General features: G+C 39.0%; 56 protein-coding genes (2 of these 56 cut by a window edge). 30 read left to right on the top strand and 26 right to left on the bottom strand.

The window, feature by feature from the left end; all coding sequences use genetic code 11:
• Together ACYVFA_RS23030 and gatC are read left to right on the top strand one after the other, a co-directional pair.
• On the top strand, positions 1-433 hold the 3' portion of the coding sequence (locus ACYVFA_RS23030) for a lysophospholipid acyltransferase family protein (RefSeq protein WP_460474223.1). 335 nt of this gene lie to the left of the window's left edge; only the last 433 of its 768 coding nucleotides appear in the window; its start codon lies off the left edge, out of view; it ends in the stop codon at positions 431-433.
• Positions 434-520: 87 nt separating this feature from the next.
• Positions 521-811 carry an Asp-tRNA(Asn)/Glu-tRNA(Gln) amidotransferase subunit GatC gene (gatC, locus tag ACYVFA_RS23025; protein ID WP_460474222.1) on the top strand — a complete coding sequence of 97 codons (291 nt, stop codon included), beginning with the start codon at positions 521-523 and terminating at the stop codon, positions 809-811.
• Here gatC and ACYVFA_RS23020 read toward each other — a convergent pair whose 3' ends face one another.
• The 3 genes from ACYVFA_RS23020 to lipB all read right to left on the bottom strand — a co-directional run bounded on the left by ACYVFA_RS23020 (position 812) and on the right by lipB (position 3280).
• On the bottom strand, positions 812-1408 hold the full coding sequence (locus ACYVFA_RS23020) for a DUF6962 family protein (RefSeq protein WP_460474221.1): 597 nt from the start codon (positions 1406-1408) through the stop codon (positions 812-814). It abuts the gene before it with no gap.
• A 79-nt stretch (positions 1409-1487) separates the two neighbouring features.
• A complete protein-coding gene (locus ACYVFA_RS23015) occupies positions 1488-2396 on the bottom strand; it encodes an ROK family protein (RefSeq protein ID WP_460474220.1) in 909 nt (302 codons plus the stop codon).
• 137 nt (positions 2397-2533) lie between these two features.
• Positions 2534-3280: a lipoyl(octanoyl) transferase LipB gene (lipB, locus tag ACYVFA_RS23010; protein WP_460474219.1), complete on the bottom strand. Its 747-nt coding sequence runs from the start codon at positions 3278-3280 to the stop codon at positions 2534-2536.
• Positions 3281-3300: 20 nt separating this feature from the next.
• Between lipB and ACYVFA_RS23005 the strand changes: the two genes are divergently transcribed.
• Genes ACYVFA_RS23005 through ACYVFA_RS22995 form a run of 3 tightly spaced genes read left to right on the top strand, consistent with a single transcriptional unit; the run spans position 3301 to position 5167 of the window.
• Positions 3301-3777, top strand: a complete 477-nt coding sequence (locus ACYVFA_RS23005; protein WP_460474218.1) for a GNAT family N-acetyltransferase — start codon at positions 3301-3303, stop codon at positions 3775-3777.
• Positions 3774-4349, top strand: a complete 576-nt coding sequence (gene def, locus ACYVFA_RS23000; RefSeq protein ID WP_460474217.1) for a peptide deformylase — start codon at positions 3774-3776, stop codon at positions 4347-4349. The genes ACYVFA_RS23005 and def overlap by 4 nt, the downstream gene beginning before the upstream one ends.
• A gap of 20 nt (positions 4350-4369) precedes the next feature.
• Positions 4370-5167, top strand: a complete 798-nt coding sequence (locus ACYVFA_RS22995) for a nitrilase family protein (protein WP_460474216.1) — start codon at positions 4370-4372, stop codon at positions 5165-5167.
• Between the two features lie 31 nt (positions 5168-5198).
• Here the strand turns inward: ACYVFA_RS22995 and ACYVFA_RS22990 are convergent, their stop codons facing one another.
• The 8 genes from ACYVFA_RS22990 to ACYVFA_RS22955 all read right to left on the bottom strand — a co-directional run bounded on the left by ACYVFA_RS22990 (position 5199) and on the right by ACYVFA_RS22955 (position 13765).
• A complete protein-coding gene (locus tag ACYVFA_RS22990) occupies positions 5199-5921 on the bottom strand; it encodes a hypothetical protein (RefSeq protein ID WP_460474215.1) in 723 nt (240 codons plus the stop codon).
• Between the two features lie 57 nt (positions 5922-5978).
• Positions 5979-6413, bottom strand: a complete 435-nt coding sequence (locus ACYVFA_RS22985; protein ID WP_460474214.1) for a DUF2141 domain-containing protein — start codon at positions 6411-6413, stop codon at positions 5979-5981.
• Between the two features lie 174 nt (positions 6414-6587).
• Positions 6588-7439 (bottom strand): LytR/AlgR family response regulator transcription factor, encoded by an 852-nt coding sequence (locus tag ACYVFA_RS22980; RefSeq protein WP_460474213.1) that lies wholly within the window; start codon positions 7437-7439, stop codon positions 6588-6590.
• Complete coding sequence (locus tag ACYVFA_RS22975) at positions 7439-8059, bottom strand: rhomboid family intramembrane serine protease (protein ID WP_460474212.1); 621 nt, start codon at positions 8057-8059, stop codon at positions 7439-7441. The genes ACYVFA_RS22980 and ACYVFA_RS22975 overlap by 1 nt, the downstream gene beginning before the upstream one ends.
• Before the next feature lie 7 nt (positions 8060-8066).
• Entirely contained in the window at positions 8067-9041 is a 975-nt protein-coding gene (locus ACYVFA_RS22970) for a polyprenyl synthetase family protein (RefSeq protein ID WP_460474211.1), read from the bottom strand.
• Positions 9042-9138: 97 nt separating this feature from the next.
• Positions 9139-11883 (bottom strand): response regulator, encoded by a 2745-nt coding sequence (locus ACYVFA_RS22965; protein ID WP_460474210.1) that lies wholly within the window; start codon positions 11881-11883, stop codon positions 9139-9141.
• 534 nt (positions 11884-12417) lie between these two features.
• Positions 12418-12969, bottom strand: coding sequence for a hypothetical protein (locus ACYVFA_RS22960; protein WP_460474209.1), 552 nt, complete (start codon positions 12967-12969; stop codon positions 12418-12420).
• 88 nt (positions 12970-13057) lie between these two features.
• Positions 13058-13765, bottom strand: a complete 708-nt coding sequence (locus ACYVFA_RS22955) for a hypothetical protein (RefSeq protein ID WP_460474208.1) — start codon at positions 13763-13765, stop codon at positions 13058-13060.
• Positions 13766-14277: 512 nt separating this feature from the next.
• Between ACYVFA_RS22955 and ubiE the strand changes: the two genes are divergently transcribed.
• The 5 genes from ubiE (at position 14278) to serA (ending at position 18689) form a co-directional block, all read left to right on the top strand.
• On the top strand, positions 14278-15006 hold the full coding sequence (ubiE, locus tag ACYVFA_RS22950) for a class I SAM-dependent methyltransferase (protein WP_460474207.1): 729 nt from the start codon (positions 14278-14280) through the stop codon (positions 15004-15006).
• Positions 15007-15049: 43 nt separating this feature from the next.
• The gene (gene porT, locus ACYVFA_RS22945; RefSeq protein ID WP_460474206.1) at positions 15050-15823 is read left to right on the top strand and encodes a type IX secretion/gliding motility protein PorT/SprT; all 774 of its coding nucleotides are present in this window, start codon (positions 15050-15052) and stop codon (positions 15821-15823) included.
• A 3-nt stretch (positions 15824-15826) separates the two neighbouring features.
• Complete coding sequence (yidD, locus tag ACYVFA_RS22940; RefSeq protein WP_130022072.1) at positions 15827-16036, top strand: membrane protein insertion efficiency factor YidD; 210 nt, start codon at positions 15827-15829, stop codon at positions 16034-16036.
• 171 nt (positions 16037-16207) lie between these two features.
• A complete protein-coding gene (locus ACYVFA_RS22935; RefSeq protein WP_460474205.1) occupies positions 16208-16738 on the top strand; it encodes a DinB family protein in 531 nt (176 codons plus the stop codon).
• 58 nt (positions 16739-16796) lie between these two features.
• Positions 16797-18689: a phosphoglycerate dehydrogenase gene (gene serA, locus ACYVFA_RS22930; RefSeq protein ID WP_460474204.1), complete on the top strand. Its 1893-nt coding sequence runs from the start codon at positions 16797-16799 to the stop codon at positions 18687-18689.
• 124 nt (positions 18690-18813) lie between these two features.
• On the opposite strand, the gene ACYVFA_RS22925 is transcribed toward serA, so the two are convergent.
• The 3 genes from ACYVFA_RS22925 to gldG form a co-directional block, all read right to left on the bottom strand.
• The gene (locus tag ACYVFA_RS22925; RefSeq protein ID WP_460474203.1) at positions 18814-19455 is read right to left on the bottom strand and encodes a gluconate 2-dehydrogenase subunit 3 family protein; all 642 of its coding nucleotides are present in this window, start codon (positions 19453-19455) and stop codon (positions 18814-18816) included.
• Between the two features lie 18 nt (positions 19456-19473).
• Positions 19474-21222 (bottom strand): GMC family oxidoreductase, encoded by a 1749-nt coding sequence (locus tag ACYVFA_RS22920; RefSeq protein ID WP_460474202.1) that lies wholly within the window; start codon positions 21220-21222, stop codon positions 19474-19476.
• Positions 21223-21302: 80 nt separating this feature from the next.
• Positions 21303-22964 (bottom strand): motility-associated ABC transporter substrate-binding family protein, encoded by a 1662-nt coding sequence (gene gldG / locus ACYVFA_RS22915; RefSeq protein WP_460474201.1) that lies wholly within the window; start codon positions 22962-22964, stop codon positions 21303-21305.
• A gap of 85 nt (positions 22965-23049) precedes the next feature.
• Between gldG and ACYVFA_RS22910 the strand changes: the two genes are divergently transcribed.
• From ACYVFA_RS22910 to yiaA, 4 genes are all read left to right on the top strand, one after another.
• Positions 23050-23553 (top strand): cupin domain-containing protein, encoded by a 504-nt coding sequence (locus ACYVFA_RS22910; RefSeq protein WP_460474200.1) that lies wholly within the window; start codon positions 23050-23052, stop codon positions 23551-23553.
• Positions 23554-23642: 89 nt separating this feature from the next.
• A complete protein-coding gene (locus tag ACYVFA_RS22905) occupies positions 23643-24113 on the top strand; it encodes a DUF4293 domain-containing protein (protein WP_460474199.1) in 471 nt (156 codons plus the stop codon).
• A gap of 31 nt (positions 24114-24144) precedes the next feature.
• The gene (locus ACYVFA_RS22900; protein ID WP_460474198.1) at positions 24145-24834 is read left to right on the top strand and encodes a DUF2459 domain-containing protein; all 690 of its coding nucleotides are present in this window, start codon (positions 24145-24147) and stop codon (positions 24832-24834) included.
• Positions 24835-24843: 9 nt separating this feature from the next.
• On the top strand, positions 24844-25254 hold the full coding sequence (yiaA, locus tag ACYVFA_RS22895) for a YiaA/YiaB family protein (protein WP_460474197.1): 411 nt from the start codon (positions 24844-24846) through the stop codon (positions 25252-25254).
• A gap of 100 nt (positions 25255-25354) precedes the next feature.
• Here the strand turns inward: yiaA and ACYVFA_RS22890 are convergent, their stop codons facing one another.
• Both ACYVFA_RS22890 and ACYVFA_RS22885 read right to left on the bottom strand, forming a co-directional pair.
• Positions 25355-26416, bottom strand: coding sequence for an NAD-dependent epimerase/dehydratase family protein (locus ACYVFA_RS22890; protein ID WP_460474196.1), 1062 nt, complete (start codon positions 26414-26416; stop codon positions 25355-25357).
• A 115-nt stretch (positions 26417-26531) separates the two neighbouring features.
• Positions 26532-26768 carry a hypothetical protein gene (locus ACYVFA_RS22885; RefSeq protein WP_460474195.1) on the bottom strand — a complete coding sequence of 79 codons (237 nt, stop codon included), beginning with the start codon at positions 26766-26768 and terminating at the stop codon, positions 26532-26534.
• 121 nt (positions 26769-26889) lie between these two features.
• Here ACYVFA_RS22885 and eat point away from each other — a divergent pair, with 121 nt between their 5' ends.
• Positions 26890-28200 (top strand): permease, encoded by a 1311-nt coding sequence (gene eat / locus ACYVFA_RS22880; RefSeq protein ID WP_460474194.1) that lies wholly within the window; start codon positions 26890-26892, stop codon positions 28198-28200.
• A 104-nt stretch (positions 28201-28304) separates the two neighbouring features.
• On the opposite strand, the gene ACYVFA_RS22875 is transcribed toward eat, so the two are convergent.
• Positions 28305-29414 carry an acyltransferase family protein gene (locus ACYVFA_RS22875; protein WP_460474193.1) on the bottom strand — a complete coding sequence of 370 codons (1110 nt, stop codon included), beginning with the start codon at positions 29412-29414 and terminating at the stop codon, positions 28305-28307.
• Between the two features lie 211 nt (positions 29415-29625).
• On the opposite strand from ACYVFA_RS22875, the gene ACYVFA_RS22870 reads away from it, so the two are divergent.
• On the top strand, positions 29626-30135 hold the full coding sequence (locus tag ACYVFA_RS22870) for a GNAT family N-acetyltransferase (protein ID WP_460474192.1): 510 nt from the start codon (positions 29626-29628) through the stop codon (positions 30133-30135).
• A 115-nt stretch (positions 30136-30250) separates the two neighbouring features.
• On the opposite strand, the gene ACYVFA_RS22865 is transcribed toward ACYVFA_RS22870, so the two are convergent.
• Positions 30251-31603 carry a methyltransferase RsmF C-terminal domain-like protein gene (locus ACYVFA_RS22865; RefSeq protein ID WP_460474191.1) on the bottom strand — a complete coding sequence of 451 codons (1353 nt, stop codon included), beginning with the start codon at positions 31601-31603 and terminating at the stop codon, positions 30251-30253.
• 147 nt (positions 31604-31750) lie between these two features.
• On the opposite strand from ACYVFA_RS22865, the gene ACYVFA_RS22860 reads away from it, so the two are divergent.
• Positions 31751-32440 carry a porin family protein gene (locus ACYVFA_RS22860; RefSeq protein ID WP_460474190.1) on the top strand — a complete coding sequence of 230 codons (690 nt, stop codon included), beginning with the start codon at positions 31751-31753 and terminating at the stop codon, positions 32438-32440.
• Positions 32441-32515: 75 nt separating this feature from the next.
• On the opposite strand, the gene tsf is transcribed toward ACYVFA_RS22860, so the two are convergent.
• Both tsf and ACYVFA_RS22850 read right to left on the bottom strand, forming a co-directional pair.
• Positions 32516-33346 carry a translation elongation factor Ts gene (gene tsf / locus ACYVFA_RS22855; protein ID WP_460474189.1) on the bottom strand — a complete coding sequence of 277 codons (831 nt, stop codon included), beginning with the start codon at positions 33344-33346 and terminating at the stop codon, positions 32516-32518.
• 366 nt (positions 33347-33712) lie between these two features.
• Positions 33713-34369 (bottom strand): DUF4190 domain-containing protein, encoded by a 657-nt coding sequence (locus ACYVFA_RS22850; RefSeq protein ID WP_460474188.1) that lies wholly within the window; start codon positions 34367-34369, stop codon positions 33713-33715.
• 446 nt (positions 34370-34815) lie between these two features.
• On the opposite strand from ACYVFA_RS22850, the gene ACYVFA_RS22845 reads away from it, so the two are divergent.
• The 6 genes from ACYVFA_RS22845 (at position 34816) to ACYVFA_RS22820 (ending at position 39122) form a co-directional block, all read left to right on the top strand.
• Positions 34816-35448, top strand: coding sequence for a hypothetical protein (locus ACYVFA_RS22845; RefSeq protein WP_460474187.1), 633 nt, complete (start codon positions 34816-34818; stop codon positions 35446-35448).
• Between the two features lie 70 nt (positions 35449-35518).
• Positions 35519-36247 carry a hypothetical protein gene (locus ACYVFA_RS22840; RefSeq protein WP_460474186.1) on the top strand — a complete coding sequence of 243 codons (729 nt, stop codon included), beginning with the start codon at positions 35519-35521 and terminating at the stop codon, positions 36245-36247.
• 25 nt (positions 36248-36272) lie between these two features.
• A complete protein-coding gene (gene yidD / locus ACYVFA_RS22835) occupies positions 36273-36566 on the top strand; it encodes a membrane protein insertion efficiency factor YidD (RefSeq protein WP_460474185.1) in 294 nt (97 codons plus the stop codon).
• Positions 36567-36571: 5 nt separating this feature from the next.
• Positions 36572-37399: a tetratricopeptide repeat protein gene (locus tag ACYVFA_RS22830; protein WP_460474184.1), complete on the top strand. Its 828-nt coding sequence runs from the start codon at positions 36572-36574 to the stop codon at positions 37397-37399.
• 47 nt (positions 37400-37446) lie between these two features.
• Positions 37447-38286: a tetratricopeptide repeat protein gene (locus ACYVFA_RS22825; RefSeq protein WP_460474183.1), complete on the top strand. Its 840-nt coding sequence runs from the start codon at positions 37447-37449 to the stop codon at positions 38284-38286.
• A 314-nt stretch (positions 38287-38600) separates the two neighbouring features.
• Complete coding sequence (locus ACYVFA_RS22820; RefSeq protein ID WP_460474182.1) at positions 38601-39122, top strand: hypothetical protein; 522 nt, start codon at positions 38601-38603, stop codon at positions 39120-39122.
• Between the two features lie 79 nt (positions 39123-39201).
• Here ACYVFA_RS22820 and ACYVFA_RS22815 read toward each other — a convergent pair whose 3' ends face one another.
• Positions 39202-39861 carry a 3-keto-disaccharide hydrolase gene (locus ACYVFA_RS22815; RefSeq protein WP_460474181.1) on the bottom strand — a complete coding sequence of 220 codons (660 nt, stop codon included), beginning with the start codon at positions 39859-39861 and terminating at the stop codon, positions 39202-39204.
• Positions 39862-39933: 72 nt separating this feature from the next.
• Positions 39934-41202 carry an acyltransferase family protein gene (locus ACYVFA_RS22810; RefSeq protein WP_460474180.1) on the bottom strand — a complete coding sequence of 423 codons (1269 nt, stop codon included), beginning with the start codon at positions 41200-41202 and terminating at the stop codon, positions 39934-39936.
• A gap of 240 nt (positions 41203-41442) precedes the next feature.
• On the opposite strand from ACYVFA_RS22810, the gene gnd reads away from it, so the two are divergent.
• Entirely contained in the window at positions 41443-42345 is a 903-nt protein-coding gene (gnd, locus tag ACYVFA_RS22805) for an NADP(+)-dependent, decarboxylating phosphogluconate dehydrogenase (protein WP_460474179.1), read from the top strand.
• Positions 42346-42354: 9 nt separating this feature from the next.
• Complete coding sequence (locus tag ACYVFA_RS22800; protein ID WP_460474178.1) at positions 42355-43800, top strand: gluconokinase; 1446 nt, start codon at positions 42355-42357, stop codon at positions 43798-43800.
• A 61-nt stretch (positions 43801-43861) separates the two neighbouring features.
• Here the strand turns inward: ACYVFA_RS22800 and ACYVFA_RS22795 are convergent, their stop codons facing one another.
• From ACYVFA_RS22795 to ACYVFA_RS22785, 3 genes are all read right to left on the bottom strand, one after another.
• The gene (locus ACYVFA_RS22795) at positions 43862-44359 is read right to left on the bottom strand and encodes a GtrA family protein (RefSeq protein ID WP_460474177.1); all 498 of its coding nucleotides are present in this window, start codon (positions 44357-44359) and stop codon (positions 43862-43864) included.
• Positions 44360-44501: 142 nt separating this feature from the next.
• Positions 44502-46211, bottom strand: a complete 1710-nt coding sequence (locus tag ACYVFA_RS22790) for an alpha/beta hydrolase (protein WP_460474176.1) — start codon at positions 46209-46211, stop codon at positions 44502-44504.
• 31 nt (positions 46212-46242) lie between these two features.
• Positions 46243-47004, bottom strand: a complete 762-nt coding sequence (locus ACYVFA_RS22785; RefSeq protein ID WP_460474175.1) for a cupin domain-containing protein — start codon at positions 47002-47004, stop codon at positions 46243-46245.
• Between the two features lie 331 nt (positions 47005-47335).
• On the opposite strand from ACYVFA_RS22785, the gene ACYVFA_RS22780 reads away from it, so the two are divergent.
• Positions 47336-47698 (top strand): DoxX family protein, encoded by a 363-nt coding sequence (locus ACYVFA_RS22780; protein ID WP_460474174.1) that lies wholly within the window; start codon positions 47336-47338, stop codon positions 47696-47698.
• A 117-nt stretch (positions 47699-47815) separates the two neighbouring features.
• Here ACYVFA_RS22780 and rlmN read toward each other — a convergent pair whose 3' ends face one another.
• Complete coding sequence (gene rlmN, locus ACYVFA_RS22775) at positions 47816-48865, bottom strand: dual-specificity RNA methyltransferase RlmN (RefSeq protein WP_460474173.1); 1050 nt, start codon at positions 48863-48865, stop codon at positions 47816-47818.
• Between the two features lie 141 nt (positions 48866-49006).
• Between rlmN and ACYVFA_RS22770 the strand changes: the two genes are divergently transcribed.
• From ACYVFA_RS22770 to ACYVFA_RS22755, 4 genes are all read left to right on the top strand, one after another.
• Positions 49007-49804 carry an SDR family oxidoreductase gene (locus ACYVFA_RS22770; protein WP_460474172.1) on the top strand — a complete coding sequence of 266 codons (798 nt, stop codon included), beginning with the start codon at positions 49007-49009 and terminating at the stop codon, positions 49802-49804.
• 251 nt (positions 49805-50055) lie between these two features.
• On the top strand, positions 50056-53244 hold the full coding sequence (locus ACYVFA_RS22765) for a SusC/RagA family TonB-linked outer membrane protein (protein WP_460474171.1): 3189 nt from the start codon (positions 50056-50058) through the stop codon (positions 53242-53244).
• Positions 53245-53266: 22 nt separating this feature from the next.
• Positions 53267-54814, top strand: coding sequence for a RagB/SusD family nutrient uptake outer membrane protein (locus ACYVFA_RS22760; protein ID WP_460474170.1), 1548 nt, complete (start codon positions 53267-53269; stop codon positions 54812-54814).
• 358 nt (positions 54815-55172) lie between these two features.
• Positions 55173-57671 carry the 5' portion of a SusC/RagA family TonB-linked outer membrane protein gene (locus ACYVFA_RS22755; protein WP_460474169.1) on the top strand. Its footprint extends 690 nt past the window's final position, so 2499 of the gene's 3189 nt are visible here — the first part of the coding sequence; its start codon is at positions 55173-55175; the stop codon falls past the right edge of the window.

Here is a 57671-nt window from a genome sequence, read left to right as displayed (position 1 = left end):
TCTGGGTAAGAGTTCGGTAAAGAATGTGCCATTGTTTGGCTATATGTTTTCCAAAGCGCATATACAGGTAGATAGAAGCGATAAAAACAGTCGAATAAAAGCACTAAAGCGCTCTATTAAAGCCTTGAAGACAGGCAGAAGTATCATGATTTTTCCCGAAGGAGGAATTCATACAACCCAGTTTCCACAGATGGTTCAACCTTTCAAAGATGGGGCTTTTACGATGGCTATCGAAAACCAGGTGCCGATTGTTCCCATCTCATTACTGGATAATTATAAAGTAATGCCTGAAGTATTGATGTCGTGGCATCCGATAAGAGTTATTTTCCATACACCTATCGAAACCAAAGGCAAGACCAAAGAAGATGTTGAAGCCCTGAAAAAACAGGTATTCGATGTTATTCAGCCTACTTTAAATAAATATCAGGATTAAGCAAACCCTTTTTTCAGGATTAGCCGTACATTTGCATCAGAAAACAAATCAGGATTTTCAGTCCGACCGAAAGAGTATAGTATCCCTATGAAAATAGAACAGCAAACTGTAAAAAAAATAGCGCATCTGGCACGTTTAGAATTAACCGAGCAGGAAGAGGTAAAGATGGTGGAGGATTTATCTAAAATTCTGGACTGGATGGATCAACTGAAAGAGCTGGATACCACAGAAGTAGAGCCTCTGACACACATGAGCGAAGAAGTGAATGTTTTCAGAGAAGATGTAGCTAAAAACCAGCTTACGCGTGAGAAAGGCTTGAAAAATGCCCCTAAACAAGATGGTGAATACTTTCTGGTACCGAAAGTAATTGAGCAATAATCAATACATCTGCTGGCGTGCAGCTCTGCCAAAACAGAATAAACTTATAGCCAGTAGGTAATGGTAAATATCTACATTATCAATGATAGAGTTAGCCATAAAACTCTTGTTATACGTACCCATCACCAAGGCTATCACAGCCAGAATCAGCCATGCGCCTACTGAGCGTTCTCCTCTGATTAATGCTATGATACCCAGAATTAAAACTGCGGGCACACAGATAGTCAGAATGGCGTTTAGTACTTGTAGGTTGTCTGTTAATCTTACTACCGCAAAAGCCACAAAGCCTAAAGCTACTACCACATAAGCAAAATTTACCGGAACAGGCTTTTTCAGAACCAGAAAGAGTGTCACAAATACCAGACAGAATCCTCCTACCGTACCAGCCAGATGCTGGAAAAACTCAGAAATCATCAATCCATAGGGAGAAAACCCTAAGAAACGAAGCACGCCAAAAAATGCCGCTACCGTAACCGATAATACGAAAGCCTCCCAGAGCAGACATACCACTAAATCAAGCTTGTATAAATAGCGAAAGAAAACAAAAAAGCCCATTAAGGCCAGTATTGCGTCAGAGATTGCATGAGATATTTCCATAGTAACACAGCATAAAGTAAGGGAAATATTGAGAAAAAGAAAGGGAAGTATGTAACACACTTCCCTTGGTATCAGTATATCAGAAGCATAAGCTGGCGGCGCCTAGCAATCCGGCGTCGTTACCTAAAGTGGCTTTCTTGATATTTAATGTTTTTATATAGTATGGTGTCAACCAGTACTCCAGTTGTTTGTTGACAGCCGGCATAATATAATCAAATGAAGCTGATAAGCCACCGCCTATCAGGATAGTTGTAATGTCGAGGATTCTGATCATTGATACCAGACCACTACCCAACATTTCACCTACTTCGTCGAATACTTTTTGTGCCAATTCATCACCTTCTGCGGCAGCAGCTACCAATCCGGTAGTTGAGATTGTTCCGTCAGCAGGCAATTGGGTTTTACCTGCGTAGGCTTTTCTCATATCGTTAGCCAGGTCTAACAATTCGTTTTTACCGATATTGCGCTCTAATACTCGACCGTGTTTCGATGGAATATGCCCCGGCTCCATGGCATTACCGCCACCACCTTTAAATACCTGTTTATCTATAATAGCCGCTCCACCGATACCTGTTCCTAACGTAACCATGATATAATCCTCAGGAATGTCGCCCTCGCCAAAGTAATATTCTCCTAATGCTGCTGCATTAGCATCATTTTCCAGAAAGAAATCATGATTCGGGAAACGCTCCTTTAAATCAGGGATAATGGTAATTCCATTGATTTCAGGAATCGCTGTAATTTCGATAAGTGTTGAGCGATCTCTGGTTATCAGACCCGGAACACCTATACCTACTTTCTGAATATTCTTGTTTTCAGATAATTGTACCGCTATGGCATCACCTAAACGTTCTACAAAATGCCCTGATTTGCGCCAACTTGCCGTATCGTGACTGTAAAAATTCGAAAGTTTACCTGTCTCTGCTTCAACAATGCCCATTTTGACATTTGTGCCGCCAATATCAATTCCCAAATATTCGGTTGCCATCTATTATAGTTTTGTTATTTTATTCGGTAAGTATTTATAAAATATATTTTAAAAAAGGTTTTTTCATATTTTACCCCAAAATTAAAAATAAATCTCAATCAAGATAATTTGTGACAAGGAAATATTGCATTTCTGCTTTAAATCTCCGCTAATTCTCTCTCTGGCGATACCTCAAATTCCATTTCGAACAATTTGCCCAGGTGTCTTTTCAGCTTTTCGGCTACCTCGTCTATTTCTATCAGGCAACCTAATTCTAATGCTAAAGATGTGACAGCCTTATCATCAATGCCACACGGAACAATGTTACTAAAATAATTCAAATCAGTATTTACATTCAAGGCAAAGCCATGCATAGTTACCCATCGGCTCGATTTCACGCCCATGGCGCATATTTTTCTTGGGTTCTTCTGCTCCTTATAATCCAGCCAAACGCCTGTCAGCCCATCAATTCTCCCGGCATCAATGCCATAATCAGCCAGGGTAAGAATAATTCCCTCTTCCAGAAAACGCATATAGCGATGTATATCTGTAAAAAAGTTTTCCAGATCCAGAATCGGATAACCTACCAGTTGGCCGGGGCCATGATAAGTAATGTCTCCACCGCGGTTAATCTTGTAGAACTTTGCTTCTTTGGCCGCAAGGTTTTCCTCGTCCAGCAAAAGATTCTCCATTTTTCCGCTTTTACCTAAGGTATATACGTGCGGATGCTGACAAAACAAGAGGTAATTATGCGTAGATAATTGATTCTCGGGCTCAATATTTCTGTTCTTAATTTTCAGGTCAATGATTTCGGCGAAGAGTTTTTCCTGAAAATCCCAACCATTTTGATAGTCAATCAGGCCTAAATTAATAAACCTTACGCTTTTATTAATAATATTATTCATCAGTTTTGTAACTTTGTAGTATGAATACGGGTGCAAATGTAACAATCAGACGCGGTACAGTTGCCGAATGCGTAGCTATTTCTCGGCAAATCCCTGAATTCTCTGATGGGATTTACGATGAGAAAGTCTACGAAAGTCGATTATTAAACACCAAATCTTTGATTTTAGTTGCTCTTAACGGTAGCACACTCGTAGGTTTCAAAGTCGGTTATCAGCGAGATAACGATGGCAGTTTTTATAACTGGATGGGGGGAGTTTTGCCAGATTACCGAAAATTACAAATAGCACAAAAACTGGCTGATGCACAGGAGCTTTGGGCAGCAAAAGAGGGTTTCAGTGCCATTGTGCTGAAAACCCGTAATCGTTTCAGAGGGATGCTGATATTTGCCATCAAGAATGGCTTTTGTATAAAAGCAGTGGAACAAAAAGAAAAGATTGAAGATTATAGAATTATTCTCCGGAAGAAATTAGTTAACACAATACATAAAATAGAATGATATATCCTATTGTAGCCTACGGCGACCCTGTTTTGAGAAAAGAAGCGCGTGATATTGTAGAGGGCGAACTTGATGTAAAAAAATTGGCCGAAGATATGTTCGAGACAATGCATGCAGCTGCAGGTGTAGGCCTGGCAGCTCCGCAGATTGGCTTAGACCTTCGCATTTTTGTGGTCGATGGTACGCCCATCAACGAAGGTGCGGAAACAGAAGATGATATCGACCAATCATTGATAGGTTTTAAAAAAGTATTTATCAACGCCGAAATTCTGGACGAAGAGGGAGACGAATGGGCGTATGAAGAAGGTTGTTTGAGTATTCCGGGAATTCGTGCCGATGTGTATCGCCCAGAATACGTGACTATCCGCTATTTTGATACCGATTGGGTAGAACATACCGAAACCTACGAAAGTATGGCGGCTCGTATCATTCAGCATGAGTACGATCATATTGATGGTATTTTGTTTACCGACCATCTGACACCTTTGAAAAAACAGATGCTAAAGAAGAAATTAGCCAATATTACCAAAGGTGACGTAGATGTTGAGTATCGCATGAAATTCCCTAAATAATATACCAAGCATTAATTAAAATGTCTGAACAAAACGCTTCTCTTCCCGATTTAAACGTCACACTCGTTCAAACCAATCTTCATTGGGAAGATGCCACCGCTAATAGAGCGATGTTGGAAGAGAAGATTTTCGGTATTTCAGAACCTACTGACTTAATCATTCTGCCCGAAATGTTTACTACCGGATTCTCTATGAATCCGGCTAAGGTGGCCGAACCCATGAATCTGCACACTACACGCTGGATGAAGCAGATGGCAGCACAAACAGGTGCAGTAGTGACAGGTAGTGTGGTGATTAAAGACAATAACAACTATTATAATCGCCTCTTATGGGTGAGCCCTGACGGAGAAGTTGATACTTATGACAAACGCCACCTGTTCAGAATGGCCAAAGAAAATGAGGTGTATGCAGGTGGAGACAAGAAGATTATCAAAGAACTGAAAGGCTGGAAGATCTGTCCCCTTATCTGCTACGACCTCCGTTTCCCTGTCTGGAGCAGAAATATTGATTTAGCTTATGATTTGCTGATATATGTCGCTAACTGGCCTCAGGTAAGAATGTATCCATGGGATACGCTTCTTACGGCAAGAGCCATCGAAAACCAAAGCTATGTAATAGGCGTCAACCGCACAGGGCTTGATGGCAACAATATTGTTCATGCAGGCCATTCGGCTGTGATTGATTTTGCAGGTAAAGTACTTTTCCGTGAAATTGATAACGAGGTAGTTCATCAACATACTATCTCTAAAACTTCCCTTGACGAATTCAGACAAAGATTCCCTGCTTATCTGGATGCGGATAGCTTTGATATTTTGTAACTGTGGTGCGAGCGAGACGCTCGCGCCACAGTTATTCACTTACCAAAACAGGCTTTACACTCTTTCCAGCAAACTTCGCTTTATATTTTTTCAATATTCTTGAAGCAATCACCCCAACTATTACACCTGGTAACACCCAGGTCAGGATAAAAACAAACGTAGGCGTATTAGCTGGCATATATCTTGGCACTACATTCACAAAAAAGGCCGTTAAAGCAGCAGAATAAGCACCCATCATTTTACCGCCATGTCCTAAAAACCAGTGCATTTTTTCAGGCTTCTGAAAACCCAGATATATCTTTAAGTCTCCATAGGCATTTACCAAACACACAACGCCGAATATGGCAAATAAGAGAGCCATCCCATTAAAGCCTGTCGGATTCATAAAGCCATAAACTGAATACCCAACCATAACAATTCCACAAATGCCTACACCCCATGCAGCTATCCAATCAATCAATGTAGGAACAATGGCTTTTTTCATGCTCAATATTCTTTTGCCTGAAAAATTAGGGTAAAAACTAATGATTCCGATAGTCAGGAAGAATTGGTATTTTAATTGAGCCGGGTAGATAGCAAAAAAGATAATGGTGGTAATGAATACACCCAGCATAGCCCAGTAAAAGATGCGTCCGCTTAGATTATGTACTCTTTTGCCTTTTTCGGCAATCATGGCAACTAAGCCACTTGAAAGAGATAAAAATCCACAGATTACGTGTATAACCAAAAAGAAATTAAATATGAGCTTTTCCATAATTTTGATGGTTTAGAAAGGGAATTGAAAGGTATTGGGTACTTATTAATCTGAAACTTAGAACGCCATCAGGCCGATTGCAATGGTTTTGTTTTCATTCACATCGAAGGCGCATAAGTCAAAAGTTGGAGGCCCCATGAGCATCGTTACATTTGAGAAACCGAAAGGTTCAGAAGGCATATCTCCGTTCATATCTAATTGCTTATTATCGTTCAAGTCCTGATACATCACGATGGCATATTTACCTTCCAGAATACCTTCAAATTTTAAACTTACCTCACCTTCTGGTGTCACTTCTGCAAAAGCTGATTTAATACCTTTTCCTCTCGGGAAGCTATTTTCATCATTTGTAATAGAGGCATATATTTTGCCCTGGCGTTGTTGAATGCCTTTCACTACTACCGTAACATTATATTTATTCTGTGCAAAAGAAAAGGTAGCAACAAGGCTTAGGATAGTTGTTAGTGCGATTGACTGGATGAAATTTTTCATTTGTGTTATTGATTATTTTTCGTGTTTTCGATGACACAAATGTATATCAAGCTACAAATAGCAGTCAAATGAAAGGGCTGACTATCAATCCTTTGGGGAGTTTGACAAAGCAGAGGGGAGATTAACAAGCTTTAGGGAAGAATGACAAAGCTTTGAAAAAGCGAATTGAATGCTTTATTTCAACTGCTCTACAATTTCAGAATATTTACGGGCAACGGGTACGGTTAGTTCAGGAGATTTCAGGTGTAGTTTATATCCCTGGGCATTGCCTGTTACTTTCTCAACCTTAGTCAGGTTAACAATATATGACCGATGGCAGCGAACGATAGTGGGGGAGTTTATCTGCCCTTCCAGACGGGTCAGGCTACTTCTTAATAATTCTTTTTGAAGCGTATTACCTTGCTGATAAAATACAGTTGAATAATTATCTGATGATTCTATAAAAAACAAATCATCTTCCTCTATTTCAACTACATCTTTTTCGTTTTCGGCGACAAGTTTTATAATGGCTATTGTTTTTTCTTCTGCTCTGATAGACTCATTCGGTTGTACAACAATAGTCTGATTATACTTTTTTAGTTGATAGATGTAATTAGACATCACCCCGAATGAAATCGGAATCAAGCCTACCAGCGCTACAATCAGAAACATCACAATAAAACCTAGGGGTGTCAGCGGCAGATAATGAAAGAACAGTTTGGAGTAAAACATATTTGCACAGGTAATGAGCGCAAGCAGAAACAGGATATCTGCTATTTCTTTCCAGACTACCCATTTTTGTTCATTGAAGAATTTTGGAACAAGTAGTGGCAATACTGACCTATTAAAAAGTGTACAAATACTCACAATACCACCAAACCCAATCAACACCCACAGTTTATGTGGGTGTTGCCACTCGTTTAAGCCAAAAGGTTGAAAAACAACAAAGAATAAAGCAACACCAGCCCCCTCAACCAGACTTTTCCGTAGACTGACGCCCACTGATTTATGTGGAAAAGGATAGGGTTGCTGTAATATCTTAAACATTAATTGAAACTAGCGGCAATGGTTTGAATAAAATGCTGAATAATAGGCGGATAAGTAAGTACCATAAATACAACTCCCCACAGTGCCCCCCACATATGGGCTGTATGGCCAATATTATCGTATTGTTTTTGCGCCATATATCTGGAATACAGTAAATACAGAATGCCAAATATCCAGGCAGGAACAATAGGAGGAAGTGGAAATACACCCATTTTTGCCGTTGGTTGAAACATAATAAAGGCAAAAACGATAGATGATACCCCACCAGACGCGCCAAGTGCATTATAGCCTGAATTATTCTTTTTGCTGAAAGTATCAGGCAAATTGGCTATGATAATTCCTAATAAATACAGTAATAAATAGAAAAACTGAGCCTTTTCGCCAAAAACCTGATAAAAATAAGACTCAACGCCTTCGCCGAAAAGATATAAGCTGAACATATTGAAGAACAAATGCCCATAATCGCCATGTAAAAAACCAGAGGTAAGCAGGCGCCACCATTCATTCTTGCGATGCACCGTATAAGGATTCAGAATATATTGGTGCATCAGGCGACCATTACTAAAAGCCGCAATGCTCACAATTACTGTGATAGCAATAATAATTACCGTTAAAGACATCTTTTTGTTAGTTTTCTCTTTTAATCAACATTTGTATTAAATCCAGTAAAGGTTTTTTACGCTCTACTGGTGCTTCCAATTTTTCTAAATCAGTCAGTCCTTTACTAAAAAACTCATTCATCTTCTTTTCAGCCATTTCTTTAATGCCTAAAGAATCATAAATAGCCGAGACGGCCTTTACTTTTTCGTTCTTATCAAATTCTTCTGCCGAAAGCCAGTAGGCCAGTTCTTTTTCTTCTGCTTTGCCTTTAGCTTGTGCCAGGGCTTCTATAAGCAAAAATGTCTTCTTATTTTCTATAATATCACCACCAACCTGCTTGCCAAATTTTTCAGGGTCGCCATACACATCTAATATATCATCTTTTAGCTGAAAACCGATCCCTACATTGGTACCTATTTCATACAATAGTTTAGTATTAGTTTCTCCTGCGTTTGCAATCATTCCCCCTAGCTCTAAACCGAAACCTAAGAGAACGGAAGTTTTCAGACGAATCATATCAATGTATTCTTCTTCGCTTACATCTGCGCGTAAAGCAAAATTCATATCCAGCTGCTGCCCCTCACAAACCTCTGCCGCAGTCCGGTTGAATCTTCTGATTACCTGTTTAAAAATGCCGTCTTCAACATCAGTCATCAATTCGTAGGCACAAACCAGCATTACATCACCTGATAGTATAGCTACATTCGGATTCCATTTCTCATGTACAGTAGGCTTACCGCGACGAAGCGGAGCGGCATCCATTATATCGTCGTGCATGAGGGTAAAATTATGAAAAACCTCTACTCCTATGGCTGGCTTTATGGCTTTCTCCCAGTTATCCGAAAAAATATTCGTTGCCATTACCGTTAGCAAAGGGCGCATTCTTTTCCCACCTAACGACATCAGGTATTCAATCGGTTCATATAATTCTACCGGTTTCTCGCCATATTGTGTGCGAGCAATTTCCTGTTCAATTGCTTGAAGAAAAATCTCTAAAGACATCTGGGTCGTGTTCTAATGAGCAACAAAATAAAAAAAACTTGGCAAGACTACCAAGTTGTAATTGACCTAAGGCATTAAATGGCTAAAATAATCACCATTAGCCATTACCCAGGTATTTCTGAATTGCTTTTACTATCGTATCTTTTACAAAAGGTTTGGTAATATAGTCATCCATTCCGGCTTCGAGGCATTTTTCTTTTTCGCCTTTTACAGTTCCCGCTGTAAGGGCAATAATAGGCACTCTGTTTTTGCCATTTTCTATTTCACGGATAGCCTGTGTAGCTTCCAGCCCATTCATTTCAGGCATCTGCATATCCATAAAGATAATATCAGGTGCATCTTGTTTAAAAATGTCTACCGCTATTTTGCCATTTTCTGCTTCCAGAATACGCCCATTCGGGAATACTGATTTGAAGATGGTCCGGGCAAATAACATATTCACTTTATTATCTTCAACAATCAGAATTGTCAGGTAGCGCTCATCTATATATTGTGCAGGTTTCGGAGCCTCCGTTTTATGGTTTTCCTCAACTACTCTTGTGGCAATTCTAGACATGGCCCCAAATACTTTCTGAATCGTGACAGGTTTTACTAATCGCTGCCTGATTTTCAGTTTCTCCGATTCAGAATTAATATAATCATGTGCATGAGAACTATACAACAGAATTATCGGAAGTTTTTCAGCATTATATTTAGGCTTTTGTCTGAGTATACGCACAGTATCCAGGCCGTCCAGATAGGGCATATGGTAGTCAATAAATAATAAATCAAACTTTTCTCCTTTTTCCAGAATATCCACAACCTCCTGCCCGTTTTCTACTTCTTCATAACTAATCTTGCGCAAGTCAAGCATACTTTTGACGAGCGTCCGATTGGTTTTATTGTCGTCGGCAATCAATACGCGTTTAAATACATCCAGATTTTTCCACTCATCTACCTGTCCTAATTCTGACCTCAGATTAAGGTCAAAATAAAATTTAGTACCCTTGCCCAATTCGCTATCTACCCTTAGCTGGCTTTGCATCAAAGCTAATAGTTTATTAGAAATAGTAAGCCCCAGACCTGTACCACCAAACTTGCGGGTAGTAGAAGAATCTTCTTGTAAGAATGCCTGAAATATTTTTTGTTGATTATGTGGTGCAATCCCAATACCAGTATCCTTTACCGAAAACCTGAAACTATTATAACTACTCTTTACATCGCCTTGTATCTCAACCTTTAGCTCTATCTCTCCTGTTTCAGTAAATTTTACTGCATTGCTTAGTAAATTGACCAATATTTGTCTTAAACGCACCACGTCAACCCATATATAGCGCGGCACCTCCACCGGAATATTCAATAATACTTCCAGATTCTTCTGGCTGGCCTGAAAGGTAATCATATCAGCCACCTGGCTCATCAATTCATTGATATTCGTTTTCTCTACTACAATTTCCAGTTTTCCGGCCTCAATTTTCGAGAAATCTAATATATCATTGATAATATCAAGCAAGGCATTGGCCGACTGAAAAACAGTGGACATATATTGCTGCTGCGTACTATCCAGTTTGGTTTTCATTAATAAATCTGTGAAACCAATCACGCCATTCAGAGGAGTTCTGATTTCGTGGCTCATATTTGCCAGAAATTCCGATTTAGCATTAGCGGCCTGTTCAGCTTCCCGACGTGCTTTCCGGAATGAGTATACAAACCGATGCGAAAGGATAAGAGTCTGAAAGAGAATAAAGCCGAAATAACCGAAGAACAGATAATAAGACGATGGCTGGATAACCCCAAAGTAACCCATGATATTTAAAGAAACAGCCAGGCCAATCGAGAACATACTCAAAAGCGCAAACACCGAGCCTTTGCGTTTGCGAATGACTGCTATAATAGACATATAGAGATTATAGGCCACAAAAAACAGAATGATAAAGAAAAAGACCTGCGATATATACGATATAATATAGGTAGGCGTAAGAATTAATGCCGCGATATAGAAAAGGCTGATATATCCAACACCCGTCACAAACCGGCTCTTGCTTCCATAAAGTGCCTGCACAAACCGGCTGAAAAGATAGATACAGAAAAAGATGGTAAAGTACTCAAAGAAAAAGGTGACTTTAAAAGGAATATCCGGAAAAACCTGATGCAGATAATAAATCTTATCGACCCCTATAAGTCGGTAAATGTAGAAGACACAATAGAGGGCAAAAAATACAACAACGAGATCTCTCTGCCCTAAGAAATATAAACCAAAGAAAATCAAGGAAACCATCAGCAGAATTCCTGTCAGTATCAGAGTGATGGATAATTCAGTATCCCATAAATCTTCGGTATAGCCGACACTACCCATAATAATTGGTTGTGAGAAACCACCCCTATAATGGTCGAAATTGGCTACCTGCAAAACAAATTGCAGGGTATCTGATTGTGCCAGATAGAGTTTTTTGATGGGCAACCAATGTGGTTCGTAGGCTTCCTTGCTAGTAGCTACCACACCATTATGTGCTATCACTTCATTATTAACCCAGAGTTTATAGCTTGAATAAGGAGCGGGGATAAAAAATGAAAGCTGAGGGTTTTTCTTATGGTCGATATAAATTTTTAATGCATAAGTAGCATAGCCAAAAGCTTTGAAGGGCTTGCCCAAATGCTCATCTTTGTTCCAGACTTGTGTAAAAGGTATATAATAGTCGGGCCTTGTTGTACCTATCTGTTCAGGTTGCAGAAGTTTTTTCCAATAGAAAGCCCACTCACCTGAAAGATCAACGTGATTTTTTGTATCCTCAAACTGAATCGTTCTTAAATCTGCTTCACCTTTAACAGAAGATTGTGCAAAAGAAGCAGACGAACACGCCATTAAGAATACTACGGTCAATAAAGAGGAAAAGCACAGAAAAACAATCTGTAATCGGCATTTCGTGTATCTGTGCAATAGTTTCTTAATGTCCATCTTTAAATACCAGCCATTTTTAGATGAATAATTGTATGAAAATAGGTTATACAAGATGGCAAATCAGGATGGCTTACCTTTTACCATTCACTATTAGATTTTACTCTATTAGTTTTCTTTCCGTAAGTTATAAAAAATCTCTTTATCAGCTATATCAATCAGAGCCAAAATGTTTCGGAAAATCCTAGTTTTCGAACAAAATTCAGAGCAACAAATGTGCCTAAAAGAATGGTTTAGCAACTAAATTATCCAGTGGCAATTTTAAAATCAACAAAATACTGATTAAGCGGTGTCGATTTGACACATAAGCACAAAAGCTGTATCTTTTGTTGTTCGCTAGTGATGAAATAGTCATATAAATATTTCGTAATAATATAACCCTATAAAAGCCAAAAGCCTGATAATCTACTTATCAGGCCTTTGTATCTATCACTATATATCTTAAAATTTATATACCTTACCTTCGAGCTTTACTTCTATCAATTTGTTTTTACCTCCTATACATTCTCCCAGGCATTCATATTGAATAAAGCCGATTCCCGGTGCCAGCCAGATAGCATGTTCTTCATCTGCCATGGCCGGAACATCAAAATAGAATTTGTAGCAATTCTTAATCTCCTGCTCTCCAATCGTGATTACATCTGTTTTGCTCATAAGCGTTACATTATAATCTCTGTATTTCCATGTATCATTTACCTTGGCAGTCAGATCAAATCTTACTGAAGTCTTGCCTTTATAGTATTCTATAATCTTATCGCTCTCATTTCTTATATACGAGGTATCATAAGTAGTGGTCAGTGCATAATACGTTTTCTGGTCGAAAACTTTAGTCTCTGTAATCGTTCTGGTATCTACCTTATCTATTTTCCAGTAATTTCCCACAGTTAAAGGCAGATATACACTATCAAGACCCTCTAACGAGATTTTGTTGTCTTTACAGGCACTTACAAACAGAATTCCCAAAAGACCGCAGATGCAAAACATTTTTTTCATAAATATATCTGGTTAAACTTGAATAGATGTCGCTTTTAACTGTGTGGAAAAGCAGGTCGAAGTTTAAACGCTTCGACCTGCCAGGAAATTATTGCGCAGCTGTCGCTTCTGTCAGATTTACTTTTACGCCAGTATAATAAAGCGTAGTAGTAGCTTCAAAGCCTGAGTCTGTACCTACAATTACCCATAGGTTACCATTAGCATCTGATTTACCAGTAAATTCACCAGTTCTTTTGATGATTTTATACTTAGCTTCAGTTGTACCGTTAGCAACATTACCAATCACTTTCATATCTTGTCCGCTGGTTGCCTGTTGCATTTTTTTGATGTTCATATCATAATGCTTGGTAGTAGTATTGGCTACTTTTTTAGGCTCAATCGATGTCAGACCGATACCTACATACACACTTTCAGCCGGAGAACCGCCTACACCCACCGAACCATCCGGTGCATTTGAAGCAAATTCAACTTCAAATGTTCCTTTATAGCTTTGATTGGCTTTTAGACCACCCATCTTCTTGGTCATGAACATAAACAAATCATCGCTATGATTATTACCCGAAATGCGGAAACCTTTTTTCAAGGTATCTAAAGGTGCTGGTAATTTAGCATCTTTTTTAGTTGATAGTTCGTAGAATGTTTCCTCACCTACGGGATAATCCGCAAAATCAGCACTCCAACCCTCTGCTGAAACATTAAACTGATCATTTAAAGAAAGTTGTGGGGTGGTGGTTTCCTCTTTCGAACAAGAGAATAAAATTGCTACCGAAACGACACTTAAAATCAATTTTTTCATGAATTTTTCTTTGGTTTATTTCCTACATGGATTCAGTTGAAAAAAAAATAGTTGGAATTATTTTTTTCAAACCACGAAGAAAAAAAGCTAAATCACTGAAAATCAGCGAGATAAAAATCTAAAAAAATTCACAAAATTTTATTTGGCTTGGAATTTATTTTCATTCCCGACGGGCTAACTGAATGAAATGGGCAAGCCTCGGTGGCTAAAAAAACAAATGATTTTTTTACATTTTTATTAGGATTTTGCCATAGCATGTGTACAAAAATAGGCTATCGCACGGTCGAAGGCCCGATTAGGCAAGGGTAGAAGAACACTTATAGCTTGAAACCTAATAAGTCCCGCTTATGTAAGCAATACCTTTATAACCCCTCTAAACCAATCCCAGTCAATTCCCGTATCTTAATTTATTGGCATTAAAGCATTTATATGCCCGAAATTTATCTAATATGAAATTGTGGTTGTAACTTTGCTGTTTATTGTCATAGTATTGATTTTTTGTTGATTTGAAGATGGTAGTACCTTACAAAGAAAAAGAAACAGGAAAGCGCGAGCAGATAGCAGAAATGTTTGATAACATTTCGCCAAAATATGATTTACTAAATCATTTATTAAGTGGAGGTATTGATGTATGGTGGAGAAAGAAAGCCATATCAATGTTGCGTTCGGCTCAGCCAAAACTTATTTTAGATATTGCAACCGGCACGGGAGACCTTGCTGTGGAAGCAGTGAAACAACTGAAGCCTGAAAAAGTGATTGGCGTAGATATTTCGGAGGGCATGCTGGCTATCGGGCGCGAGAAAATGAAGAAAATTGGCATGGAAAATGTGATAGAACTCAGAAGTGGCGATTCAGAGAAATTACTGTTTGAAAACAATACTTTTGATGCTGTCATCGTTTCTTTTGGAGTAAGGAACTTTGAGAATCTGGAGAAAGGACTCACCGACATGAACAGGGTTACCAAGCCCGGCGGCACATGCCTCATTGTAGAATTCTCGAAACCTAAGGCACCTATTATCAAGCAGTTATATTGGTTATATAATTCTACTATCTTACCCTTAATCGGGAAACTCATATCAAAAGACAAAGCAGCTTATAGTTATCTGCCAGAGTCGGTTAAAGCCTTTCCTGAAGGGAATGACTTCCTGAAGGTTTTTGAAAAAGCCGGATTCACAGAAACGAAAAGTGTGCCGCTGACTTTTGGCATTTGTACGGTCTACATAGGTAAGAAAAAGACCTGAGATTGCTATTGATTACATAGATGTAACCTTTTCTAGATTTTGAATGAAAAATATTAAGGTATCCTTTTCACGTAGTTTTACCTCATCATTAAAAAAGACCTTCCTTGTTTCTAAGGGCTGCTTGTTTCTATCCATTATGGCTGTGCATAGCTTGTCAGCACAGCAGAATAAACGTCTTTTTCAGGGTGATTACGATGCTAAAACCGTAAAATTCGGTTATTTCTTAGGCTTACCGTATACTAACTTCAATATCAAATTCAACAATTTCTTTATTAATAAAGATAAGTATTATGCCATTACCTCTCCCGGTACTATGGGGCTGAAAATGGGCGGATTAGCTAATATACGCCTGAACGATTATTTCGACTTCCGTGTTCTGCCTACAGTAGCCATTTATGGGAGAAAATTAGAATATCGTTTCGTAGATACTGGTGCAACAGACCCCGAAAAAGTATTAGGTGAGAAAAAAGAATTACGCGAAACAGCCTGGTTCGAATTGCCTCTGATGCTAAAGTATAAATCGGAACGTAGAGGTAATGTGCGGATGTATATTTTCGGAGGAGTTCGATACGCTGTTGAAACCAACGCCGTAAACAGAAAAAACCGCCAGCAGTTTACTACTAAAAACAATGATTTTAGTATTGAATACGGAACAGGTCTTGAGTTTTTCAGAGAATACTTCAAGTTTTCGCCGGAACTACATTTCTCTCATGGCTTAGTCAATTTAGTAAATCCTGTTACCGCTCAAGGTACTGCCATTGGCGGTATTGACCGATTGACAACTCATACAGTTACACTATACATCTCGTTTGAATAAATCATGAAATACATTGCCATATTTCTTGTGCGTCTGTATCAGGTCGGCATTTCGCCCTGGTTTCCTGCCTCCTGTCGTTACACGCCTACCTGCTCCCAATACTCGGTAGAAGCGTTTCAGAAATATGGTTTTTTCAAGGGTTTATTACTTACTGTCAAGCGCATTGGTCGCTGTCATCCCTGGGGTGGACATGGATATGATCCTGTGCCATAAATCTACAGAATTTACTATATTTGCAAATCTTCTTCATCAACTATTGATATTTTGTATTATATCAAGAATATTCTTGACTATTCGTTTAATTATTGAAAATCAATAGCTTAGCTCAATTTAATGCAGAATAGTTCTGTAAATTTGAGTTTGCAACAAAACCTCCCTAAAGCAATGACTCTCGAAGAGCGCCAGTTTCCAATTGGTAAATGGAAACCAGAAAATAGCTATTCTGCAGAAGCAATGGCTCAGAATATTAGCATTATAGAGCAATATCCGGCTAAGTATGAGCAATTGACAAAGAACCTTTCGGCAGACGATTTGGCAAAGTCTTATCGTGAAGGAGCATGGAGTATCCATAAAGTGGTAGTACATATCTCTGATATGCACATCCTGCATTTTGCCCGTTTCAAACAGGCACTATGCGAAGATAATCCACAAGGATTTGGCCCGAACATTAACGGCTGGGCAAATAACCCCGAAGTACCAAGCGTACCTCTGGCCGATGCACTCCTGTTATTAGAAGCTACTCATAAACGATGGACACATTTACTCAAATCCATGTCCTCTGAAGATTTCAGCAGAACCTTTTTTCATGTAGGGCGTCAGATAAACGTAACATTGGCGCAGGCTCTAGATATGGGGGCTTGGCATTGTAAACACCATCTGGAGCATATTAAGATTGCTTTGGATAGTCCTCAATAAATATTTGGTAATAATCAGACTTTTAACATCAATACCTATTATAGAGATTTAGTGATTCATGAATAATCATCCTTATTTTATTATAGATTTCGACAGCACTTTTACGAAAGTAGAGGGGCTGGACGAATTAGCCAATATTGCCTTAGCAGGCAATGCCAATCAGGAAAAAATAGTCGGCGAAATCAGAAAACTGACCGAAATGGGCATGAATGGTGAGATTTCGTTTTCGGAAGCACTCAGCAGAAGAATTGATTTATTGAAAGCTAATCGTTCACATATCGACAAACTGGTTGATTTCCTCCACACCAAAGTATCTGACTCTTTTCAGAGAAATGAGAAATTCCTCCGTGAGTACGCTGACCATATTATGATTGTTTCGGGTGGCTTTAAAGAATTTATTGTGCCTATCGTAACAGACATGGGTCTGAAAGAAGAAAATGTGTATGCCAATACCTTTCAATTCGATGAAGAGGGAAATATCACTGGCGTAGATGAGAATAATGTATTAGCCCACGAAAAAGGCAAAGTGAAACTTCTTGGTTCATTACATTTAGATGGCGATGTATATGCCATTGGCGATGGTTATACCGACTATGAATTAAGAGCCTCTGGCCTAGCAAATCGCTTCTATGCATTCACAGAAAACGTTGAGCGCGAAAAAGTAATTGCCAAAGCCGACCACGTAGTGCCTTCTTTAGATGAGTTCCTGTACCTCAATAAATTGCCTCGCAGCCAGTCTTATCCCAAAAGCCGCATCAAAGTACTTTTATTGGAGAATGTGCACCCTGTGGCGGTAGAATCCTTTAAATATGAAGGCTTTGATGTAGAGTTCCACAAGGGAGCAATGGATGAAGCCGAACTGGCAGAAAAAATCAAGGGTGTATCTATCTTAGGTCTTCGCTCAAAAACCAACGTTACCAGAAAAGTTTTAGAAAATGCCGATAAACTGATGATTATCGGGGCTTTCTGTATTGGTACCAATCAGATTGATTTAAAAGCCAGTACCGAGAAAGGTATCGCCGTTTTCAATGCGCCTTACAGCAATACCCGTTCGGTAGTAGAACTGGCCGTTGGCGAAATGATTATGCTTATCCGTAATATCTTCGAAAAAAGCGTAGGTATGCACGCTGGTAAGTGGGATAAATCGGCCAATAATAGCTTTGAGGTTCGTGGGAAGAAATTAGGACTAATAGGTTACGGACATATTGGTACACAGTTATCAGTTATCGGAGAGGCATTGGGTATGGAAGTGTATTTCTACGATATAGTAGATAAAATGCCTATCGGTAATGCCAAAAAATGCCGTTCATTAGATGAAGTCCTACGAGTAGCCGATGTAGTGAGTATGCACATCGATGGTCGTAAGGAAAACACCAATATTTTTGGTAAACGTGAGTTTGAATTGATGAAGAAAGGAGTCGTATTCCTGAATCTGGCTCGTGGACATGTAGTTGATGTTCCTGCGCTTGTAGAAGCAATTAAAGAAGGAAAAGTAGCAGGCGCTGGAATAGACGTATTCCCTTATGAGCCTAAGACCAATAACGAAGAGTTTATCAATGAATTGAGAGGCCTACCAAACGTAATTCTGACCCCGCACATTGGTGGAAGTACAGAAGAAGCACAGGAAAGTATCGGGCACTACGTACCGGAACGTCTCTTAGAATTTATGAATAATGGAAGCACCACAGGCAGTGTAAACTTTCCTGAGTTACAATTACCATTATTGAAAGACTCTCACCGTTTATTGCATATCCATAAAAATGTACCGGGTATTCTGGCAAAAATCAATAATATCTTTGCCAAGCATTCGATCAATATCAACGGTCAATACCTGAAAACCAACGAAAAAATCGGTTATGTAATTATGGATATTGACAAAGGCTATACCGACGAGTTCGTGCAGGAGATTAAGGATATTGAAGAAACGATTCGTTTTAGAATGTTGTATTAAGAATTGTATAACGATTTTTTAAATCGTGTTTTGAAGTATAAAAAAGGCGATTTGAAAAATCGCCATACATCAAAAAGCCCCGAAAGAATATCTTTCAGGGCTTTCACTTTATAAATTGATACTATCAATCCTTTTTATCATAAATCGGATCATACTTCAAGCCGTATTTATCCAATACATCTTGCGGTACACCTTGCCAGTCGTTAGGCGTGTTACCCATATATCCTAAATCATCAAAGCCCATACGGGTTGTATAGAAGCCTGTTACTGTCAGATTTCGGATTTGTGAGAAAAACGCTGCGCCATGACTGAACTCTGGTTTTACATCATCCGGGTAGGCTATATCTTCTACTATCTCGATCCGTTGTTTAGGCGTAATCTGAGCAAAAGTTTTGCCAAAGCGTTTGGTGCTATGGTTATCCAGCCATCTCAAACCACCTCTGATAGGTGTTTGGTATTGTGGCATATCTTTTACAATAAAATCGATAAAGGCAGGTACGCCTGCTTGCGTGGCACTACCTGATTTACCCTCTGCCGGAATAATAATATCTGCTAAAATTCCGATAGTAGCTAGTTCTGCCACAGTCAGGAATTTATCAGCCGCAATCTTTTTATCTCTTTCTATTTCTTCCGGAATACGGGCCGGAGTTGTTTTAAACGGCTTCGGGTCCGGTGGTGCTGGTGCAGCCATTAGGTCGGCGGCTGGTAAAACGGCCATTCCCAACGAGCTCAATGAAAGTGCTTTTAATGAATCTCTACGTTTCATGTCTTGAAAATGGTTTTGTTAAAGGTTTTTAGCTTTTACCTGCTCCATGATATAATCAGAAGTACGCCATGAACTTGCCAGGATGGTCCATGTCACGTTTTTATCACCTTGTGATACGAAAGGCGCAGCATCTACCACAAACAGGTTTTTCACGTCATGGGCTTGTTGCCAACCATTCAGCGCCGATTTTTTAGGGTCGTTACCCATACGAACTGTTCCTACTTCGTGAATAATTTCACCCGGTTGAGCCAGACCATAATTGTTACTTGCATCAGGTTTTTTACCCATTGGAATACCGCCCATCGCATGGATAATCTGCTCGAAAGTATCCTGCATATGTTTGGCTTGCTTAATCTCGTTTTCGCTCCATTTGTAGTGGTAACGTAACGTCGGGATACCGTATTTATCCACACTATTCGGATCAATCTCGCAATAGTTAGACTCCAATGGAATAGGTTCTCCACGACCTGCCATACCGATATAAGCGCCATAAGTACGACGGATATCATCTTTAAGCGCTACACCGTAGCCACCTGCTTTTTTCTTATTGCCGTTTCTATCAGGGAAAAGTCCGTTTACACGCTCAATGCCACCGCCGAAACCAAAGCCAGGCATACCCATACCACCACCATACTCAATATGATAACCGCGTGGGAAATCCAGTTTGCTGTTATCTACCCACCAAGGCGTAAATACGTGCATACCACCCACACCATCTTCGTTATAGCGTTTACGATCCATCAAAGCAGGGATAAATGCCGAACGGCTTGCACCTGTTGAATCGTTCAGGTATTTACCAATCACACCGCTATCATTTGCTAAACCTCTGGCAAATCTTGGCGATTTAGAGTTAAGCATGATACGAGCAGTTTCACAAGTACTGGCAGCTAAGATTACAATTTTACCTTTTACTGAGTATTCTTTCAGATCCATCTTATTTACATAAGAAACACCTGTCGAAAGACCAGTATTAGGGTCTGTCAATACTTCTCTTACCATCGCATTGTTAATCAGCGTTAAGTTACCTGTTTTAGCGGCAGGAATACATAATACTGACGACGACGAGAAATCGGCATAAGCCTGACAAGCGCGTCCACATTGTGCGCAATAGAAACAAGCCCCACGTGAATCGTTGATAGGTTTGGTCAACATCGCCATGCGAGACGGGATAACCGGAATACCAATACCTGTAGCCGCTTTCTTCAACATCAGCTCATGCAAACGTGGTTTTGGCGGAGGTAAGAAGATACCATCCGGTTCGTTGCGGATACCTTCTTTCGTACCGAACAAACCGATTAATCTATCTACTTTATCATAATAAGGTGCGTAATCTTCATAGCTCGTCGGCCAGTCGTCACCGATACCTGTCATTGAACCTCTGCGGAAATCATCCGGACCGAAACGCATCGAGATACGTCCCCAGTGATTGGTTCTACCACCCAACATTCTTGAACGGAACCAACGGAACTGTGTGCCGGGCATAGCTGAATATTGCTCGCCTTCGATGTCCCAACCGCCCCAGGCAGCATCAAAATCACCAAACGGACGCGTACGTGTACTTGCTCCACGACGAGGAGATTCCCAAGGATTTTTTAATTGTGTGATATATTTAGGGTCTGCGGGGTCGAAGTAACCACCTGCCTCTAATAAGCAAACCTTTGCACCAGCTTTAGTTAGTTGGTATGCTGCCATACCTCCTCCTGCACCAGAGCCTACAATCACAACGTCATAGACTTTAGGTTGCTCTTTAATTTCGAATAGGTTCATGTTTAACCGGTCGTAAATAGAAGATTAAAAAATAATTCAAAGTTTAAAAGTAGTACTTTTTTCACAAAAAAAAAGACCAATCAATAGGCAAATTTTCTTTTGCGTAACATATATAAAATAATTCCAAATAAAATTACTGTTCCCAAAGGCAATGCGATGTTGATAATCTGCCATTTGGTGCGCTCGTCACGCGTGCGTAATTTATCTAATGGGCGTAGTTTTACTTCTTTGCCACGGGCTTGTATCACCCCATTTTCATCAATCATATAATCAATGGCATTCATCACAAAGTCTTTATTACCAAATATATGCTGGGTAGTTTTATCAAAACCCAGTGGTAATGGATTACCCGTTTTAGGGCTCAGGTCATTCACAATTAAATCACCGTCAGAGCAAACCAGCATTTTGGTAGGCACGCTTTCAGCCTTGAATGTTTTGTATTGCGGGTCAGAGGGTAATAAGCGGTTTTTATACAAAGATTCAAATTTACCTTCCAACAAATAGGCCACAGTTTTTACGCCACCATTATATTCATCCTGCTTGGTTTCGGTATGTGCTTCGTTATAAGTAACTAATGCCGGTGCATTCAATACCTTGGTATAAGGCGTTGTCATCAATAAAGGTATCTTATTCACGCCTGCTGCCTGCACCGTATCAATAGAAGCTACATATCGGCAGAAGATCAAATCAAGATTATTCGTAATCAGGCTTTTGCCGAAATTATTAATGATTGGGAAGTACCGATAAGGAATCGGCTGGATATTTGGCCTATCACCCATATTGCCCACTACCATCGGAATAGCCGCCGAACTTGCCCCGTCCTTCACGATATTACTATTGATTCTGAAACCATATTTAAAGAATAAATCAGTCAGGTTCAATTCCAAAGGCTGGGCAAAAGTACCTTCCAGACTTACAGAATCTACTTTCAATCCATCCACAAAAAACAAAGCTCTGCCCCCATTCATTACATACTGATCGATTTTATATTTCGTACTATCATCAACCGGAAGTGTCGGCTTGGGCAGAATTAAAGCATCCAGACCCTCAAAAGTAGGCGATTGCTTGGCATCTATAATGAACAAATCGTAACGCTCCTGCAAAGAAGTAATCAAATCCGCAAAGCTAATTGGTTTCAGGTTAGTAAACTCAGCTAACAAACCAATTTTCTTTTTCTCTTTCAAGGTCAGTTTACGAATGGCAGTTGCCAGTTCATATTCTACACTCTCGTACGATTGATTCAACTTCTCTTGTGCGGTTCTTCCTTCAGTTCCTTTTAATAATTGCACTGGTACTTCCTTACCCTCATAACTCACAGAGGCATAAGGAAAAACAATATTTTCTACCTGACGCCCACCTTTAGTATCTATCACCCTTGAAGGCTGCATTCCTTTTTTCATCAACTGGGCATAAAAGTCCTCCCGTTTTTTGGTATCACTCTCTGCACTTGGGTCAATCGATCTGAATTCTATTTTTGCGCCACCATATACCTTAAACTCTTCCAGGGTTTCATTCACGGCACGTTTCAATCTTTCAAACCCACCGGGCAGTTCATCTCCATCCAGATACACTTTTATCATAATCTCTTTATCCAGACTTTCCAGGAGATTTTTAGTAGCATCGGAGATAGAATAGCGTTTTTCTTCGGTGAGGTCTAGGCGAAAGAATACAAAAGAAGCCAGTACATTTAGCAAGACAATTCCGCCGACAATCGCGAGGATTTTTATAAATTTACTTTTCATTAAGATATTCAGGAGAACGCGTTCTGTTTATTTTGCCAAAAATAAGATATTCATTCATCTATTCCACATTTAAACATACTCTAATATGAAAACAGCCAATTATTGGGTTGAAAAATACCATTTGCAGGCACATCCCGAAGGTGGATATTTTGCCGAAACCTATCGTTCAGCAGAAACTATTCCCCACGATGCTCTTCCTAAACGTTTTGAGGGAGAAAGAAATTTTAGCACAGGAATTTATTTTTTACTCGAAAGCCACCAATTTTCTGCCTTACACCGCATTCAGGCCGACGAAATGTGGCATTTCTATTATGGTGTGCCATTAAACGTCTATTATATAGATAATCAAGGATTTGTGCAGACCATTAAATTAGGTAATAACCCTGACAACGGAGAAGTTTTTCAGGCAGTTGTTCCGGCAGGCGTGTGGTTTGGCAGCAAACCTGCACAACCGGATGGCTATTCATTAGTTGGCTGTACTGTTGCACCTGGTTTTAGTTTTGCTGATTTTGAAATGGCTAGCAGAGAAAAACTGATGCAAGAGTACCCAGAGCACAAAGAGCTTATTAACATTCTGACTACTCAATAAAAAAAAGTGCAGGTTTCTTAAACGATTTGCCTGATTTTTTACCTTTGTACTGATATTTGTATTATGTAACCATTAATTTATTTGTTGAAATGTTACAACGCCCCCAATCAATTTTATTGCTTCTTACTTCTATCTGTATGATTTTGTATTTAGCCACCCCCGTCTGGCATAAGGTAGGTGTAGGAGAAGAAGCTATCTTAAACCCTTATTTTTTGTTACACATGAAAGGCACGCTGGCCGAAGTAAACAAGCCTGTTTATTATCTGGCACTTATGGCAGTGCTCTCGGCAGGCACCTCGCTTTTTACTATTTTTCAATACAAAAACCGTGTACGTCAGATGCTTTTTGTAGCGCTCAACTCTCTGATTGGCGCTGCACTTTTAGGAACAACGGTTTATCATATTCAATTTGAAGCGACCAAGTTTTTTGCGCCAGACCAACAAGGAGAATTCGGTATTGGCTTCTGGGCGGCTTTTGCAGCTTTAGTATTCAACTGGATTGCGAATCGTTTGATTCGTAAGGATGAAAAAACAGTAAGAGATGCCGACAGAATGAGATAAAAAATCTCGATACATATAACCTATTACTATCTTGAAAATTGCCAGAAAAATACTCAAAATTACAGGTCTTACTATTCTGACATTGGTCTGTCTGATTGGTCTCTATCTGGGCTCTGCTTATGTTCTGTCAAGAATAAGTGTAGACAGAGAAAGTCAGACACAAAATGATATTCCGATGTATATTCTGACGAATGGCGTACATACCGACTTAGTAGTACCCATTAAAAACGAACAGATAGATTGGAGTAAAGAAGTGAAGTTTGCCAATACAACTGGCAAAGACAGCCTGTTTGAGTATGTGGCATTTGGCTGGGGTGATAAAGGTTTTTATTTAGAAACACCTACCTGGGCAGACCTGAAAGCCAGTACGGCTTTTAAAGCAGCATTTGCCTTGAGTACATCTGCCATTCATGCCACTTTCTACAAAAGAATGGTGGAGGGTGCGGATTGTGTGAAGATAAATATTTCGAAAGAACAGTATTCCAGACTCATAAAATATATTCAGGAGAGCTTTACCACCGATTCGCAAGGGCATCTGATGTGTATTCAGACTAATGCAAATTATGGCAAAGAAGATGCTTTCTATGAAGCCAAAGGCAGTTATCATATCTTTCATACCTGCAATACATGGGCTAATAACGGGCTGAAAAGCTGCGGACAAAAAGCCAGCCTCTGGACACCTTTCGATACCGGAATTTTTTATCAATACTCATCTAAATAAATAAACAATATGTATCAAAAACCATCAGCAGCCTTTATTGCGGCATCGTGGGTAGCACTGGGAGCCGGCATGGTCGGATTTCTGGTTGGCCTCTGGCGCTCAGAAATGTTGCTCAACGAAAAAGGCTATTATTTTGCAGTATTAATGTACGGTTTATTCTCAGTTGTCTCTGTGCAGAAGAGCGTAAGAGACCGCCTGGAGGGTATTCCTGTAACTGATATTTATTATGGCATCAGCTGGTTCTCTACCATCTTGTGTATAGTTCTACTAGCCGTAGGTCTCTGGAATGCCACCTTATTACCAAGCGAAAAAGGCTTTTATGCTTTTGCATTCTTATTAGCATTATTCGGCGCGATTGCCGTGCAGAAGAATACAAGAGATAGCCAACAAGGTACTGGTAGTGAGAAGAGAAATTCTTGATTAAAGGGTATTAAATCCCTACGGGATACAAACCTAATACATAACAAAAAAGACCTAATCGCTTGATTAGGTCTTTTTTGTTGAAACTTTATCTTATCCATTAAACACGCTTGCTGATATTATCATACATCTGTGTTAATGTTTCTTTCAAATCATATTTCCAGGTCCATTCCGGATAATGCGTTTTGAATTTCGTAAGGTCAGAAATATACCAGATATGGTCTCCGCTACGGTTGTCTTCTGCATAGCTGAAACTCATTTTATTTCCGGTGATTTCTTCACAAAGTGCAATTCCTTCCTGCATTGAACAGTTAGCAAAACGTCCACCACCTGCATTGTATACTTCACCCGGACGAGGAGCATTATAGAAATGCCAGAACATATTCACTAAGTCCCAGCTATGGATATTGTCACGTACCTGTTTGCCTTTGTATCCGAAAATAGTATAGTGGTTTCCGGTAATAGCACATTTCATTAAATAAGCTAAGAAACCATGTAACTGTGCACCAGAGTGATTAGGGCCAGTTAAACAACCTCCACGGAAAACAGCCGTTTTCATTCCGAAATAACGACCATACTCCTGTACCATCACATCAGCTGCTACTTTAGACGCTCCGAAGATAGAGTGTTTCGAATGATCGATTGACATTAACTCATCGATACCATTTTTGTAGTAAGGGTGAGTCTGGTCTATTTCCCAACGGGTTTCTAATTCTACCAAAGGCAGGTAGTTAGGCGTATCACCATATACTTTATTAGTAGAAGTAAAGATGAACACCGCATCAGGGCAATGGATGCGAGTCATTTCAAGCATTACTAAAGTACCATTCGCATTTACAGTAAAATCTGTAAAAGGCTCACGGGCAGCCCAGTCGTGGCTCGGTTGAGCAGCTGTATGCACAATTAGCTTAATATCTTTACCATACTCTGCGAATATCTTTCCGATTTGTTCTTCCGAACGAATATCTGCGTTGTAGTGCTTGTAATTGCTGAATTTTTCTTCCAAACGATTACGATTCCAATCTGTTGAAGCTTCTGAACCGAAGAAATAAGAGCGAAGATTATTATCAATACCTATAACCAGATCAAACTTTTCTGCAAAAAAGGCTACCGACTCACTACCAATCAAACCTGCCGAACCTGTTACTAATGCTATGTTCATTTTGGGTTTTTTGTTTTATTTATGAAAGTGTGAAAAATAAAAATAGGCATATTACAAGCACGCAATAGCCAGAATGCTATCATGATTGTAATTTGCCTATCTGATGAGCTATGAATTAAGCTCCGGTTTTTCCATACAAAATCTCACGAATCTTGTTTGCTTCCGCTTCAAGTTCTGGTTTGGCCGTATATTTATTCTTTAATTGTCTCGCCGAAGAGTCAAGGCCTGCACCGTAAACCCATGAATCTCCTTTACGGACATCCTTTTGTTCGATTGTATTACCTTTTTGATACTGGCATGATGCTAACGAAACCGCTACAACTGCAAATACTAACACGCTTAACTTTCTCATGTTAAAAATGATGTTCTTTAAATTTGCACAAATTTAAGTTCATGAATCCAAACTGCCAAAATAAATTGTATTTTTTAAATGCCTAAATTTTATTTCTTCAATAGATTTAATACATTTACATATGGCACAATCACAAGAAGAAAAATTACAGAAAAGCCTCACACCCACTCTCCTATGGGGTTTAGGCGTAGGTTATGTTATATCCGGCATGTATTTCGGCTGGAATTTAGGGCTCGAAAAGGGCGGTACACTAGGGATGGCTGTAGCCACCATAGTAGTAGTTATTTTGTACATTACCTTTTCGTTAAGCTACGCCGAACTGGCCTGCGCTATCCCGAAAGCCGGTGGAGCATTTGATTATGCCAATCGGGCACTGGGCAAAAAATGGGGTTTTCTGGCAGGTATGTCGCAGAATATTGAATTTCTTTTTGCGCCTCCTGCCATTGCAGTAGGCATTGGCTCTTATTTCAATGTTATTTTTCCTCAACTCCCGGTTACTGCGATTGCTATTACTGCCTATGTGCTTTTTACCACATTGAATATATTAGGCACCAAATTAGCCTCTACTTTCGAGTTAGTAATTACAGTGCTGGCCGTCCTAGGCTTGATTATCTTCTGGATAGTGGTTTTTCCTGATTTTGAAGTAAAAAACCTTAACATTAATCCTCTTCCTAATGGTTGGGCTGGAGCTTTTGCCGCTCTACCTTTTGCTATCTGGTTTTTCTTAGGTATTGAGGGACTAGCCAATGTAGCCGAAGAATCGGTTCATCCCCAAAAGGATATTACCTGGGGTTTTGGTTCTGCCATGACAACCCTGGTCATACTATGTTTATTCACTTTTCTTGCTGCTGTTGGGGTTAATGGTTGGGAAGCCATTGTTTTTAAAGCCGATGGAAGCACTTCTGATTCACCACTTCCGATGGCCATGAGTAAGGTGATTGGTGATAGTAGTGTAATATATCAGGTAATTGTAGGCATTGGTACCTGTGGCTTGATTGCCTCTTTTCACGGCTTGGTTTTAGCAGCCGGACGCTCGACGTTTGAGTTTGGACGTGTAGGAAATGCGCCACAATTTTTAGGCAAAGTGCATCCGAAATTCAAAACTCCTGCCAATGCTTTATTATTGAATATGGTTTTAGGAATTGCCGCTTTATTGAGTAATTCTACTGCGGATATTATTATTCTCTCGGCTTTTGGTGCCTTGACGATGTATATTTTTTCAGTAGTTTCTTTATTGGTTTTACGCAAAAAAGAACCTGAATTGAACAGACCTTTTCATGTGCCATTATATCCCCTTTCTCCAATTATAGCTTTAGTCATTGCTTCTATCGCTTTACTAGCCATGGCTATTTATAACCCAATGCTGGCACTTATTTTCTTTGCGATATTAATTGGGAGTTTCTTGTTGGCAATGGTGTTGAAGAGGGTATAGATTTTATTGAGCCCTTTGTTAATTAGAGGTGCTGTGTTAAAATACAAAAGCGCCCAATGTGTTTTAGACATTGGGCGCTTTTGTATTTTATATAAGAGGTAGCTCTATACCCTCAAAAATATCTTCTTATCATACATAAATTTCAAAAATACCCACTTAACTACTATTACTCCCGCGGCAATGACTACACCGTAATAATTCTCCCCAACAATATCACCCAGCCATTGAAAGAATCCTTTAGAGGTATAATACCAGTTAATGAATCTGCCCGACATATAAATCAGAATAGAGTTTGTACCGATAATCATAAAGAAATAAGCCCAACGACGGAAGCCCAGTACATCTATCACATAGTAGAAAATAGCTAAAAGTAATAAGCTACACCCCCCAACATATAGCACAAATGAACTTGTCCAGAGGTTTTTATTGATTGGGAAAACCAAATCCCATAAGCCTCCAATGATTAAGCAAACGATTCCGGCAATAGCTAAGGTTGGTGCTTTTCTGAATTTATCCATTGGATTATTTTTCAGAAAATTACCTGCAAAAATACCCAATAAACCTGTGCCTATGGCAGGGAGGGCAGAAACCAGCCCCTCAGGGTCATGAATTTCTCTATGCAAACGTCCGGGAAGAATACTTCTATCAATCCATGAAGCAAAGTTACCCTCCATCGTTAAATCTCCCATCGGGAAGCCCGGTGCAGAAGTAAATCGTAATAATAACCAATACCCAATTAAGACAACCGCAAACCAGACATACTGAAACCGCTGGCTGGCATATAAATAAATGATAGAAGCAAACATATACGCTATCCCTATACGTCCTAATACACTCGGGAAACGTACCTCTGCTAGTGGCTTGAGATGCAAGCCATTATTATAGATAATCCCAAATAGCACTAAGATAAGCCCACGTTTTACAATCCGCATCAATAATTTAGACTTATCAGTTCCTTTTTCTAAATCCCTCCCTACTGAATAAGGAGTAGACACGCCCGACATAAACAGGAATAGCGGAAAAATAAGGTCATAAAAACGAAAGCCATTCCAGTCAACGTGCGAGAGCTGTGTTGCTATCCAGGTAGTGGCAGGGTGATGGGTGGCTTCTGCCAGTTCGTGGAAAAAATCTTCTGCACCCATAATCCAGAACATATCAAAACCGCGTAGTGCATCTAACGAATAGAGTCTTTGTGAAGAGGAACTTTCACTCATTTTTTTAGGGCTTAGGTTTAAAACTTAAATGTAAACATTTTAACCTATTCTTATACATTAAAAACTATATTTCTGACTACTAATTTAGTAGATTAATTATCAGAATAATTTAAGAATAATATGAAAGTACTGCTGCATTCTGTTTTTAGTATTTTATCCATTGCATGAAAGCCCGATATAGCCTTTATTTGTAAAAACTATTATTTACTCCATGCTAATCAGACTTGCCACTTTAGCCGATGCCACTCGCCTGCGGGAACTTTCAGAAACAACTTTCAGGGATACTTATACAACCTATAATACTCCTGAAAATATGGAGGGACATGTAGCAAAGCACTTTTCTTTGCAACAAATAGAAAAAGAATTACAGGATTCAACCAATCAATACGTAGTATATGAAAATGACCAGGAACTAATAGCCTTTGTTAAATTAGTAAAAAACCATTCAACTACTGGCTTAACCGAAGAAAAAGTAATTGAAATAGAGCGGATTTATGTAAGAAAGGAATTTCATGGGCAACAATTAGGCAGAAAACTGATAGACTTCTGTACAGATTGGGCCAAAGAACAGGGTTTCGAGGTAATATGGCTGGGCGTTTGGGAACATAACCCTAATGCCATCAAATTCTATGAAAAGATGGGTTATGTCCGTTTCGGAGAACATACCTTTACACTAGGCGATGACGTGCAGACGGATTATGTGATGAAGAGGAGGATATGAAATTTTGCCACAATGTACACTAAATGCACAATTGTGAAACTTTGTGTTCTATCGTGTACATTGTGGCAATTTAATGCTACTAGAATTTTATAGCATCATACCTTTCGTTTATACGCTACTCCGGTATCTCCATCCTTATCCTCCACTCTTTAGGCAGATAATTATTAATCCTATCGCCAATTACTTTCATAAATCCTAAATTCAATCCCTGATAACAAGCCAATAGCCAACCTTTAGGTTGGCTGGACAAATCAACGCCTAGATTTTCTCTTTTAAGAAATTTCAAGGCATCTTCTTTCGATAATTCGACGGCAGGTAAATCTTTAGCAATTGCTGTACTCAAAGCCAGATCATGGCTTGGGATAAAATCATTGCCTTTAAACTGTCCGATTTCTAAACCTGAGGAACGCTTATGTAATGCTCTGAAAATTACTGCATACTCATTGCTTAAATTAGCCGGAATAGCCACTATCTGCCCATCAGGTTTTTCATAATATTCAAAGGCGTTTGGTGTTTCTAACCATTCCTTCAATACTTCTACTTTTTTCTGAGGCAATCGGTTGAGTTTAATTTTTCCTCTTGCCTCCTGTTTTTCCCCTCTGGTTTTTCTGAAAACTGATAGATAAAAACCTTCTCCTCGCACCTTATGCGGGAAGAACTGATAACCAAATTTCTTTTCAACAATACCCCAATCGGCAGGTACTTCTAATTTTATATGCTCAAAATCTGCTACTTGTGTCAGCCATTGGGCATTTAATTCATTTTCTTTTTCATTATAAGTGCAGGTCGAGTAACACAGAATTCCTCCCGGAGCTACCAACATAGCTGCCGCCTGTAAAATTCTTTTCTGACGGGCACAGCATAACTGCACGCTATTCTCCGACCACTCATTCATAGCATTAGGGTCTTTTCTGAATAGTCCTTCACCTGAGCATGGCGCATCGGTCAATACTACATCAAAAAATCCCTCCAAATCAATCATTTCCTCAGGGTCATGATTACTCACAATATAATTCGGGAAGCCCCACTTTTCTAAATTCTCTTTCAATACCCCTACTCTGCTTTTGATTACCTCGTTGGCAACTAACAGGCTATTATCATTTAATAAGGATGCCAAAAGCGTGCTTTTACCTCCAGGAGCAGCGCACAAATCCATTACTCTCAATGATTTGTTGAGATCTGTTGTCTGCCTGATAGCTTCTGCCACAAACATAGAAGATGCCTCTTGTACATAATAAGCTCCAGCATGAAAGGCAGGGTCAAGTGTGAAGACTGGTCTTTCAGCCAGATAATGGGCATCAGCGTTCCATAAGACATCACCTTGCGTGATGACAGGCTCCGCTGTCTTTTTTCTGTTGTTGAGTCGGATAGTAACAGGTGTTGGTTCAGCTAGGCTTTCTACAAAAGTCTGATACTCTTCCCCTAAAATGTGCTGCATTTGCAGCGAAAATGCTTCCGGTAATTTCATTAACTTCTTGTTAACAATAATTCTGCAACGCTGCCAGTCTAAATGACATCTTGCTTACAAAGTCATTATTTCTAAAATATTAAGCGCATCAGCCTATTGCAGACCAATACTCATTTTTTACACAAATTTACAAAACCTGAATTAAAAATGAGAACCATTTTCAAAACACTTGCATTGTTGTTTTTTGCTCACCTATCGTTCGGTCAGGGCATTCAGTTAGGCGTAAGAGGCGGCGCCAACTGGTCGACCATGACTAAATTTGATCTGATCGAAAACATTACCCCAACTTTCAGGCTGATGCCTTCGGCAGGCGCAGCTATTTTCACTGAAATACCCATCACTGAACAGTTTTCTATCAGACCCGAATTTGCCTATACCCAGAAAGGTTTTCTCGTAAAGGAATCATTGAACATGAGTGGCTCTGAATTTCTTGGCGTTGATATCCCAATAGGTGGAACTTTGGCTTTTAAGACCAATTATGTTGAACTACCCGTTTTAGCCAAACTCAAACTCGGCGACCCTTCTATGCCGCATGCTTATTTGATTTTAGGACCATCAGTGGGTTATATGACCGATGCCAAGGCCATTATTCGTGTCTTGGGTCTTTTCCCATTACGTCCGTCAATCGGCACCGATTTCTTTAATCGATTCGAATTGAGTGGTGTGGGGGCTTTAGGCTTTGAAGTTCCTGTCGGTAATGGCAATATATTTATTGAGGGCAGATACCAACATGGGTTTTCAAGAGTCTTAGACCTTCCTTTGGTAGAATTGCCTGTTCGCAACCGTACGGCAGGTATTTCAGCAGGTTTCTCATTCCCGATTGGGTACCGAGAATAAGCACCTGATTAAACAAGAAAGCCCCTCTTGCCAGAGGGGCTTATCTTAAAACAACGTTTCAAAATCGGATACAAATTAGATTTGTACACGTTTGAATGCTGTAACTTTCAAACCTTTTTGTGTATTTTCAAGTAATTGAGCAATGTTGATAGAGCTATCTTTTACGAACTCCTGGTTCAACAAAGTATTTTCTTTGTAGAATTTACCCAATTTACCCATTGCAATTTTTTCTAACATCGCTTCTGGTTTACCTTCCTGACGAGCGATATCCATACCGATTTCAATTTCTTTTTGAACAACTGCAGGATCTACATCGTCTTTATCTAAACCTACTGGTTTCATAGCAGCAATTTGCATAGCGATATCTTTACCTACTTCTGTTACATCGTTACCTTGCGTATTGCCAAATGCTACTAATACTCCTAATTTACCTGTCGAGTGGTTGTAAGCAACAACTTGATCTGCTTCTACTTGTGTATACTCAGTGATTACTAATTTCTCACCGATTTTACCAACCAATTCAGTAATGCTTTCTTCTACTGTACGGCCATCTGCTAAAGCAAAAGCCAATAAAGTTTCTTTATCTTTTATGTTGTTAGCCACACCAGCCGCCAAAATATCATCGGCCAATGTACGGAAAGCCTCTACTTTAGAAACTGGTTCAGTTTCACAAGCAAGCGCTAAAATAGTAGCGGTTTTGCCGTCTGCGCTAACGTTTGTTAATACAATACCTTCTTTGGTCTCGTTGTCAGCACGTTTAGCTGCTACTTTCTGACCTGCTTTACGAAGAATCTCTACGGCTTTTTCGAAATCGCCTTCAGCTTCTGTTAAAGCTTTTTTGCAGTCCATCATACCAGCTCCTGTCATCTGACGGAGTTTATTTACATCTGCTGCTGTAATATTCATGTTTTTATAAAATATAAAGAGTTTCTAAAAAGATTTAATCAACGTTTTCCATTGATTTTTCATAAAAAAGCCGTAAAGGCTTCTATTCGGGGTGCAAAATTACAAGATTTTTTGGTAAAACCAAAGTGTAATCTTTTTAGAAAAAGATTTTATATATTCATAATATCGTTGCGAAATTATTATCCACAACAATTCGCAGATGATAGCAGACAAATCCCCCTAAGATAACAAAGGCGGACACTAAGAAGAACTATTCTTACATGAGCCCGACTTAAGTCGGGCGTTTATATAAAAAAAATACCGCTGTTTTCTTAGACACCGAATTTTATTCGGTGAAATGCTAGGAAGTGGCGTTGCTGAATTTTATCACAAATTCGATAAAAGCGTAGCTATAAATACTACAACAATAATACCCAGTAATAGAAGCGCAGCACCTAAAACAATCCCAATAACAGCCAGTATTCTTTTAGAGGTACTTCTTAAACTAATAATACCTGTAATCATGGCCGCTAAGCCTACTAAAATCCCTATCCAACCACCAAAGAGCAATGCCACTATACCCACCAGGCCCAGAATCAAAGAAACGACGGCTAAGGTATCATCTGAATTTGATTTGGCTTTATTAGAACCTGATGAGGCAGCTGATTTTTTGGAGACGTATTTAGATAATTTATTAAGCTGCCGGATGGTCTGTACTTTCTCAATTAATGTCAGCTTTTTCTTACCTGAGAAGTCCAGATTGAGCGGTTTTGTTTCATACAAGGCCGGTTTTTCTACTTTTGGTGTTGATTGGGCTTCTATGCTGATAACCGGTGTATTATCCGCAGAAACATTTTCTTCGGGAGGATTGGGTAATACTATTTCATCGCTTGTAGTTATATCAACTGATTTTACTTCAGATTTTTTAAGATTGTGAGAATAATCGGTCTGGAAACCGTTTTGAAAAGTAGCATATTGTTTTTTCTGGCATGAGGTCAATGAAAGTAAACAAAAGCTAAAAAGGAAAAGGAAAGTTTGCTTCATAATTGGCAATAGGTTTTAGTTGCAAAGATTATATTAGATTTTACTAACAACAATATTGGGATCAAAATGTTAGCTTATTCTCCAATTATAACCAGGCAAATAGCTTCCTGAAAAGCGCCTGTCATGATTCAAGTTATTTCTAAAAACCTTATTTTTACTCTCGTCTTACTCCATGTTTCAGAAAAACCTGCATAAGTGACAGATATACCTTTATTGTTTCCTATTATCTGAAACAGGTAAATTATTTTGTAGCATTTGTTTCGTACATCTACAAAAAGGCCAGTTTATCTACAAAAATACAGTATATGTCTACGCTCAATAACCCCCATTTAGTAAATTTTAATAAAAAATATTTGTCAAAAAGCGCTTTTTTTTAAAATAGCATAGTATATTGCGAACATAATAAAAAACTATTCTTTTGACCATTTTTAAAACCATTTAAGTAAATGAAAGGAAAATTATCTATTATCTTCGCAACAGCTATTTCTTTCTTCTTTGTAGCTTGCCAAAAGAAACAATATGCTTACGTTCAACAAGGAAAAGTTGAAACTTATGCAACTGTTCAAGCGCCAAAAGCAAAGGCAGTAGAGGCTGCTCCAACTGCAGCTGAAGCTACAGCAGTTATCGCTTCTGAAGAATTTGCTGCAGCAGCTATCGCAAACCCTACAGAATCATTGACAGCATCTAACGATGTTTCTACTCCTCAAGTTGAAGCATTGAAATATGATGAAAAAACTATCAATGCTGAGTTCGAAAAATTGAACAAATTAGAAGCATATGTAAATACCAACGAAGGTACTACATTGGCTGACGTTCAAGAAACAGAATTAGCTAAAGACTTGAAATTGGATACTAACGTAACTTCTACAGTTGCAAGAGGTGATCTTCCTTTAAACATCCCGGCATTCTGGTGGGGTTGTGTATTAGGCTTAGTTGGTGTATTAGTAGTTTATATCGTAACCGACCAAGACAAAGATCAAACTAAAAAAGCACTTTATGGCTGTTTAGTTTGGGTTGGTGTATGGTTATTGTGGTGGATTTTCGTTGTATTAATTGGTGGCGGAAGATTCTTCTTTTAATTAATATAAAATCGATATTGGAAAGCCCAACCCCTTGTTGGGCTTTCTTTGTTTAAGTACCTTTTGAATAATGAAAAAACTTGCATTTTTAGTCTTTCTTTTGAGTTTTCAATACAGTTTCGGGCAAGAGTTCTTCCGTCTGAAAGCTGATGTATCTATCAAAGACAAATTAGCCACAGGCGACTACCGCCTTACCGTTGGAAAAGTCTATTACGATAAACCTACACTAGGCTTAACTTATAAGCTTAGTTTCCCACAACCAGAAACCATTATCATTAAAGACACCACGCTCTACAGATTAGATAAAAAAGACTCATTGCTGGCTTCACAGACCGTGACTATCATGAATGAGTTTTCGATATTCCATTTAGCATTATCAGGCAAATTGGCTGATTATGGGATCAACTCAGGAAAAGTAAATGGGGTATACAAGATTGAAAAAGTAGAAAAAGATGCAAACGGACGGGTGATTACTACTTGGAAAGTAACCGAAAAACGGTTATTGAAGGTTTTGGGTAAAATAAAAATGGCTAATATTGACAAAAAACTGGATGCCATAGCGTTTTATGATGTGTCGGATAAACTCTTAAGCCAACAGTTTTTTAAAGATTACACAAACGTGAAAGGAGTTGTTTTTCCATTGCAGGTCACCCAGATTTCTTATAATACTGACGGCACACAGAATATCCAGCAGACAACCTATAAAAACATTACTATCGATGAAAACGGCGAAGATAATATCTACAATCATCCTGTCCCTGTCGTTACTTTGCCTAAATCAGGCACAAGCCCAAAGTAAAGACGAAATAAGCCTTCATAGAAATGTGATACAACAAGCCCCTAAGTTAGTCTATAAAGAAGCAAAGGGCAATAAGAATGAGGTGCAGTATGTCTTCTCAGGTCTTTTCTTGTTTTACAAAACCTTCTTCTCGTCGCAGGATTTAACGGTTTGTACTTTTACCCCCTCTTGTTCTGAATACGGCATTTTATCTGTCAAAAAATATGGTGTAGTGATGGGTGGTATCAGAACAATGGATAGACTCACCCGTTGCAATGGATTAAGTCCGATGAATTACGAGATTGACATAAAGGCCAAGTTGTTGATTGATAAACCCTAACCCTGATGAAAAAAACGTTATTATTACTTTTAGTTCTATTCAAATTCATAAATTCTTCAGCACAAGACCTATATAACTACGATAATTCTAAAAAATTTGCCGAGTATCTTTCCAAATCCGGTCAATATGAATTAGCTACCCGCGAGTATGAACGTTTGATTTTCATGCTTCCGCAAAACGATAGTTTGAAAACTTCACTTTTATCGATGTATCGCCGTTCAGGTAAGCTAGATGATGCCTTATTGCGCGGCAGACAACTATATCCTGATATTACATTGATGTCGTCTCCATCAGCCGTAGAATATAGCCGTAGTTTATTGCTAAAAACAGACTATAAGGCCGCCAGAGATTTCTGGTCGACCAATACGCAATTATCTCAACCCGATAAAGTGATTTTATCGGCTACGTCTGAAATTCTGCAAGACAATTATAAATCAGCCAATGAGATTTTATCTGTCATAAAGCCCGAAGACCATAAATTGGCAGCAGATTATAAAGCTCTGGCGGACCAAGCAGTTAATATTAAAAGGAAAAGCCCTGCCTTAGCAGGTATTATGTCTACCATTGTACCAGGTACAGGACGTTTCTATACCAAAGACTGGAAAGATGGTCTGGTTTCTATGGTTTTTGTGGGCTCTATGGCTTTTCAGTCTATCAGAGGGTTTAGCAAAAGTGGTGTACATAGTACCCGTGGCTGGATATTTGGCGGTATAGGCTTTGGTTTTTATTTAGGTAATATTCATGGCTCAGTAAGGTCGGCAAAGAACTACAACAAAAAAAGTCACCAGAATATCAGAAACAGAATAGATAATTTATTCAATAGTTACTTCTGATATTTTCATTCAAAACGGTTCTTACTAAGTATATTTCATTGGAACTTATGTTACGATATTTCAAGATACTCTTTCTGTTTTTCCCTTTTCTGGTTCAGGCACAAGACCTTAAGCAAACCTTTGATTTTGCTAACGAACTCTATGAAAAGAAAGATTATGCAGGTGCGGCCAACACTTATAGAAGAGTGATTTTTTTTGATAAAAAAGAAGAATTTCGAAAGCTTTGTTATAAAAACATTGCCGACTGCTTATACGCGACTCAGAACTTTGAAGAAGCGGCTGATTATTATGAATTAGCATTCTACCAACAAAAAACAGATAGTACCAAAACAGAAGTTTTACTTCGCAAACTATCCTGTTTCTTGATAACAGGCAATTTTGAATATGGTGAAGTAGAGTTAGTCAATATTCCGGACAACCTCACTCCAGAACAGCAAAGGCGTAAAACTTTTTACTCGGCTATCCTGCATTTCTCAACTGAGAAATACGCAGAATCAAAAAAAGAATTCTTAGCCCTAGTTGATTCTAATAATGTAGCGGCTAAACAAACGATAGAAGAACTATTTGTCAAAAATGATAAAATAAGCCGGCTGAATCCTAAGAAAGCGAAGGTATTGAGTATCCTTATGCCGGGGCTAGGTCAGTTTTATGCCGGAGATGTGAAGAATGGCTTTAACTCGTTCTTACTAACAGGTGGTATCGTTACATGGGGTATTCTGGCTGCGATTGGCAGCCCTGCTCCTTTAGATATTTTTATAACAATGGTACCCTGGTTCCAGAGATATTACATGGGGGGATACAAAAAAGCCGAAGTGATTGCCGAAAACCAGAAAAAGAAACGCCGATCGAAAGTCTATAACAAGATACTGGATGAAGTTTCGCAATGAAGTTGTTTAGGATTTTCGTTACTTTTTAAAAATAGGGGTATTTTGAGCGAGTCAAATCAAATGATGAAAACCCGAATGGAATTCCATAGCAGAGCTATGTTTGAAATTATTTGATGAAGACGTAGCCAAAACAACACATTTTTAAATGAAAGAAATAATCCTAAACAACTTCAATAAGAAACATTTTCAGCCGTTGACAGTTTAAACTATATATCCAACCGTTCAATATATTTTTCGAGCAATTCATGCCAAAAAATAGTGCTCGAATATTCCACATTAGCTAATTTTCGGCTTTCAAATTAAAAAACGTTGTTATGAAAAATTTACTTAGATTAACTGCAGTTGCAATTCTATGTTGCATTTTTGCAGAAAACACACAAGCTCAGGCATTTCAAAAAGGAACAAAAAATCTGAACGTAGGTCTAGGATTAGGATACGGAGTAGGCTTAAATGCTTCTGTTGATGTAGGTATCCACGAATTAGTAAGTATCGGTGCTATTGGCGCTTTCTCTTCAAGAAATTATAGCTATTACCTAGCCGATAATTACCGCGTAACTTATATTGGCCTTGCTGGTAGAGGAGCTGTACACTTAGGTAAATTTGTAAATGAAGCCCTAAGTTTAGACGACAATAAATTTGATCCTTATGTAGGGATAGCCCTTGGTTTCAGAATGGTTAAATACAGCGATGCTTATTCTCAATACTACGGCGGAGCAAGCGCAGGCGTATTGTATGGAGGTTATGCAGGTGCTCGTTATTATTTTAAAGAAAGACTAGGCGCTTATGCCGAATTAGGTTTCCCTTATACTTCGGTAGGGATTACATTCAAATTTTAAGAGTTAAATATCGGTCTGGATATAAACGAAAGAGGAGGGCTTAAAACCCTCCTCTTTCGTTTTAGCATCTATCTAAAAATTATAATTCTCTGATTCTGATATTTCTGAACGATACCATATCGCCGTGGTCTTGTAAAGCAATTTTACCTTTGGCATGAGGTTTAGCATACTCCCAGGTTGGAAATTTACTTTTGGCTACCATTGAGTGCCAGTCTGTGCTACCATATTCATATTCCACTACTTTCTCACCATTCAGCCAGTGCTCAATATGGCCGTCTTTAATAATGATTTTACCTTTGTTCCATTGTCCGGCAGGTTTCACTATCTTAAAGTCTTTTGGCGGTTGTAAATCGTAGTTAGCCGCTGTTTTCTGCACATCTTTCAATTTAGCCGGATAATTTGCATCATCAATAATCTGATACTCAGGCCCCGACATATAGCTTGACTCTTGCTCAGGAGTTTCAATTACTTTGTAAATGACACCACTGTTACCTTTGGGAGCAGCTTTGAAATCAAATTCCAGTTCATAGTTTTCATATTCTTTATCTGATACCAGGTCGCCACTGCCACCGTGTGTCATCAATACGCCGTTCATTACATGCCAGCCTTTCACCTCTTTTGCTTTCCATGTATGCCAGCCTGTAGTGGTTTTTCCATCAAATAATTTTACCCATTTGCCTGTCTGTGCCGAGGCATTGATGGCACAAATAGCTAAAGCAGAAATCAATAATTTTTTCATTTTCAAATATTAGGTTGATAGAGAACCTGCACGAACAGGTTCTAGGTGAAAATTTATACTAAGAAACAAATTCTATACTTTAAAAATTAATTTTCGTCTATAAAAAACCCACAGAATAATAAACCAGATTAGCAGATATACCAATGCCCCTGCCAGTGACGCATTTTTAGGCTCATTGAAATGTGGTGCAATGCCATATTCATAGATCCACGAGATCAGACCCGGACTTTCTTCCGGTGCCTTATCCGCTACCGGAATCTTAATGGCATTCAATGCACGAGGAATGATACCAGAGAAAAAGAATACCACCATCGGGTTTACTCCGAAAATGACAAAAGGTTTAGTCCAGAAATCAAAGCGGATTACATCTATCAGAAAATACAAAGCCCCTAATACCAATAATGCCCAACCGGCAGTAAATAACACAAAAGAGCTTGTCCAGAGTGCCTTGTTGATAGGGAACACCATACCCCACAAATAACCTACTATTAAGCTCGCTACTCCGGCTATCAGCAGATACATAACTTTTTTATTCTTATCAGATTTATTCGTGAGTAAGGTTCCTGTCAGTACTCCAGCTATTCCTGTTCCAATGGCAGGAATTGTACTTAAAATTCCCTCAGGGTCCCATGTTTTTGAAGTAGCCCATAGATGCCCCGGCAACAAGAAATTATCCAGCCACGCTGCCAGATTTGTACCTTTCTCGAAATTAGCTGCTCCGACACCCGGCACAGGCACAAGTGCCATCAAAGCCCAATAGCCAAATAAACATACCAGACCAATAATAATCTGAGTAGTAGTATTGGTAGTAGCATACAAAATCGACACAATCATATACACTAGGGCGATGCGTTGCAATACTCCCGGAATACGTACTTCTCTGAAATCTTCAACTGCAAAGGCCAGAATCATCATCAATATAAACAGACCAACGGCTATAAAGAATTGTCTGCGTTTATCATAATCACCTAATAATGCCATTGTAATGAGAGCCGTAAAAACCAGACGAACGAGCATTAATGGTATTCCCACGAGCGGACCTATATGTATTTTGGAAAAGAAATTCAGAAATAGTCCCAACAGGAAAATCCGTAAAGTACGGGTAATTATCCGTTCGAAAGTAGAAGCATCGAATCTTTTAATAGGCATTGCCAGAACACTAGAGATACCGACAATGAACAAAAAGGTGGGAAATACCAAATCTGTGAGTGTACAACCATGCCATTCGGCGTGTTCAAGTGGTGGATAAATATTGCCCCAATCACCCGGATTGTTCACAATAGTCATTAGCATGATAGTCATGCCTCTGAGAACGTCTAAAGACGTCAGGCGTTGCTTCATTTCTGGTTAGGATTATTTTGGTAGCAATTTAATAATTATCTGATTGATTTTGCTGCATTAAAGGTCTTTTAATGAATTCCGACTCCTGCAAACAAAGAAATTTTTGTAGTTTTGAAACGACAGCAGCGAAATACGGCCTGTCATCATTGTGTATCAGCAAAATTCAATGCCTGATATTCCTGAATTATTTTCTAAATAAATATTCAACCATTCAAACCTTCCCTCTTAGGGAATATTAATATGCAAATAGGAATCGTTGGTCTTGGTAAAATGGGTTATAATCTAGCCCTTAATTTACGTAATCATAATTATGAGGTTGTTGCACAAGATGTAAATGCCGAATCGGTTAAAAAACTGGGAGAAGAAGGCGGCATTACTGCTGTGAATACCCTTAAAGAATTAAGCGAAAAACTGACAGGCAGAAAAGCCATCTGGTTAATGGTTCCTGCAGGTAATATTGTAGATAGTGTGATTGAAGAATTATTGAATTACCTGTCACCAGATGATATTGTAATTGACGGCGGCAACTCTCATTATAAAGAATCTGTCAGACGTTACAACTACCTGCAATCAAAACAGATTAATTTCTTAGACTGCGGAACCAGTGGTGGCACGAGCGGTGCTTTACATGGTGCTTGTACCATGATTGGTGGAGATAAAGAAGCATTTGGATATGTAGAAAGTGTATTTAAAGATATTTCGTTAGAAAATGGTTATCTCTATACCGGAGCATCAGGAAGCGGGCACTTTGTGAAGATGGTACACAACGGCATCGAATATGGCATGATGCAGGCCATTGCCGAAGGATTTGAGGTTTTCGACCGTTCGGAATATGATATTAATTTCGAAGCAGTAGCTAAACTCTTTAATAATGGTTCAGTAGTAAGAAGTTGGCTGATGGAACTGACAGAAAATGCGTTCAGAAAAGACCCACATCTGGATTCTATCAAAGGCATTATGCACTCGTCTGGCGAAGGTAAGTGGACATTGGAGACAGCGCTTGATTTAGGTGTGCCTACGCCGGTAATCGCCTTATCTTTATTGATGCGTTATCGTTCGCAACATGAAGATACTTTTTCGGGTAAAGTGGTGGCGGCGTTAAGAAATGAATTTGGTGGACACGCAGTAGAAAAAGCGAACTAGGCAAGGTACATGGAAGAGGTATTGTATGAATATTTTGTAGGCATCGATATTGGTACTACTACAACCAAAGCCGTTGCCTTTGATAAAAACGGGAATGTACAGAGCCAGTTTAGTAGTGGCTATGGAATGACACACCCACACCCTAACTGGAGCGAACAGAATCCGGAAGAAATCTATGAGGCGTTTCAGAAGTGTTTAAATGTTATTGTTACCCCATCTTTAGCTGATAAAAGTATTATATCTTTCTCATCGGCTATGCATGGGCTGATAGCTTTAGATGCTAATGGGAAACCACTTACCAACCTGATACTATGGGCTGATAACCGTGCTACTGATATAGCCAAGCAATTAAAGGCTACAGATTTAGGGCAAGAACTCTATAATCGCACGGGTATCCCGATTCATCCCTTTTCAGTTTTCAGCAAAATCTTATGGTTGAAAGAAAACGAGCCTGAGATATTCAATAAAACGCATCAATTCATAGGCATTAAAGAATATCTATGGTTCAGGTTATTTGGTGAATATACGATTGATTACTCGTTGGCCTCAGGAAGCGGATTATTCAATTTCAGAGAATCTAACTGGGATACATTAGCTTTGGAAACATTGGGAATTTCGGAAGCGCAATTGCCCCGATTGGTTTCTACTACACATATTCAGAAAAACGATAAGAATCCGAATCTGCCTTTAGTTAACTATGTAATTGGCGCGGGTGACGGACCTTTGGCCAATTTAGGCTCAGGTGCTATGAAGCCCGGACAAATGGCTTTTACAATGGGCACGAGTGGAGCTGTAAGAATGTGCGTGGACCAACCATACACCGATCCAAAGATGCGGACTTTCAATTTCTTCCTATTTGAAAATCAATATATCATCGGTGGTGCCACTAATAATGGCGGGATAGTGTTACAATGGTTAGAAGAACAGGTACTAATTTCTAAAAACTCCATTGCCAAGCTGATAGAAGAAGCACAGAAATTAGAAATAGGTAGTGAGAATCTTTTATTCCTCCCTTATATATTAGGTGAGCGCGCACCTGTCTGGAATGCAGAAGCCAGAGGTGTATTTTTTGGTTTAAGTATCACACATACTCAAGCGCATATCGTAAGGGCAGTAATGGAAGGCTTAATTCTGAATATGTATTCGATTGGTAAGATATTGATGGAACAACAGGATATTCATGAAATATGTGCCAGCGGAGGTTTCGCCAAAAGTGATTTCTGGTTACAACTGGTAGCTGATATTTTCCAGAAAAAAGTGGTTATCTGTGAAACGGTCGAAGGCTCAGCTTGGGGAGCGGCATTAGTAGCTATGAAAGCACTGAACATGAAAGAAGCCATCAATACAGTAGCCAAAGGAAAAGAATTTTTACCAAATACGGCCGTTGCAGAAAGATACAGCCAACTACACCAGAAGTTTGAAAGGCTCTATGATAAGCTGAAAGATGAATTCTAATTGTGGGCAGACGCCAGTTCGCCTTTTTATGTATCACGATTTTTCAAATCGTCTTAGCATTTTAACCCTTTGAAAAAAACAATTTGAAATTGTGATAGAGGCCGGTATTTTTAAAAGTGAAGTGCTTATGTGAAACGAAATTGACTACAAAGCTCATACCCATTCCAAAGAAGTGAGAAAACAGCCCAGCTATATCAATGCTTTTACCAAAGATTAATTGCTCTTTACCAAAAATACCCCATTCATCTAAAAAAACCTTACAATAGTAAGCTCCCTTTACGGTAATTAAACCTGAGAAGAACGAAACTATGAGAAACTTGATACCTTCTCTGAAAGAGTTTTTTGAATGACGCTGATTAAATGCAAAATATTTGGTAAGGAAAAACCCGACAATGAAAGCGATTATATAGCCTACGGCAATTGATAATTCGAAAGAAAATGCGAGGAAGTTTTGTGTAAGAGAACTTACAATCAACTGTATAACCACACCCGAACAGGCAATCAGGAAATATGAAATCAGTTCTTTATATTTGGCCAGTTTGCCTTCTAATTTTATCACTTTAGTTTCTTTACTTTTTGATTAGACTTCACTCTATTTTAGATAGAACGTCAAAAGTAAGAAAAATTTATGAGGTGGGTATATTAAATATTGTTAATCGGGCTGAGAACCCGATTAACAATAGTAGAGTAGAAGTTTCAGATTAATATCTCCAGCTTTTCAAATCAGCACCTTTAGGAGCGGTTTTCTTGACTTCTTCTGCCCATTTAGGCACAAACATCCGGTGATAGCGTAATCTTGAAATAGCATTAGGTTGCGTATGGTCGCCATTCCAGCAGTGCTCGGCTCTATCGCCATAATCAACTTCTCCGTCATACGATGGGTTCTTTAATTCTTTCAGCATATCTTCTGCCAGATATACGGCATTATTCAGGTAGTAATTATCCATATCCCCACAATAAATATGAATTCTGCCTTTCCATTTATCACCGTTCTTAGCCCAGTCTCTTTTCAGAATATAAGCTAAGTCATAGTTTTCTTTCCAATAGTTGGCTACTTCCTTATCTATCACCCCTGTTTCTTTATCCCATATTCGCTTCGGATAGCCATCTTTATCCACAGGTGAATAAACTGCTTCCCAGATGTCAAACTGTTGCCCACTACGTGTTTTAGTGCCTAATGCCAGTTCTCGCATATTCATCTCTTGAACTGTAGCTGATACTTGCCCTAGATAATCTCGATGGCCAGGCTTAGGCAATTTTTTAAACTGACTTTCGTACCAATAAGCATTTTTATCTTCGTAAATGTTCACTGTCGTAAAAGCTCTGAAATCTATCGGGTCAGGGCAGGCGGCATAGCAACCATTATATTGGTCAGGATATTTTACCTGTACTGCCAATGCCTCCCAACCACCTGTCGAACCGCCATAAGTAAATCTTGCCCAACCTTCTCCAATCCCTCTGAATTGTTTTTCAATTTCAGGAATCAGTTCATAGGTGATTGCATCACCATAAGGCCCAATATTTTCTGAATTGACTGCATAAGAATCGTCATAAAACGGACAAGCGTGTTGAATTTCAATCGCTAACACACGCGGAAAATCTTTTCCCGTCCACATTTTATAAAAATCATATGCCTCCTGCTGTACTATTTTATTATAGCCATACATTTTAAAACGGGCATTATAATCATCAGTTGGCAGGTTTGCATCCGGTGGAATTGTACGGAAGCCATCAAAATCATCAGGAAAATGACCGTGAAAAATCGCTAAGGGATATTTTACATTCGGGTGTTCATCAAAGCCTTCCGGCAACAAAACGTGAGCGCCTAAATACATAGGTCTACCCCAGAATTCCGTCAATAGTTTACTTTGAATCTTGATATGCTTAATGTACTTGGTATCTTTAGGCTCTTCAATAGGTGGTATAATCTGGTCAAGACTTAATTTTACTACCGAAGTGCCTTTAGGGTCAAATTTTATCTTGATAGGTTTTGAGTACAGATTACCAGGCGCTCTATTCCATTGTTGGCCTTCTCCTCGGTCCATCGGCATTTTTACTGTATGCCCGTCTTTGCGATGGAAAGTTTCATATTTATGTAATAACACCTGCACATAATATTCTCCGGCAGGCACTTCTTTCATATATCTTTTCGGATAACCAAAACCATTGGCATTATTGATTACCTTAGCCTGAGCGCCTTTCCAGTTTTCTGCATCAATGCCAAATACTAATTGAGTATTGAGTCCGTCGGTTACATCAAAGCGCGGCTCTCTTTCTGCATTGGTCGAAAGCATTACCAATAACCGACCATCTAATAAGTCCTTCTGGTTAGGTGCTGTAATGGAAAACTGGGTTTGTGCATAGCTAGTCGCCGATAAAAGCAGAAAAGCCCAAATGAGATTTTTCTTCATGGGAGTTTAGTTTAGTGTAATTTATTGTCTGTTAATGGTGCTGCTTACCATACTTTTTCAAAGCCGTTTGCACATCCATTTTCGGGGCTCGAATCAAGCCATTACTTGTTTTTTCACCGGCTTCAATATCTATATTGTGAATATCGTATTCCTTTCCGCCTAAATCAAGCATAATTACATCAAAAGTAAACGCAGTTTCGGTATTCGCAATAAACCAGTGGATATTATTCTTTTCATCTGAAATAGATGAACTGCTACCTAGTTTAGCCGTTTTCTCAATCGTAGGTTTAATAAACAGATACTTCTCGTCTTCATGCACTTTATCATAATGTTTCAAAGCAAACTCTCCTTTTAATACCAGATGCGCCGACGACATATTAGAATGTCCGTGGGGAATAATAGCGCGGTCTTTTTTCATGCCAAAGATTTTCTTCAAGAAAACCGTCTTTTCTGGCAATCCATCCAGTTTCGGAAAAGTAATCATTTTGGTACTAACGCCTAAATCGGGGTACTCAAAGTTTTTAGTTAATTTCTCAAAATCAATAAATTTCAGAAGTTCTTCTAATTCGATATGATTGAATAGTTTCTCTACATTGTTTTGCCATAGCGCCGGAGAAATCTTATCCAGTTTTAAATCATTACACATCTCGCTCAATTGCTTCGCCCAATGATTGGCAATAGGTACTATCGGTTTTCCGAAAGCCTGTGAGCTAAAAAGGCTTTCTAAAAGGAAGTAGTTAAGGGCTGTACCCAGCATTTGTTTACCAAAATCCCGTCTGTTTTGCGTTTCCATTCAATTGTTTTTATAAGGTATAAGCACGTATGTTTTTTTAGGCTATTTCTTTTAAGATTAATCTGAAAGATAGCTTCAACAAATATAATTATCCTTTAACAAGCCTGAAAGGGCTTCCGTAATTTTAATTTTTGAGCCTAGAACTGCCCGTTTATACGTTTAAAATATTATTTTCTTCACACCTCGTATCCCAATTACCGCATTTGATACATAGCAGAAATCTAACATTGAAAAAAGAAGAAAATAATTGAAAAAAACTCAAACATTGCTGACATAGGGTTGTCAATGGGGGGTATTACCTTTGTTAAAGAAACAATAAACGATCTTAATTATGGAACTATTAACAACTCTTCAATGGATTTTAGTAGCGCTTTTTGTAGGACCTACTTTTTATTATGGTTATGTAAAAATGGTTGCAGAACCAGCTAAACTCAGAAAATTTGCCGCATGGGGATACTCATTAAAAATAATACAAGTGATTGGTGTGGTTGAGATTATCGGGGCTGTATCCATTCTTTTCCCAGAGCTTCGCCTGTTTGGCATTGCTATCTGGGCAGTGATATTAACAGGAGCGGTTTTTACTAATATAATTCATCGTGAACCCAAAAAGGAGTTATTGACGCAACTAACAGTGCTGGCGCATTTAATGCTGATTCTGGCTTTGAATGTCTGGCTAAACACAACTATCAAATAAATCCATTAATCCACACATCATCTTTGGATAAAAGCAGAAAGGAACATGGAGAAAGAATAAAAGAAATTTTACTTTTACTCCCTCCGTGTTCCTTTCTCCATTCTCCTTGTTCCAAATTTAAGCCGCAACATTTGGCTCTTTTATGGCCAATTGCCCACAGGCTGCGTCAATGTCTTTCCCTCTGCTTCTCCGCACATTTACCACAACTCCTCTATCTTCTAAGAACTTGGCAAACTGGCCAAGTTTATCTTCTGTAGTATTAATAAAATCGGCTTCTGCAATCGGGTTATATTCGATGATATTTACTTTAGCAGGTACTTTCTTCGTAAACTCCCACAACTCTTTCGCATCCTGCAACGAATCATTAAAATCTTTAAAAACGATGTACTCAAAAGTAATACGGTTGCCCGTCTTTTTATAGAAGTAATTAAGCGCTGTTGCAAGATTCTTCAATGAGTTGGTTTCATTGATAGGCATAATTTCATTACGCTTCACATCATTAGCCGCATGGAGTGATAAGGCCAGATTAAACTTCACTTCATCGTCACCTAGTTTCTGAATCATTTTGGCAATACCAGCTGTACTAACAGTAATACGTTTAGGCGACCATCCCAAGCCATCAGGGGAGGTAATACGATTGATAGATTCTAATGTACTGGCATAATTAAGCAAGGGTTCACCCATCCCCATATATACTATATTAGTCAATGGAGCCTGATAATGTTGTTCGGCCTGTTCTTTGATTAATACAACCTGGTCATAAATCTCTGCTGCATCCAGATTCCTCTTACGTGGCATGTAACCCGTAGCGCAGAACTTACAGGTAAGCGAACACCCTACCTGTGAAGACACGCAGGCAGTCATACGGTCGTCGGCTGGAATGAGTACACCTTCCACCAGATTACCATCAAATAAACGGAAACCAGACTTAATGGTTTTATCGTTCGATACTTGTTTTCTAAGTACGGATACTGGTCTGATTTCAAATTTCTCTTTTAACAGTTCTCGTGTTTTTAATGAAAGATTGGTCATTTCATCAATACTCCTTGCTGACTTCTTCCACAACCATTCCGAAATCTGTTTTGCGCGAAAGCCCTGCTCACCATTCTCTGAAAGCCATGTTTTCAGCTGGTCTACAGAAAGCTTTCTTATATCTTGTTTTTCCATGTTTTCTTCAACTATTTTGCAAAGTTCTGAAATATTTGGGGTTTTTACCAAAATCTCAGGAATTATCATTCTAAAACCCTAGTTAAGATAAACAATAAAGTTTGAATAGAAGTTTAGTCGCTTGAAAGAATTAATAAACTAATGAAAAGATTTTTAAATAAGGTTGTCTGGATTACAGGTGCTTCTTCAGGAATTGGCGAAGCTACCGTTTATGAATTTGCCAAAGAAGGTGCCAAACTGGTTATCTCCGCCAGAAGAGAAGAAGAACTGCAACGCGTAAAGAAAAACACTGGCCTGCCTGATACGGATGTATTAGTATTGCCGATTGATGTAGAAAAACAAGCCGAGTTTCCTGCTAAAGTACAAGAAGTAGTGAAGCATTTCGGTACTATAGATGTATTGTTTAATAATGCAGGTATTTCGCAGAGAAGTTCGGTCATAGAAAGTGAGATGGAAGTATATCATAAGATTATGGATATAAATTTCTTTGGTGTAGTAGCCCTTACCAAAGCAGTATTACCTGTTATGTTAAAGCAGAAAAGCGGAAATATCGCAGTCACAAGTAGCGTATCAGGTAAATTAGGAACCCCCATGCGCTCAGGCTATTGTGCTACCAAACACGCCCTCCATGGTTTCTTTGACTCACTGAGAGCAGAGGTTTGGAAAGAAAATATCAATGTAACTATCTTATGTCCAGGCTATATTCATACCAATATTTCTATTAATGCTATTTCAGGCGATGGAGGTAAACATGGCAAGATGGATCAGAACCAGGCGCAGGGAATATCACCGGAAGACTGTGCCAAAAGTATCGTAAATGCCATTGCCCAAAACAAGCAAGAAGTCTATATTGGCCGAAAAGAGGTATTAGGCGTTTATCTAAAACGTTTTTTTCCAGCCTTACTTTCTAAGATTATGAGAAACCAAATGCCCAAATAATATTCTGTCAAAAACAGTTTTAGGAGAATTTTTTTAAGTTGATTTTACTATTCGGAATGTGCATTTTCTAAGAATAGTCCTATATTTCTAACCCTTTAGTGCATTTCTTTGTAAAAAAAATTAAAATTTTATTTTTTTTTTATTTGAAATTATGCAGTAAATAAAAAAGTTATTAACTTAACGGTTCAAATATGTGGCCTAACACACGTATTCTAAACTAAATTAACTTAAAAACAAACTAAACAAACTGTATGAGGAAACTTCTACTTGCCTGCATGATGCTGGTATGGGGTAGCTATGCTTATGCCCAAAATGTCAATGTAACTGGAAAAGTTACTGCTGATGATGGCTCAGTTCTTCCTGGTGTGAGTGTCGTGGTAAAAGGCACAAATCAAGGTGTACAAACAGACGCAAATGGTATCTACAAAATTGCCGCAAAAAAAGGCGCAACACTTTTATTCAGCTTTATCGGTTTTGAAACACAAAACGCAACAGTTGCTAATGCTACAACAATTGACATCGTTCTGAAAAGTGATGCGGCTCAATTAAACGAGGTGGTTGTAACGGCTCAGGGTATCCGTAAAAACCTGAGAGAAGTTGGTTATGCGTATTCTAAAGTAACTACTGAAGATGTAACAGTAGGTCGTTCTCCTCAATTAGCTCAAGCCCTTTCTGGAAAAGTAACAGGTATGGCAGTTTATAACGTTAACAATAGCGTTGACCCTTCTGTTAAAATCGTATTACGTGGTTTCCGTTCATTAACTGGTAACAACGAAGCGTTGATTGTTATTGATGGTATGCAAACTACTTCTACCATGTTGGCTTTGATTAACCCTAACGATATTGATAATATCTCTATCCTGAAAGGTGGTCAGGCGGCAACATTGTACGGTTCAGCAGGTATCAACGGTGCGATGGTAATCACTACCAAAAAAGGTACAAAAGGTAAAATCAAAGTTGGTTATTCAAACAGTACAAACTTTGAGCAAATCAGCTTCTTGCCGCAGTTTCAGGAAAAATATGGTTCAGGTTCTCACTACTACCCTTCTTTCGGTTCAGCAGGTTATAGCTCTGACCCATTGGTACGTATGAAAGGAAACTGGCGTGCCTATGAAAACCAACAATTCGGAGATCCTTTCGATGGCTCAATCCGTCAGTTAGGTCGTAGTGCTTCAGATGGCACTACAAATATGGTTCCTTATGCAGCTGTTAAAAACGGTCGTTATAATGCTTTTGATACTGGAGTTTCAATGAACAACCAGGTGAATTTCCAGGGTGGTGATGACAACGGCACTTTCTATATGTCATTAGAAAATCAAAAGATTCAAGGTATCGTTCCTAATGATAAAAGTGAAAGAACAGGTGCACGTTTGTCTTCAACCAGAGAGTTCAACAAATTATCAGTTGGTTTCAATGCAAGTTATACACAAGCAAAATATGACAGAACGTCTTCTGACTTTTATAACGACGTAATCAACCAGCCAGGTAACCTTGACTATACACAATACCGTGACTGGCAAACAGATAAATTTGCAAACCCTAATGGTTACTATAATGATTATTATAATAACCCTTACTTCAATGCAGATAACCAACGTCAGGTATATAAAGATGCAAATGTCAGCGGTAACCTAAGCGCTACTTATAAAGTAACACCTTGGGCTACATTGACCAACCGCTTGGGTATTATGAACAACTCTCGTACTCAGAAGAAAACTACCGGTAAATTCTTGTATTCTGACTACGCTAAAAATCAGGCATTTATTGCTGAGCCATTCTTCCGTGATGGTGATGGTACCGGTATTTACCGCGCGATTACCGACATTCTTGGAAGTGTAGAAGATTTTACAAAAACTGAAAACGTAGTTAACAACGAGTTCCAGTTATTGTTAGAGAAAGATTTCGGCCCGTTTGCTAATAAATTAATCTTAGGTAATAGCGTTTATCAACGTTATATCAAAGAAGTAACGGTTGGTTCTAGCTCAATCGTTGTGCCAGATGTATACAATGTATCAAACCGTCAGGGTGAGTTAACAGGTAGTGAAAATACTTACTTACAACGTCGTGTTGGTTATTATGCTGACTTAACATCGAACTTCAAAAACTGGTTGATTCTGAATGGTACTTTCCGTTATGACCAGACTTCTTTGTTCTACAAACCAACTCGTCCGAAAAACTTGTGGTCATATCCTTACTATGGTGTTGCCTTGTCGTTCATCCCGACAGATGCATTCCCGTCTTTGAAAAGTAATGTGCTGAACTTCGCTAAATTACGTGTGAACTACAACAAAAACGCGAATGATAATATTGACTTCTATGGCTTGGATTTAACGTATCCTAACGCTTCTAACTTCCCGTTTGGTAATACAGTAGGTTTGACAGTAGGTGATAAATTACCTGATGCCAACCTGAAACCTGAAAGTGTAACTTCTGGTGAGATTGGTGCTGAGTTACAGATGTTCGATAATAGAATCAACATTGATGTATCTGCTTATACACAGACCTCAAAAGGACAGGTTATTACAGTAAAAGTTCCTAACTCTACTGGTTTCCCTAACTTATTAATCAACGTAGGTGAAACTAAAAACTGGGGATATGAGGCTGAATTGAAATATCTGATTGCCAGAGGAAATAAATTCTCTTGGGATGCAAGCATTAGATATTCATATAACGACAACAAAGTTGTTGAACTTTACCCAGGTATCAACGAGTTCTTCGTAAGTGGTTATTCTTATGCCTCTACAAACGTTATTAAAGGTTCACGTTTCCCAATGTTAAAAACGGATGGTTATCAATATGCTAATGACGGTTCAGGTCGTCGTTTAGTTAGTGCTACTACAGGCTATCCTTTACGTGATGCAACGCTTTCAGCAAGAGGTGGTACTTTACCTCGTAACATTGTTGGTTTAGGTTCAAGAATGAGCTATGGTGCCTTTGCCTTCACATTCAACTTCGAGTATCGTGGTGGAAACTATATGTATAGTGACTTAGGGAAACAAATGACCTTCACAGGTTCTGGTAAATGGACTGAAAACAGAACAGACCAGGTCTTCCCTAACTCTGCGTACATAGGAACAGACGGCAAATTGGTTGATAACTCAGGTAGTACAGCAGTTAAAGTTCGTGAGCCTGAGTACGCGCTATGGGTAGACCAGTATCGTTTGATTTCTGAAAACTTTGTTAACAAAGCATGGTTTATCAAATTACGTGATATTAACCTATCTTATACCATTCCTCAAAGCTTCCTGACAAAAACCAAGATTTTCTCTGGTGCAAGCATCGCTTTATATGGACGTAACCTGATTACAATCGTAGACAAAATGAACTATTACACTGACCCTGAGTACAGCTTTACAACAGGTAACGGTTTGGGTATCAACAATACCAGCCAGACACCTCCTGTACGTCAATATGGTGTAAACCTCAATCTTACATTTTAATCAACATTACAATTAACCGAACATGAAATTAAAATCAATATTACTATCAGCGCTGGTGGTTTTGTTTGGAAGTAGCTGTAAAGAATCATTCTTTGATATCAATACTAACCCTAACTCCCTGCCTACTGCCCTGCCAAGTTATGTATTTACAGGTGCCTTAAATACAACTTCAACTAATATCGCCGGAACGAGTGCTGCCGGTGGTTCTAGTGAAATCGGCTTCTATTGGTCTGGCCAATGGACACAAGGAAACGGTTACATTATCAATACAGCTCAGTTTGCTTATAACTTCACCAATGGTGATTTCAACTACTGGGATGCTTATTATAATAACCTGGAAGATTATGAGTATGTAATTCAGAATGCTGATGCAAACAATCAGAAATTCCTGAAAGGGCCTGCTAAAGTAATGAAGGCTATGTTGTTTCAACAATTGGTTGATATGTATGGAAACATCCCTTTCTCTGATGCATTGAAAGGTACGGCTTCTTTGGCCCCTAAATTTGATGATCAGAAAACGGTTTATGAAGGCTTAATCAAATTATTGGACGAAGCCATAGCTGATTTGAAAGCTAATACATTTGCCAGTGCATTCAATGGTTCTGATATTGTTTTCAGAGGTAATACTACTAAATGGAATCAGTTTGCTAACTCTCTTAAACTGCGTATTTTGATTCGTCAGTCTAAAATCGCCGGAAGAGAGGCATATATTAAACCTGAAATCAATAAAGTTGCAGCAGATGCCGCTGGTGTTATCGCTGGTGAAGACGTTGGTGTAGGTGGTTCTTTCTTCTATCTGGCTACTGCGGGTAAATTGAATCCTGTATATGATCGTTGGGGTTATGATGCAAATGGTGCAAAAAGAGCTTTGAATAACTATCCTCGTCCAACTCAGTTTTTGATTAACACATTAAAAGCTAATGGAGATACACTACGTATGAAGAGAATCGCTTATGCAAATAGTGGTGAGAATGGTAATACGCCGGGTACAAGTGTGCAGAAAGAAGTTTCTGCTAACTATTCGGGCACACCGTTTGGCGTGAGCTCTGGTTATTTACCAGCGAACACTGTACCTCTAGGGCCAAGCTTATTGGTAAAAGGCGAATACAACAGACCATATATCCTGATGACAGCTTCTGAAGTTCAATTCTTATTGGCAGAAGCAAAAGAAAGATATGCTGATATTGCTTTCACAAAAACTTCACAAGAGTATTTTGAAGAAGGTATGAGACAATCGTTCCGCGTATTAGGTGCTGGTGCTGCAAATGCTGATGCATACAAAGGTAGCGGTGTTGTTAATTACGACTGGGCTGCTTCTCCTGATAAATTAACGGCGATTGCTATACAAAAATGGATTTCATTCGTAAACTTCAACGGTTTGGAAGCTTGGGCTGAATACAGAAGAACAAATCTTCCTGTGACACCTCAAAGTATCCAGTTAGTTGGAGAAACCAAACGTCCACTTCGTTTCTTCTATCCTAATACTGAGATGGGTTCAAACGGAGATAATGTAAAAGCACAAGGTACAATCGACGTGTTTGCTACGAAGTTATTCTGGGATGTTGACTAATTAACTCTCAATCATATTTCAAAAAAGGGTTTCTTCGGAAACCCTTTTTTTTTTGCTTATATTCTCTCAGTCATTAATAATAGCTTAACTGTTTTACTCAATTTCTTTGATGAGTTAGAAACAAAAAATAATCCGATTTTAACAAAATTTCCCTTGAAATCGCCTGGTTTAAAGGCATTTATTTCCTCTACGATTGTCGAAAATTGTGAGAGAGCGGTCGCAGGAAATTCTATGTTCATCTCACATCTTATTTAAATTTTTTTAAAAAGTTTCCTTTTTCTCAGAAAAACAATCTAACTTAGCATTAAAGTACAATTAAAAGTACGTAAAAATTAATTAAAACAAACTAACGAACTGTATGAGGAAACTTCTACTCGCCTGCTTCATGCTGGCCTGGGCAGGTTACGCTTTTGCCCAAGATGTAAATGTAACCGGAAAGGTTACTGCTGATGACGGATCTGCTCTACCTGGTGTAAGTGTTGTACTAAAGGGTACAAACAAAGGTACACAAACTGATGCTGACGGTAATTACAAAATTGCCGCTACTAAAGGAAGCTCTCTTTTATTCAGTTTTATCGGCTTTGAAACACAAACTGTTGCCATAGGCAATATGTCAGTAGTTAATGTAACTTTAAAGAGCGACGCGGCTCAGTTAAATGAGGTTGTAGTAACGGCTTTGGGTATCTCGCGTGAGAAAAAATCGTTGACTTACACTGCGCAAAGTATTGGTTCAGAAAAACTAACCGTATCTCGTGATGCAAACGTAGGTAATGCACTAGCTGGTAAAATTGCGGGGGTTCAGGTATTAGGCCAATCTGGCGCAAAATTCGGTTCACCTAATATCCGCATCCGTGGGGTAAACTCATTGACGGGTGGCGACCCACTTTATGTAGTAGACGGTACTCCAGTAGGCAATATTTCAGACGTAAACATGGATGATGTTGAAAACCTTACTGTATTGAAAGGACCTTCAGCTACGGCACTTTATGGTAACCGTGCTTCTGGTGGGGTAATCGTAATCACTACCAAACGTGCCAAAGCAGGTGAAACTACATTCACTATCAACCATAGCACAACGATGGATAGAGTTGGTCTTCTACCAAAATATCAGAACGAGTATGGTGGTGGTTATTCACAAGAGTGGGATACTTTTGCTTATAATCCGGCAATTCACCCTGCTTCTTGGGCATCGTTTAACGGTCAAAAAATATTAGACTATTCAGCTGACGAAAGCTGGGGACCACGCTTAGATGGTTCACCTCACCGCTCAGCATTCTCTTGGCAGCAAGGCCCTGAGTTCGGACAATTAACTCCGTTCTCACCATCTCCTAACAACGTTAGAGATTTCTTCAATAAGCCTTTTAGCCACAATACTAACCTTTCGTTCGCAAAAGGCGGAGATAATTTCCAGAGCCGTGTGTCATTTACACACCTGGATAACAACGGTATTATCCCCAACAGTAAGCAAATAAAAGATTATATCAGTGCTAAAAATACCTTTAATTTCACAAAGAAATTCTCGGCAACCCTTGATATTACGTATTCGGCTACCCGCGCAAGAAACGTACCGGCCGATAACTACGGTTCTTCAGGTGGCACCTCAGGTGGTGTAGGTCTTCCAACCGGAGTTCCGGTAGCGGCTGTTGGTTATAACCAGACAGTTGGATCATTCAACCAATGGTTCCAACGCCAGATCAAAATTGAAGATTTAAGGAATTACAAAAACCCGGATGGTACTTTCAGAAGCTGGAACATTGGTGGTCCGCTTGATTCAAAACCAAAATACTGGGATAGCCCTTACACACAGATGTACGAAAGTACTAACCTGAACAACAACGACCGTATTTACGGTAGCTTCGGCTTAAGCTATAAAATCTTTGACTTCTTAACCGCATCAGTTACTACCCGTAGAGACTGGAGAAATTATTATGGAGAAGGTAGAATTGCTTCGGGTACATTAAATGCTGGTGGTTTAGGTGCGTATGCCAACTATGCTACTACAGGATATGAGAACAACCACGAAGCTTTATTGGCACTTGACAAAACTTTTGGTAAAATTTCAGTAGTAGCTAATGCCGGTGGTAACATCAGATATTCTAAAACTACTGTCGTTTCTCAGGCAACTGTAGGGGGTCTTACTACACCTGGTTTTTATAACATAGCCGCTTCAAAAGACCGTCCAGCTGTTTCAAACAACTTGTTTGAAAGACAAGTAAATAGTTTGTATGGTAGCTTAAGTCTAGGATACGACAATACTTACTTCCTGGAAGGTACTGTTCGTAATGACTGGTCATCAACACTTCCAGTTGCTCACAATTCATACATTTACCCATCAATTGGTGGTAGTATCGTAGTTTCTGAGTGGATACCTAAAAACAGTGTATTATCGTTTGCAAAAATCAGAGGTAGTTATGCGCAAGTAGGTACTGACGTAGGTCCTTATAATATCTATCAGGTATATACAACCGGTAATCCATTTGGCTCAAACCCAACGCAATACCTGCCAACACAATTACCAAATGCTGATTTGAAACCAGGTCTTTCTTCTGCTTATGAAGGGGGTATCGACTTGAAATTCCTGAATAATCGTATTAGCTTAGAGTTTACTGCCTATAAAAACGATAACAAAAACCAGATTCTTCCTCTGACAGTTCCTGCTGCCAGTGGATATGGCTCTACGTTAATTAACGCAGGTTTGATTCAGACAAAAGGCTTTGAGTTACACATTGGTGCAACTCCAGTAAAAACTGCATCTGGTTTTACATGGGATTTGGATATTAACTTCGACCGCAGCACTTCAAAAATTGTTGAATTGGCTTCCGGTTTAAGTAACTATCAATTAGGTGGCCCTACCTGG

The organism is Emticicia fontis, assembly GCF_054779675.1.
Note: the sequence above shows the minus strand (reverse complement) of the source record. Positions and strands in the feature narration are given on the sequence as shown.

Bases quoted from the DNA above. Each gene is read 5' to 3' on its own strand.
- porT (WP_460474206.1), top strand. From the start codon at position 15,050: ATGAAAAATATTAAGGTATCCTTTTCACGTAGTTTTACCTCATCATTA.
- ACYVFA_RS22780 (WP_460474174.1), top strand. From the start codon at position 47,336: ATGGAACTATTAACAACTCTTCAATGGATTTTAGTAGCGCTTTTTGTA.
- ACYVFA_RS22910 (WP_460474200.1), top strand. From the start codon at position 23,050: ATGAAAACAGCCAATTATTGGGTTGAAAAATACCATTTGCAGGCACAT.
- ACYVFA_RS22820 (WP_460474182.1), top strand. From the start codon at position 38,601: ATGAAAAATTTACTTAGATTAACTGCAGTTGCAATTCTATGTTGCATT.
- ACYVFA_RS22825 (WP_460474183.1), top strand. From the start codon at position 37,447: ATGTTACGATATTTCAAGATACTCTTTCTGTTTTTCCCTTTTCTGGTT.
- ACYVFA_RS22995 (WP_460474216.1), top strand. From the start codon at position 4,370: ATGTCTGAACAAAACGCTTCTCTTCCCGATTTAAACGTCACACTCGTT.
- eat (WP_460474194.1), top strand. From the start codon at position 26,890: ATGGCACAATCACAAGAAGAAAAATTACAGAAAAGCCTCACACCCACT.
- ACYVFA_RS22760 (WP_460474170.1), top strand. From the start codon at position 53,267: ATGAAATTAAAATCAATATTACTATCAGCGCTGGTGGTTTTGTTTGGA.
- gnd (WP_460474179.1), top strand. From the start codon at position 41,443: ATGCAAATAGGAATCGTTGGTCTTGGTAAAATGGGTTATAATCTAGCC.
- yiaA (WP_460474197.1), top strand. From the start codon at position 24,844: ATGTATCAAAAACCATCAGCAGCCTTTATTGCGGCATCGTGGGTAGCA.
- ACYVFA_RS22935 (WP_460474205.1), top strand. From the start codon at position 16,208: ATGACTCTCGAAGAGCGCCAGTTTCCAATTGGTAAATGGAAACCAGAA.
- ACYVFA_RS23020 (WP_460474221.1), bottom strand. From the start codon at position 1,408: ATGGAAATATCTCATGCAATCTCTGACGCAATACTGGCCTTAATGGGC.
- yidD (WP_130022072.1), top strand. From the start codon at position 15,827: ATGAAATACATTGCCATATTTCTTGTGCGTCTGTATCAGGTCGGCATT.
- ACYVFA_RS22925 (WP_460474203.1), bottom strand. From the start codon at position 19,455: ATGAAACGTAGAGATTCATTAAAAGCACTTTCATTGAGCTCGTTGGGA.
- ACYVFA_RS22845 (WP_460474187.1), top strand. From the start codon at position 34,816: ATGAAAGGAAAATTATCTATTATCTTCGCAACAGCTATTTCTTTCTTC.
- ACYVFA_RS22990 (WP_460474215.1), bottom strand. From the start codon at position 5,921: ATGGAAAAGCTCATATTTAATTTCTTTTTGGTTATACACGTAATCTGT.
- lipB (WP_460474219.1), bottom strand. From the start codon at position 3,280: ATGAATAATATTATTAATAAAAGCGTAAGGTTTATTAATTTAGGCCTG.
- ACYVFA_RS22785 (WP_460474175.1), bottom strand. From the start codon at position 47,004: ATGGAAACGCAAAACAGACGGGATTTTGGTAAACAAATGCTGGGTACA.
- ACYVFA_RS22865 (WP_460474191.1), bottom strand. From the start codon at position 31,603: ATGAAATTACCGGAAGCATTTTCGCTGCAAATGCAGCACATTTTAGGG.
- tsf (WP_460474189.1), bottom strand. From the start codon at position 33,346: ATGAATATTACAGCAGCAGATGTAAATAAACTCCGTCAGATGACAGGA.
- rlmN (WP_460474173.1), bottom strand. From the start codon at position 48,865: ATGGAAAAACAAGATATAAGAAAGCTTTCTGTAGACCAGCTGAAAACA.
- gatC (WP_460474222.1), top strand. From the start codon at position 521: ATGAAAATAGAACAGCAAACTGTAAAAAAAATAGCGCATCTGGCACGT.
- ACYVFA_RS22905 (WP_460474199.1), top strand. From the start codon at position 23,643: ATGTTACAACGCCCCCAATCAATTTTATTGCTTCTTACTTCTATCTGT.
- ACYVFA_RS22790 (WP_460474176.1), bottom strand. From the start codon at position 46,211: ATGAAGAAAAATCTCATTTGGGCTTTTCTGCTTTTATCGGCGACTAGC.
- ACYVFA_RS22985 (WP_460474214.1), bottom strand. From the start codon at position 6,413: ATGAAAAATTTCATCCAGTCAATCGCACTAACAACTATCCTAAGCCTT.
- ACYVFA_RS22860 (WP_460474190.1), top strand. From the start codon at position 31,751: ATGAGAACCATTTTCAAAACACTTGCATTGTTGTTTTTTGCTCACCTA.
- ACYVFA_RS22890 (WP_460474196.1), bottom strand. From the start codon at position 26,416: ATGAACATAGCATTAGTAACAGGTTCGGCAGGTTTGATTGGTAGTGAG.
- ACYVFA_RS22830 (WP_460474184.1), top strand. From the start codon at position 36,572: ATGAAAAAAACGTTATTATTACTTTTAGTTCTATTCAAATTCATAAAT.
- ACYVFA_RS23005 (WP_460474218.1), top strand. From the start codon at position 3,301: ATGAATACGGGTGCAAATGTAACAATCAGACGCGGTACAGTTGCCGAA.
- ACYVFA_RS22955 (WP_460474208.1), bottom strand. From the start codon at position 13,765: ATGAAAAAATTGATTTTAAGTGTCGTTTCGGTAGCAATTTTATTCTCT.
- ACYVFA_RS22815 (WP_460474181.1), bottom strand. From the start codon at position 39,861: ATGAAAAAATTATTGATTTCTGCTTTAGCTATTTGTGCCATCAATGCC.
- ACYVFA_RS22850 (WP_460474188.1), bottom strand. From the start codon at position 34,369: ATGAAGCAAACTTTCCTTTTCCTTTTTAGCTTTTGTTTACTTTCATTG.
- ACYVFA_RS23015 (WP_460474220.1), bottom strand. From the start codon at position 2,396: ATGGCAACCGAATATTTGGGAATTGATATTGGCGGCACAAATGTCAAA.
- gldG (WP_460474201.1), bottom strand. From the start codon at position 22,964: ATGAAAAGTAAATTTATAAAAATCCTCGCGATTGTCGGCGGAATTGTC.
- ACYVFA_RS22840 (WP_460474186.1), top strand. From the start codon at position 35,519: ATGAAAAAACTTGCATTTTTAGTCTTTCTTTTGAGTTTTCAATACAGT.
- ACYVFA_RS22885 (WP_460474195.1), bottom strand. From the start codon at position 26,768: ATGAGAAAGTTAAGCGTGTTAGTATTTGCAGTTGTAGCGGTTTCGTTA.
- ACYVFA_RS22875 (WP_460474193.1), bottom strand. From the start codon at position 29,414: ATGAGTGAAAGTTCCTCTTCACAAAGACTCTATTCGTTAGATGCACTA.
- ACYVFA_RS22960 (WP_460474209.1), bottom strand. From the start codon at position 12,969: ATGAAAAAAATGTTTTGCATCTGCGGTCTTTTGGGAATTCTGTTTGTA.
- ACYVFA_RS22980 (WP_460474213.1), bottom strand. From the start codon at position 7,439: ATGTTTAAGATATTACAGCAACCCTATCCTTTTCCACATAAATCAGTG.
- ACYVFA_RS22965 (WP_460474210.1), bottom strand. From the start codon at position 11,883: ATGGCGTGTTCGTCTGCTTCTTTTGCACAATCTTCTGTTAAAGGTGAA.
- serA (WP_460474204.1), top strand. From the start codon at position 16,797: ATGAATAATCATCCTTATTTTATTATAGATTTCGACAGCACTTTTACG.
- ACYVFA_RS22770 (WP_460474172.1), top strand. From the start codon at position 49,007: ATGAAAAGATTTTTAAATAAGGTTGTCTGGATTACAGGTGCTTCTTCA.
- ACYVFA_RS22975 (WP_460474212.1), bottom strand. From the start codon at position 8,059: ATGTCTTTAACGGTAATTATTATTGCTATCACAGTAATTGTGAGCATT.
- ACYVFA_RS22765 (WP_460474171.1), top strand. From the start codon at position 50,056: ATGAGGAAACTTCTACTTGCCTGCATGATGCTGGTATGGGGTAGCTAT.
- def (WP_460474217.1), top strand. From the start codon at position 3,774: ATGATATATCCTATTGTAGCCTACGGCGACCCTGTTTTGAGAAAAGAA.
- ACYVFA_RS22920 (WP_460474202.1), bottom strand. From the start codon at position 21,222: ATGAACCTATTCGAAATTAAAGAGCAACCTAAAGTCTATGACGTTGTG.
- ACYVFA_RS22870 (WP_460474192.1), top strand. From the start codon at position 29,626: ATGCTAATCAGACTTGCCACTTTAGCCGATGCCACTCGCCTGCGGGAA.
- ACYVFA_RS22800 (WP_460474178.1), top strand. From the start codon at position 42,355: ATGGAAGAGGTATTGTATGAATATTTTGTAGGCATCGATATTGGTACT.
- ACYVFA_RS22810 (WP_460474180.1), bottom strand. From the start codon at position 41,202: ATGAAGCAACGCCTGACGTCTTTAGACGTTCTCAGAGGCATGACTATC.
- ubiE (WP_460474207.1), top strand. From the start codon at position 14,278: ATGGTAGTACCTTACAAAGAAAAAGAAACAGGAAAGCGCGAGCAGATA.
- ACYVFA_RS22970 (WP_460474211.1), bottom strand. From the start codon at position 9,041: ATGTCTTTAGAGATTTTTCTTCAAGCAATTGAACAGGAAATTGCTCGC.